This is a genomic window from Roseospira goensis, from assembly GCF_014197795.1.
GTDB classification, from domain to species: Bacteria; Pseudomonadota; Alphaproteobacteria; order Rhodospirillales; family Rhodospirillaceae; genus Rhodospira; species Rhodospira goensis.
In genome coordinates, this window is record NZ_JACIGI010000003.1 from 128365 (window position 1) to 186035 (window position 57671).

Here is a 57671-nt window from a genome sequence, read left to right on the forward strand (position 1 = left end):
GCCGCGCCGGTGTTCCACGACCTGGGCGGCGAGGGCGTCTCGGTCTCCTATACCCCGGGCGGTGATGCGGTGATCCTGGACGCCGACGTCACCGTCACCGACGCCGAGCTGGATGCCCTGGAAGGCGGTGCCGGCCGCTACGACGGCGCGCGTCTGAGCATCTTCCGCAGTGGCGAGTCCGTCGCGGGCGATGAGTTCTCTGTTCAGCTTCCGGACACTTACACGGTCGAGTACGGCAACTCTGACGCGTGGTGGATTCGCAAAGGCGGAGACGCCGTCGCAAATTACACCGTATCGGGGGGCTTGTTTTACCTCCTTTTCAATGCGGCCGCCACAACGGCGGAGGTCAACACGATCCTCCAAGCCATCGAGTATTCCAACAGCGGGGAGACGCCGCCCGACAGCGTTGACCTGACCTGGACCTTCAACGACGGCAGCGACGCGGACAACGCCACCACCACCGGCACCACCACGGTCACCATGCTCGACCCCACGCCGGCGATCACCCTGCCGGCCGTGGCGGCGGTGGACGAGGACCCCGCCGAGGCGGTCGCCCTCAAGGGCGCGGAGGGCGCGGTCATCACCATCGCCGACGGCGACGGCACCGACCAGCAGGTCAGCATTGAGACCGAGGACGGCGCGCTGGGGATCACCGGCGCGACCGGAAGTGATATCGACGGCAGCGACGGCACGCTGGCCTTCACCGGCACCCTGGATCAGGTCAACGCCGCCCTGGCCAGCCTGACCTTCGCGCCGGACGAGAACTTCAACGGCGACGCCGAGATCACGATCACGACCCAGGACGCGGACCACGAGCCGGTCAGCGACACCCTGACCGTGACCGTCGATCCCGTGAACGACGCCCCGGAGTTCGCCAACCTGGGCGGCGAGGGCGTGTCGGTCTCCTACACCCCGGGCGGGGACCCGGTGGTCCTGGACGACGATGTCACCGTCGCCGACGTCGAACTGGATGCCGGGGCCGACGGTGCCGGGAGCTACGACGGCGCCACCCTGACCATTACCCGCAAGGACGGCGCGAACGAGGACGATGAGTTCGCGGTTCAGATTCCGGACCCTTACGAGGTCAAATCCGGCGAATACCCTGACAGTGGGTTGGTTTCCAAAGGCGACTCTCTCATAGCATATCACGTCACATCGGGGGGCGTGTTTAGCCTCCATTTCTATCCGGCCGCCACAACGGCGGACGTGAATGCGATCCTCCAGGCCATCCAGTATTCCAACAGCGGGGAGACGCCGCCCGACAGCGTTGACCTGACCTGGACCTTCGACGACGACAGCGGCGCGGACAACGCCACCACCACCGGCACCACCACGGTGACCCTGGGCGCCGAGCCCGAACCGGATCCGGACCCCCAGCCCGATCCGGACCCGCAGCCCGATCCGGACCCCGAGCCCGAGCCCGAGCCCAAGCCGGACCCCGACCCCGAGCCGGACCCCGAGGACGAGCCGGACCCCGAGGACGAGCCCGAGTCCGAGGACGACGACCTGTTCACCGGCGACGACCGATCGACCGTCGACGAGGGGCTAAACAGCGGCCTGACCCCGACCGGCGACTTCGAGGAAAGCACCCTGGACGGCGCCCCGGTGACCCGGGGCAGCACCACCGACAGCCGCACCGGCGAGAGGGTGCAGGTCCTGCTGAGCGATCCGACCGGCGACGAGCGCCAGGACGAGGACCCGACCACCCCGGACGTGGACATCCCGGTCACCGATACGGTGGCGGTGCACAAGCCGGACGCGCTGGGCCTGCTGGCGACATCGCGCACCACCACGGACCGCGATGCGCTCGACCTGCTGGCCGGCGGCGGCGACGACGACGGCGAGACCGATCCCGAGCAGGCGGCCGGCCGTCAGGCGTTCGTGGATGACATCATGGCCCGCGCCGACACCGGCCCGGGCGGCGTCTCGGTGGTGCAGGTGCGGCCGATCTGGCCCAGCGACGGCGGCGACCCCGACGGTCCGTTGACCCTGACCCTGGACCTGAGCGGCGCCGGCGTGGACGACGAGGGCCGGCCGGTCGTGGTCGTCATCGACACCAGCAACCTGTGCGGCCCGGACGGCCAGCCGCTGGGCGACGTGGACATCGTCGTGAACGGCGCCGGTCCGGTCGTGGTGCGTGGCCCCGGCACCTTCACCGGCGGCGACGGTGATTCCGGCCCCGACATCGACATCATCCAGGGCGATGGCGCCTCACAGGTGCTGTTCTTCGGCCCCGGCGACGACATCATCCGCGCCGGCGGCGGCGACGATGAGGTCTCGTCCTCGGGCGGCGACGACCGCCTGTTCGGCGACGGCGGCGACGACACCCTGGACGGCGGCGACGGCAACGACATCCTGGTCGGCGGCGCCGGCAGCGACGTGCTCCACGGCGGCGCCGGCCTCGACGTCGCCCAGATCGCCGCCACCCCCGCCGGCCTGGCCCTGACCCGCGGACACGACGGCGGCGCCGTCCTGCGCCTGGGTGAGGACACGGACACCATCGGGGCCGATGTCGAGTTGATCGTCGCCGCCGGCGACGGCGCCATGACCCTCACGGCGCCCGGCGGGGCGACGCTGGTCGACGGCCTGGCCTTCGACGCCGCGTTCTACCTGGAGCACAACCCGGACGTGGCGGCGGTGGTGGCGGCCGGCGCCCTGCCCGACGCGGCGGCGCACTTCGTCCAGTGGGGCCTGGCGGAGGGCCGGGCGCCGCACCTGCTGTGGGACGAGGGGGCCTACCTGGACGCCTACACGGACGTCGCGGCGGCGGTCGCCACGGGTGCCCTCGCCTCCGGCCTGCAGCACTACGCGATGTTCGGCGCCGCCGAGGGCCGCGCCCCCAGCCCGTGGTTCGACGCCCGCGCCTACCTCGACGCCAACCCGGACGTCGCCGCCGCCGGCCTGGACGCGCTGGCCCACTTCGTCCTGTGGGGCGCCGCCGAGGGCCGCCTGGGCACGGTCGCCGACGACGGCCTGCTGATCGCCTAGCGCCGATCGCTCGAAATCGGAACCACCGGGGTGGGGCCGATTTCGAGCGTGACTCGGCCCGATCTTTTGGTTTCAGGGTGGATCGCACGGCATTGGACCCGCGCCCGGGCTCCAATGCCGCGCGTGACTCCGCCCTCATGCGGGCCGGCCTCATACGGGCCGTCCTGACGCTCGGCGATGGCCTGCGCCAGCGCCTCGAACCGGAACTGGCGCCCGTCCGGCGTCGGGCGCTCGGGGACGGGCGACCGGACAGCACGTGCCGCCGTGGCGTGTCCAGGGCCCCCAGCCTGTCAGGCCAGCAGGAGGGTGTCGTCGGCGACGGTGCCCAGGCGGCCCTCGGCGGCCCCCCAGAGGACGAAGTGGGTCAGCGCGTCGAGGCCGGTGGCGGCGACATCCGGATAGGCGTCGAGGTAGGCGCTGGCATCGAACCACGGGCCGGGGTCGCGGCGCTCGGCGGCGCCGAACAGGGCGTAGTGCTGGAGGCCGGAGGCGAACGTGCCGGCGGCCACCGCGGCGGCCACGTCGGGATAGGCGTCGCGGTAGGCGGCCTCGTCCCACAGGGCGTTGGGCGCGCGGCCCTCGGCCAGGCCCCAGGCGGCAAAGTGGTCGGCCGCGCTGGCCAGCGCGCCGGCCGCGACGGCGGCGGCCACGTCCGGATTGTGCTCCAGGTAGAACGCGGGATCGAAGGCGAGACCGGCGACCGGCACGGCCCCGCCCGGATTGCTCAGCGTCATGGCGCCGTCGCCGGCGGCCACCAGGATCTCCACGTCGGGCTCGATCGTGTCGACGTCCGTGCCGTGGCGCAGCAGCAGGCTGCCGTCGGCGGCACGGGTCAGGGCCAGCACGTCGGCCGTGGCGGCGATCTGGGCCACGTCGACGCCGGCGCCGCCGCCCAGGGTGTCGCTGCCGGAACCGCCGATCAGGATGTCGTCGCCCTCGCGCGAGCGCACGATGTCGTCACCGCCGCCGCCGTCCAGGGTGTCGTCGCCGACGCCCAGGTTGACGTCCTGGGCACCGTCGTCGCCGACGAAGAACGTGGTCCCGGCGCCGCCGGTCACCGTGACGTCGCCGATGACAATGGCGAGCCCGATGTTGTCCAGGGCCAGCGTCGCGCCGGGCGGCAGATCGCGGGCGTCGATGATGACCGCCGTGGTGGCGTCTCCGCCGTCGCCGCCGTCGATGGTGATCGGCTGGTCCGGGGTCCCGTCGCCCACGAAGGTGGGGGTGAGGGTCGAGACCCAGCGCGGCGAGCCGCCGCCCTCCTGGCCGGCGAAGAAGCTCTGCACGGCCTGGTCGAGGTCCTCCGAGGGCAGGTCGCCCAGCAGCACCCGCAGGCCGTTCTGCAACTCGATGACGCCGGCGGCGGCGTCCAGCCTGACCGACGGGCCGCTGGCGGTCAGCCCCACGCCCAGGGGCAGCGTGGCGCGCAGGCCCGGGTCGTCGTCCGCCCCGGCGACCACATGGTCGGAGAGGCCGTTGCCGAAGTCGTCCGGGTCCTCGCCCTCCTGGAAGCCGTCGAAGGGGTCGATGGTGATGGTCTCGACCACGGTGCCGTCGTCGCGGGTCTCGGTGGTGGTGGTGACCGTGGTGCCCTCGACGGTCTCGGTGGTGCCGTCGCCATCGCCGCCATTCCCGCCGTCGCTATCCCCGCCATCACCAGTCCCACCGTCGCCATCGCCGCCCTCGTCCCCGTCGCCCGGTCCGGCCGGCGGATCCGGCGGGTCGGCGGGCGGTGCCGGCGCGACGACGGTGACGGCGATCGTATCGGTATCGGTCTGGTCGCCGTCGGTGGTGGTCATGGTGATGGTCTGGGTCCCGGGGGCCCCGGGCGTTGCGGCATCGGTCGCGGCCGTGTAGGTGACGGTCGCCAGGGTGGCGTTGACGTCGGCCAGCGCGCCCGTGATGGTCAGCGTGGCGGAGCCGCCCCCGGCCACGGCCGCAGGTCCGGTGGCGCCGAAGACCCCGGCCCCTGCCGCCACGGACAGGGTGGTGGTCACCGTCGCGCTATCAGGGTCGGCCACCGCCAGGCCGCGCAGCGGCAGCCCGTTACCCGTGAGCGCGGTCCAGGTCGCCGGCGCGGTGTTCTCTGGCGGGTCGCCCCCGGCGACGGTGACACGGGCGGCCTCGGAGGGGGTGCCAGCGGCGCCGTCGGTCACGGTGACATCGAAGACGTGGTCGCCGCTCTGACCCGGGGCGTACAGCAGCGCGTTCAGGAGCATCCCGACGCGCGCCGGGGTGGCGTCGGCGCTGCTGAAGGTGATGACCAGGTCATCGGTGCCCTGGCCGGCTGTGGTCACGGTGCCGATGTCGGTGCCGCCCACGGCCACCGTCTCCCCGGCGCCCAGCATGCCGTCGCCGCCGGCGGTGGCCTGGCCGGCATCCAGGCTGAAGCCGCCGGTCAGCGTGGTCGAGACCCGGGTCACGGTCAGGGTGCCGCCGTCGAAGTCCGCCGAGTCCCCGTCGGTGACCGTGGCCGCGGTGCCGCGGTCGATGGCCACGGTGCCCCCGAGCCCGGCCTTGACGGTGTCACCGTCGAGGTCGAGCAGGGTCGGCCGGTCCTGCACCGTGACGGCGATGGTGTCGGTGTCGGTGTTGGTGCCGTCGCTGCTGAGCACCGTGACGGTCTGCGCGCCGGTGCTGTCGACCGCGGGGGTGTAGACCAGGGTGCCCAGGGTGGCGTTGACGTCGGCGAGGGTGCCGGCGATCTGGAGGCTCTCGGTGCCGTCGCCGGTGATGGTGGCCGCGCCGGTGGCGCTGAAGGTGCCGTCGCCGCCGGGCACCGAGACCGTGGTGGTCACCGTGGCGCTGTCGGCATCGGCGACCGAAATGCCGCCCAGCGCCAGGGCGGTGCCGTCGACGGCGGTCTGTGCACCGGGGACCGTGTTGACGGGCGGCGCCTCGACCGTGACCGTGAAGGCGGCCGGCGTCGAGGTTGCCGCGTTGGCGCCGGCGTCGGTGATGGTGGCCGCGAAGGGATGCGCGCCGGCCTGGCTGCCGGCGTACTCAAGGGCGCGCAGGAGCGTCTGCACCGCCGCCGGGGTGGCGTCCGTGCTGGTGAAGGTGATGACCAGATCGTTGGTGCCCTGGCCGTCGGTGGTGACGGTGCCGATGTTTGTGCCGCCCACGGCCACGGTCTCGCCGGCCGCGATGGTGCCGTCGCCGCCGGACGTCACGCCCGTGCCGAGACCGAAGTCGCCGGACAGCCCGCCGGTGCGAGTGACGGTCAGGGTGCCGCCGTCGAAATCGGCGGAATCGGCGTCGGTCACCGTGGCGTCGCCGCCGGCGTCGACCGCCACGGTGGCGCCGCTGGCCGCGGTCACGCTGTCGCCGTCCAGGTTGCCGATCACCGGCGGGTTGGGGGTGACGGTGAGGGTGAAGGCGCCGCCGTCGTCCTGGTCGCCGCCGGTCGCGGTGCCATCGGCGTCGTTCAGGGTCAGCGTGAACTGGCGCGCCCCCAGCCCGGACGGCGCGTCGTAGGTCAGGGCCTGGATCAGGGTCTCGATGCGGGCCGAGGTCGCATTGGCATTGAAGGCGATCTCAAGCGTGTTGCCGCCCTGGCCGTCGTTGGTAGCGTCGACGGTGCCGATCGAGACCCCGCCGACCGCCACGGTCTCGCCCGCCGCGATCGTGCCGTCGCCGCCGGCGGTCGTGGTGGTGCCGTCCAGGCCCCAGGACCCGTTGGTCGTGCCGCTGTCCTGCGCGAGGGTCAGGGACCCGCCGTCGTAGTCGGCGGAATCGGGGTTCGCGACCGTGGCGTCGTTCAGGTCGGTGACGTCCTGCGCTCCGGCCCCGGCCGTGACCTGCGACGCGCTGTCGCCGAAGACGTTGCCGACCACGGGCGGGTCGTTGACGGCCGTCAGGCCGACGGTGGAGGTCAGGGTCAGGGCGGCCGTGTCGGTACCGCCGCCGGTGTCCACCAGTTCGGTCAGGGTGACGACCCGGTTCGCCCCCGTGGTGGGGTCTTCGCTGGTGTTGCGATAGGCCAGCGCGTCCACCAGGGTTTGCACCTGGGCCGCGGTCAGGCTCGCCCCAGTGAAGGACACGGTGGCCGTCGATCCCGTCACCGAGACATCCAAGGTCAGGCCGTTGGTGGCCGTGGGGGTCACGGTGTTGCCGTCGGTCAGGGCCACGTCGGAGCCGTCAACGCGCAGGATTTCGCTGGCGCCGTCGCTGACGTTGGTCACGGTCAGGGTCAGGCTGCTGATCCGGTCCGCCGCTTCCACCGTCGAGGCCGTCACGCCGCTGAACAGGTCCGATCCGGGCGCCCCCGTGCCCTCGACGAAGGTCGGGTCCTGACCGGTCGCGGTCAGGGTGGGCGGATCGTTGACGCTGGTGATCGAGACCGTGGTGGATCCGGTGTCGGTGCCGGGGTTGTCGCCGCTGCCCTGGGCGTCGCCGCTGTTGCCGTCGCTGACGGTCCAGTCGAGTTGCACGCTGGCCGGCGGATCGTCGCTGGCGTTGGCGTATTGGATCGCCTGCAGCACCTCGTTCACGAGGGCCGTGGTCGGCGTCGTGCCGTTGTCGGCGAAGGTGAGTTGGAGCTGGCCGTTGCCGGTGTTCGCGATGGTGGCGATGACGTTACCGCCCGCACTCACCGTGCCGCCACCATCCGGGCCGCCGGCGACCGTGAGGTTGCCGCCCGAGGCGACCGACAGGCGGTCGTCGGCGTTGGCCCCGCCGGTGCGGGCGATGGTCAGGCCGGCGCCGCTATAGTCGCCGTTGCCGCCGTTGCGGGCGTCCAGTTCGACGTCCGCGACGGTGACGTTGGCGTCGAGCGTGACCGCGGCGCCGTCCTCGGCGTACGTCGGCGTCCCGTCCAGCCCGGCGAAGGCGGGCGGGTCGTTCTGGGCGGTGACATCGACGGTCATGGTCGATGCCGACGCGGCGAAGGCCGTCCCGTCGCCGACCGAGAAGGTGAACGTGGACAGCGCAGTCCCGGCCTGGTTCGTCGGCGGGGTGTACTGCAGGTTGCCGGCGGTGATGTCGGCGACGGCGACGGTGTCACCGTTGGCCAGGATCTCGCCGCCCTGGGCCATGTCGTCGTTGTTGGCATCCACGAACAGCGTGCCGGTGGCGGGGATCCCGTCGATGCGAACCGACTGTAGAGTGTCGCCGGTGTCGGCGTCGTTGAAGTTGAACTCGCCGGCGGCGAAGACGTGGTTCGTGTCCTCGTTGGTCGTCACCGTGTTGTCGGTGGCGGTGGGGGCGTCGTTCTGGGCGGTGACGTTGACGGTCATGGTCGACGCCGACGCGGCGAAGGCCGTCCCGTCGCCGACCGAGAAGGTGAACGTGGTCAGCGGGGTCCCGGCCTGGTCCGTCGGTGGGGTGTACTGCAGGTTGCCGGCGGTGATGTCGGCGACGGCAACGGTGTCACCGTTGGCCAGGATCTCGCCGCCCTGGGCCGTGTCGTCGTTGTTGGCATCCACGAACAGCGTGCCGGTGGCGGGGATACCGTCGATGCGCACCGACTGCAGGGTGTCGGCGCTGTCCACGTCATTGAAGTTGAACTCGCCGGCGGCGAAGACGTGGTTGGTGTCCTCGGCGGTCGTTACCGTGTTGTCGGTGGCGGTGGGGGCGTCGTTCTGGGCGGTGACGTTGACGGTCATGGTCGACGCCGACGCGGCGAAGGCCGTCCCGTCGCCGACCGAGAAGGTGAACGTGGTCAGCGGGGTCCCGGCCTGGTCCGTCGGTGGGGTGTACTGCAGGTTGCCGGCGGTGATGTCGGCGACGGCGACGGTGTCACCGTTGGCCAGGATCTCGCCGCCCTGGGCCGTGTCGTCGTTGTTGGCATCCACGAACAGCGTGCCGGTGGCGGGGATACTGTCGATGCGCACCGCCTGAAGGGTGTCGGCGCTGTCCACGTCATTGAAGTTGAACTCGCCGGCGGCGAAGACGTGGTTGGTGTCCTCGTTGGTCGTCACCGCGTTGTCGGTGGCGGTGGGGTCGTCGTTGAGCCCCGTCAGGGTGATCGTCGCGGTGTCACTGCCACTGTCGCCCGGGCCGTCGGTGGCCGTCGCGGTGAGGGTGCGCGTGCCGGCGGTCCCGGTGGGGTCCTCGGAGGTTGTGCGGTACTGGATCGACTGCGCCAGCTCCTGGACGATGGCGTTGGTCGCGCTGGCGTTGAACGTGATGGTGAGCAGGGCGCCCCCGGTGACCACGCCGTCGTTGGCGGTGCCGCTGGACTCGGTGACCGTGCCGACCGCGCCCGTGCCGGCCCGGCTCAGGGTGCCGCCGGCGATGGAGAAATTGCCGGACTGGTCGATGCTGATCTCGTCGCCGGCGTCCGCGTTGGCGGTGATCTGGAGCGTCAGTGCGCCACCATTCCAGTCCGCGTCGCCGTCCGTGTCATTGACCGTGGCGGCGGAGTCGACGTCGGCCGCCGCGTCGCCCTCGCTGGCCGCCATGTCCCCGATGCTGATCGTCGGCGGTGCGTTCCCGCCGGTGACGTTGTCGACCGTGAAGGAGTCGATGTTCATGTAGACGACGGCGTCCCGCGAGGATGTCGTGTCGGCCGTGAAGCTCACCGTGAAGCTGGTGATCTGCTGACCGGCAATGCCACCCAGGGTAACGTCGATGTCGTAGTTCCCGGCAGGATCGGTGACCGTACCGGTGAGGTTCGGGCCACCGCCCGCCGGAACGGCCGAGAGCCCCAGGCTCGACCAGTTGTGATCGGCGCCGCCCAGGAAATATTCGAACAGCGACAGGTCTGTCAGTTCGAAGGAGCTGACCGTCGTACCGTCGGCGGAGACGGTCAGCGTCGCCGACTTGCCCAGGGGATCCGTCAAAGGCGCGGTCGCATACACGCCGGTGTAGCCGCCATCGGTGTACTGTTTAATATTGGTCGCGCTACCTTCGTATGTCGCGGTAACGGTGAATCCGTCGCCGCTGGTCAGCGTCTGGGTTCCGAGCCCGGCGAAGTTCTCCGGCTGATAGGTCTGGGGCGCCAGCACGTGCGTGAAGTCGGCCAGTGCGGCGGCGCTGAAGGGTTCGTCATGCTCGACCGCGCCGTCGCCGGCGGCGATCTCCAGTGTCCAGTCGCCGCCACGGTCGGCGGCGCCCGTGAGGTCGTCGGAGGCCGCCACGTCGGCGCCGGTGGCGACGGCGAGGCGGTCGAGGAAGGCCGACCCCGCGGCGCCCGCGCCGACGCGGCAGCCGTACAGCAGCAGGTCGCCGTCGTCCGCCAGGCGCTCGGCCACCTGGCCCAGGGCGGAAGCGTGATCGTCCAGGCTGTCCGACGACAGCACCGCGTCTCCCAGATGGACCCGCCCGCTGTCCCCGTGCGACAGGATGTGCAGCGCGTCGATATCGTCGAAGCCGGACAGGGCCGCCGCCATCTCCGCCACGCCGTCGCCGCGGCCGGACAGCCGCACCACATGCAGGCCGGCGGCCTCGGCCGCGGCGGCCAGGGCCTCGTGTCCGGCCACCGCCGTGTCGACCACGGCGACCTGGCGGCCAGCCGTGGGCGCAGCGTCGGGGCCGTCGGGGACGCCGCCGCCGCTGCGCAGGAACAGGTCTGGGGTGTCGATCGTCTGATCGGTCATGGCGCGGTGTCCTGTGTCACACGGGCGTCACGCTGTCGGGATGCTCCGCGCGTGCGGTCGGAGGCTCGGTCGGGTGGGCGGTGATGACGTTGGCGCGGCTGGCGGTCAGGTCGCGCCAGAAGTCCATGCCCTGGAACTTGTTGAACAGATCGGGCGGCAGCACGGTGCGCCGCGGGACGTATTCCACCTTGGGCCGCACCCGGTGCAGACCGTCGATGCCCAGGGCGGCATCGAACGTCGGGGCGTCGAAGGCGACGTTGTTCACGTCATGGCCGTCGAACCAGGGTTCGCCGATGAACGCGTAGATCAGGCGCAGCACCTGCTCCGGCGCCCGGCACAGGAACTCGTACTCGACGATCAGCAGGGACTCGGCATCCTCGCCGTAGAACGCCTCCTTGAGCGCGGCCCAGGGGAAGCCGACCAGGCGGTCGGCGCGGGCCAGGGACTCCACGCGGCTGTAGACGGTGGCCGCGTCGCCGGGGCCGCTGAACAGGCGGGTCGGCTGGAACGGCTGCTTGCGGATCAGGCGCTCGATGGAATCCATGATCCAGGAGACGTCGCGCACGCAGGCGATCACCTTCGCGCCGGGGAACAGCGCCCGCAGCAGCGGCATGCGGGCGCACCACTGGCGGTTGGTGTCGAAGACAACGTCCGCCCGGGTCTCGGCGTAGTACGCGTCGAACAGGCCCCGCAGGATGCGCGGTTTCTGACTCTCCTCGACCAGCAGGCCGACCTCGCCGCCCGGCCCCATCAGGGTCAGGTTGGCGGAGACGAGCGCGCCCATGGGGCTGGTCATGGACGCGGTAAAGCGCGGGTTCTGCCGCAACAGGGCACTGAGAAGGGTGGAGCCCGAGCGGGGCAGACCGGAGATGAAATGCATGGCGCGCGGCATACAGACTCCAAGTCATGGCGACGCGGGCGCGTCCCCACCTCGCACGATCCGAATAGGCTGGCGTCAAGACCAACTTTAGTAGAAGTGTATATCAGGGCAGAAGGTGATTCCACCTAAACGGAGAAATAGTGCCCCTATCATTTCAAGGGTCGCATTGTTCTCGTAAAGTATATCTTAGAGCGAAGACATAATTTAAGGTTCCTATTCTAAACCTCTGGGTTGACTAGGCACCATCGCAAATGCGCTTCATGCGCGATTGCGCCGGGACGACCGACCGGGCGGTGGTGTGGCGCAGCAATCACAACCTGCGCCGCCCGCATGCCGGCCGGGCCCGGACCGGCCCGCCACAACGGGCCGCAAGGCCGTGCACAGGCCACCGCCGGGCCCGGCGTGGGGGGCGGCCGTGTCCGAGTCGGGGCGGTGGCCGCCGCCCTGGGTGCGGCCATCGGGCCGCGCCGGCGGGCGTCGCGGACAGGCGTGAGAGCCCACGCGATCGCCGGCCGTCAGTCCCCTACCGTCAGTCCCTGGCCAGCAGACCGAAGCGGGCCATGTCGCGGTGAACCCGCGCCGTGTTCCCGCTCCACACCGGCCCGGCCGCCGGGCGCACGGTGGCGGCGTGGGACACCACCGACAGCAGGTCGCGCGCCTCGGGCGCGCTGGCCGGCCAGCCCGGCAGGGTCGCGAGGTCGACCACCGCACCCGCCGCCAGGTCCCGCACCAGGGTCAGCGTCAGCGTCCGAATCGGGCGATCGAACACATCGAACAGCGCGAACACCAGCCGCACCGCCCGCACCGGCTGGACCGCGGTCAGGGTTCCCTCGGGGTGCAGCACGAAGCGGTCCCTGTCGGCGTCGTGCCGGGTGTCGATGCCGACCCTCTCCAGACGAACCGGCGCCTGCGCCTCGTTGACCACCAGGTAGGTGCGCCGCAGTGTCGAGCCTTCGTTAAGCGTCTCGGCGCCGCTCACCTCGGTCAGGATGTCGCCGTCGTCGACCGGGGTGAACACGATCTCGCCGGCCCGGGCGGGCGCGGCCCCCGGTCCCGGCAGCACGCCCAGCCCGGCCAGCCCGAGCAACCCGGCCAGCCCGGCGACAGCGGCCAGCGTCCCGCGCAGCGACCCCGTTGGCATGGTCCCGGCCTCCCCTGGTCGCGGATCCTCACGGCGCGTCGCGGCCCCATGATCGCGCCGGTATCAGACCCCGGTATCAGACCCCGGTATCAGACCATAGCACACGCCCGCCCTGGCGACGCCTGTCGGCGCACGGATCGCCGCATCGCGCCCCCGACCGCGCTCCAACGCGGCCCTGTCAGAAAGATTGACGGACGCCTGTCGCACAACTTACTCTGACGGCTCGCACAGCGTGCGCGGCGGCTTGGGCAGTCCGGTTTGGGGGAAGCGGCATGACGGCAGCAGCGGCAAGGACGGCCAGGACAGCAAGGCCGGCCGGAACGGCAAGGCCGGCCAGGACAGCAAGGCCGGCCAGGACAGCAAGGACGGCCAGGACAGCAAGGACGGCCAGGACAGCAAGGACGGCCAGGACAGCAAAGACGGCCAGGGGCGTCCGACGGCACCGCCTGATCGGGGGCGCGGTCCGGGCCGTCGTCGGACTGGCCCTGCTGCTGGCGGCGGGGCTGGCCGCGCCGGTCACGGGGCCGGCCCACGCCGGGGACGCCTGGCCGACCCGTCCGGTCACCCTGATCGTTCCGTCCGGCGCCGGCGGCGGCACCGACCAGACCGGGCGCCTGCTGGCGCATCGCCTGGAGGCCCGCTTCGGCCAGCCGTTCACGGTGATCAACCAGGGCCAGGGCGGCGGCGTGGTGGGCCTCGGCACCCTGAAGGACGCCGCGCCGGACGGCTACACCCTCGGCATCCTGTACAACTTCGCCCACTACGCCCCGATGGGGCAGGCCGATTTCCAGGTCGACGACTTCACCCCCATCGCCCAGTACAACGCCGATCCGGCCGCGATCCACGTCCGCGCCGACAGCCCGTGGCCCGACCTGACCACCGCCCTGGAGGCCCTCAAGGGCGCCCCGGACGGCTATACCATCGCCTGCGCCGGCGGCTGCGGCGGCTCCTGGCCGATGGCCATCGCCACCCTGCTGGAGGCCCGGGCCGTCGACCTCGCCCGCGTGCGCATGATCCCCAGCCAGGGCGCGGCGGCGTCGCTCCAGGATCTCGCGGCCGGCGGCGTCGACGTCGTGCCCTGCTCTCTGCCGGAGGCCGCCGCGCTGCGACAGGCCGGCGTGGTGCGCACCCTGGCCGTGTTCGGCCGTGAGCGGCTGGCGGCGTTTCCGGACGTGCCCACACTGGCCGAGCAACTCGGCGTGACGCTGGACCTGGGCGCATGGCGCGGCCTGGTAGGACCGGCCGGGCTGCCCGGGCCGGTGGCCGACCGCCTGGAGGCGGCGATGCGGGATATCGTGCACGATCCCGGCTTCCGCGCCGAGATGACGGCCCGGGGCTTCGGCCTGGCCTGGCGCGATGCCACCGCCTTCGCGCGCTTCATGCGCGCCCAGGAGACCCAGGTCCGCGCCGTGATCCCGAGACTGGGCCTGTGAGCCTGCCAAGCCTGGGGGCCTTGCTGGCCGGGCTGGGCCTGCTGCTGGTGGCGGCCGGCACACCCCCCTCGCCTCACCTGAGCCTCGGGCCGGGGCTGGCACCCGCCCTCGTCGGCGCCGGGTTCCTGGGAGTCGCGCCGGTGCTGGCGCGGGCGCGGGCGCGGGCGCCCCAGCCGACGCGCGCCCGGGCGACGCCGGGCCGGCGCACCGGTCTGGCCCTGACCGCAACGCTGCCGCTGCTGTTCGCCCTGCTGCTGCCGACCCTGGGGATGGCGCTGGCGCTGCCGCTGGTGCTGGTGCCGCTGCTGGCCTGGCAGACCCGCCGACCGCTGCGCGCGGTGGCGCTCGCCTTCGGCGTGACGGCCGGCCTCGTGGGCCTGATCCATGGCCTGTTGCGGGTACCGGTGCCGATGGGACCGCTGAGCGGCCTGACGGCATGGCTGTGATCGCGGCCGCCGCCGCCCTGCTGCTGACCCCCACCGTGCTGATCGTCATGGCGGGGGCGGCGTTGCTCGGGCTGCTGGTCGGCGCCCTGCCCGGCCTGACGGCCACCCTGGGGGTGGCCCTGCTGATCCCCTTCGCGGTGCTGCTCGATCCGGTGCCGGCGCTGGCCGGCGTGGTCACGCTGGCGGCGGTCGCGATCGCCGCCGGCGATCTGCCCGGCGCGCTGCTGCGCATTCCCGGCACGCCGGCCTCGGCCGCCTACGCCGACGCCGCACACCGCTTGGCCCAGCGCGGCAAGGCGGGGCTGGCGCTCACGACCGGTCTGGTGTGCGCGGCCCTGGGCGGCCTGTTCGGCGCCCTGGTGCTGCTGATGGCGGCGCCCGGGCTGGCCCGGCTGGCGCTGCACGTCAGCACCGTGGAGCGCTTCTGGCTGGCCGTGCTGGGCCTGAGCGCGGCCGTGGCGGTGGCCGGCCCCTCGCCGGCCCGCGGCGCGCTGGCGCTGCTGATCGGATTGACCCTGGCGCTGGTCGGACTCGACCCGGTCTCGGGTCAGCCGCGCCTGACCTTCGGCCTCACCGACCTGAGCGGCGGCGTCGGGCTGATCCCGGTGCTGATCGGGCTGTTCGCCGTCTCGCGGGTGTTGCGCCATGCCGCCGGGGTCGACGCCGACCCCGCGGCGCCGCCCCGCCCCGGGCCGCTGCTGCGGGACCTCGGACCGGCGCTGCGGCAGCGCGCCGGCCGCATCGCCATCGGCAGCGGCGTCGGCACCGTGGTGGGCGCGGTGCCGGGGGCCGGCGCCGACATCGCCGCCTACGTCGCCCAGGCCGTCACCCGACGGCGTCTCCCCAGGGGGGCCCCCGAGGCGACGCCGGACGCCGCCGATGCGGCCGACCTGGACGCCATCGCGCCCGCCGGTGCGGCCAACAACGCGGCCATCGGCGGTGCCCTGGTGCCGGCCACCGTGCTCGGCATCCCGGGCGACTCGCTGACGGCGGTGGTGATCGGGGTGTTGATGCTGAAGGGCCTGACCCCGGGACCCACGGTGTTCCTGACCCAGCCAACCACGATGACCGCCGTCCTGCTGGCCTTCCTGGTGGCCAACCTGCTGCTGGTGCCGGCCGGCCTGGTGGCAATCGCCCTGGCGCGGCCGCTGCTGCGGGTGCCGCGCGCCGTGCTGATGCCGGTGATCCTGGGCGTGTGTCTGGTCGGCACCTATGCGGCGGCCGGCACGGTCACGGCGCTGGTCGTCATGATGCTGGCCGGCGGGCTCGGCCTGGCGATGGAGGCCCACCGCATCCCCCTGGCGCCGGCGGTGCTGGGTCTGGTCCTGGGACCGATGGTCGAGGAGATGGCGTTGACCTCGCTGATGAAGAGCGGCGGCGATCCCCTGGTGCTGCTGTCGCGGCCGCCGGCCATCGCGCTGGCCGTGCTCTGCGCGCTGGTGTGGCTGGCCCCGGTGGCGGTGCGCCGGATGAGCCCGCAGCGGGCGCGCACCCAGCCGTGAGACGGGCCGCGGGTCGCCCGTTGCGCACCCGACATTTGAGGCCGGCCGCCGAAGGTCGTATGAGGGACCGGTACGAACGCCCCGCCTCCCTTCACAGGACCGGTCATCGCGGTCGGGACCGGGACCGCGTCCGGCATTGAAGTGACGGCCATTCTGTATCAAATGGTCCGATATGAGCCCTTCGGTCTCCACATCCGACGACGGCCCCCGGATGGGGCCGGACGCCCCGGCGGAGGACCCCGCCGAGACCCCGACGGCGCCCGCCGCGGTGGATCGGCGCCGCCGGGCGTGGCCCCGGCGGCTGGCGCTGCTGGCGGCGTTCGCGCTCGTCCTTGGCCTGGTGGTCGCCTTCGACGGTCACCGGCTGCTGTCGTTCGAGACCCTCGGCCGGCACCACGAGGCCATCGCCGCCTGGGTCGACGCCCACCGCGCCCTGGCCGCGGGCGTGTTCGTGGCGGCCTATTTCATGGCCGTGACGTTCAGTGTTCCCGGCGCGGTCTGGATGAGCATCACGGGCGGTTACCTGTTCGGGCCGGTCGCCGGGACGGCGCTGATCGTGCTGGCCGCGACGCTGGGGGCAACGGCGGTGTTCCTGGCGGCCCGCTACATCCTCGGTGACACCTGGCGGGACCGGGTGCGCGGTCCCATGGCCCGGCTCGAACGCGGCTTCCGGGACAACGCCTTCACCAGCCTGCTGGTGCTGCGGCTGATTCCGCTGTTTCCGTTCTGGCTGATCAATCTGGTGCCGGCCTTTCTCGGCGTGCCCACCCGCACCTATGCGGGTGCCACGGTCCTGGGCATCATCCCCGGGGCCGCCGTCTACGCCAGCGTGGGCAACGGGCTCGATGCGCTGTTGGCGTCCGGCGACCGCCCCGACCTCGGCCTCATCTACGATCCCGAAATCCTGGGGCCGCTGCTCGGTCTGGCCGTGCTGGCGATGCTGCCGTCCCTGTACCGATGGTGGAAGGGGCGGCGGCGATGACCCGGGCGCGGCCGCTGATGCCCGATCTGTGCGTGATCGGAGCCGGCGCCGGGGGCCTGACCGTGGCGGCGGGCGCGGCGCAGATGGGCGCGTCGGTGGTGCTGGTCGAGCAGGGCGAGATGGGGGGCGACTGCCTGAACGTCGGCTGCGTGCCCTCCAAGGCCCTGCTCGCCGCCGGGGCCGCCGCCCAGGCCGTGCGTGATGCCGACCGCTTCGGCATTGGGGTGCCCGACCCGGAGATCGACTTCGCCGCCGTGATGCGCCACGTCCACGGCGTGATCGCGGAGATCGCCCCGGTGGACTCCCAGGAGCGGTTCGAGGGCCTGGGGGTCACGGTGCTGCGGGCGCCGGCGCGCTTCCTGGACGCCCGAACGGTCGAGGCCGGCGGCCAGCGCATCCGCGCCCGCCGGGTCGTGGTCGCCACCGGCTCGCGTCCCCTGGTGCCGCCGATTCCGGGGCTGGAGACGGTCCCCGTCCACACCAACGAAACCATCTTCGGGCTGACCGAGCGGCCGCCGCATCTGCTGATCCTGGGCGGCGGACCGATCGGCTGCGAGTTGGCGCAGGGGTTCCGGCGCCTGGGCAGCCGGGTGACGGTGGTCGAGATGGGCGTCCTGCTGGGCCGCGACGACCCCGAGCTGACCGCGGTGGTCCGTGCCCGTCTCGCGGCGGAGGGGGTCGACCTGCGCGAGGGCCGGCGCGCCGACGCCGTCTCCGGACAAGCCGGCGCGATCCGCCTGCGCCTCGCCGGACCGGACGATCGGACGGAGACGGTCGCGGGCTCCCACCTGCTGGTGGCGGTCGGCCGCCGGCCGGTGCTGGAGGGCCTGGACCTGGACGCCGCCGGCATCGCCCACACCGCGCGCGGCATCACCGTGGACGACGGCCTGCGCACGACCAACCGGCGGGTCTATGCCATCGGCGACGTCACCGGCGGCCCGCAGTTCACCCACGTGGCAGGCTTCCACGGCGCCTCGGTGCTGAAGTCGGCGCTGTTCCGGCTGCCGGTGAAGATCTCCGCGACCCCGATCCCGCACGTCACCTACACCGACCCCGAACTGGCCTGGGTCGGGCGCAGCGAGGCCGAGGTGCGCGCCATGCACGGCGACGGCATGCGGGTGCTGCGCTGGCCGTACCGGGACAACGACCGCGCCCGCACCGACCGCACCACAGAGGGCCTGGTGAAGGTGGTCACGGATCGGCGTGGGCGCGTGCTGGGCGCCGGCGTCGTGGGGCGTCACGGCGGCGAGGTGCTGGCGCCCTGGATCGTGGCCGTGCACCGGCGCCTCAAGGTGGCGGCGCTGGCGACCATGGTCGCCCCCTACCCGACCCTGAGCGAGACCACCAAGCGGGCCGCCGGCAGCGCCTTCACGCCCGGCCTGTTCTCGCCCCGAACGCGCCGGCTGGTGCGGCTGCTGGCCCGGCTCGGCTGATCCGCACCAGCGATGGAACAGCCCGGCCGCCGTTTCCGCGATACGGAATACCGCGACCCCGCGCCACCACGCCGCCAAGCCATCGCGGTCCCCCGGCGTGGGTCTGCCGACATGCGATTTATAGTGACTAGCCAATCGGTTACGGCGAACCAGCGCGGTCGCGGTGGGCCCTGCCCCGCGCACAACAAGTGGTCTCTCCGCCCCACTTGGGCGCAACAATCTTGTTGACGGTCCTTCCCCGTTTTCGCACTTCTTTCTTTAGCCTGCGTGCTCACACGACCGGCCCGCCCCGGCAACGACGCCCACAACCGGTCTCCGGACGGCGCACGGCGGGGCGGCGGAGACGCCCCGCTCGCCCCGGCGGCGGACCACGGCGTCCAACAGCAAATCATCAACGCAGAAGGGAGGAGGTACCGTGCTGAATTCGACCCTGAGACGGGCCGTGGCCGCCGCCTGCGTGCTGGGCGCCGCCGCGGTGGTGCCGCCGGCGCAGGCCGCGGACTGGTCCCCGAACAAGCCGATCGAGATGGTCATCATGGCCGGCCAGGGCGGCGGCGCCGATCGCCTGGCCCGCCTGTTCCAATCCATCATCCAGAAGAACGACCTGGCCGACATGCCGGTGCTGCCGGTCAACAAGGGCGGCGGTTCCGGCGCCGAGGCACTGCGCTACATGAAGGACAACGCCGGCGACGCCCACAAGGTCATGGCGACCCTCAACAGCTACTACACGACGCCCCTGCGCACCGACATCGGCGTCGACATCGCCAACTTCACCCCGCTGGCCCGCATGGCGGTCGACACCTTCGTGCTGTGGGTCAACGCCGACTCCGGCATCACCACGCTCGACGAGTACGTCGCTGCGGTGAAGGAGGCCGGCGGCGCCTGGAAGATGGGCGGCACGGGCACCGGCCAGGAAGACTCCCTCGTCACGGCCATGCTCGAGAAAGAGTTCGGCCTCACGTTCACCTATGTGCCCTTCAAGGGCGGCGGCACGGTGGCCAAGAATCTGGTCGGCGGCCACATCGACTCCACGGTGAACAACCCGTCCGAGCAGCTCGCCTTCTTCAAGGCCGGCGAGGTCACGCCCATCGCCACCTTCACCGAGGAGCGCCTGGAGCCGTTGCCCGACGTGCCGACCATGCGCGAGCTGGGGCATGACCTGACCTACGGCATGCAGCGCAGCTTTGTCGGCGCCCCGGGCATGCCGGCCGACGCCCAGGCCTACTACATCGACCTGTTCCAGCGGCTGAGCGACACCGAGGAATGGCAGAACTACGCCGCCGAGCAGGCCCTGGAGACGGACTTCCTCGCCGGCGACGCCCTTCAGGAGTACTTCCTCAAGGAGCGGGCGGTGCATGCCGAGCTGCTGGAGGCGACCGAGGGCGGGTGAGCCGGCGCCGGCTGACCTATCCAGCACCCGAGGCCCGAGCGGGAGCCGGACCCCGGTCCGGCGTCGCGGGGCGGCTGCCACACCGGCGCCGCCCCGTGCCCCGCCCGCGCCCGCGCCACGCGCCGGCCGCCGTGCTCCACGCCTCCCCCGACACCGCCCGAGCCGGACCGACCACCGATGCATCGCGCTGAACTCCTCATGGCCGTCGCGATGATGGCCTTGTCCGTCGTCTTCATGGTGATGGCCACCGATCTGCCCATCGGCTGGGTGCCGGGATCCGGCCCCGGGGGCGGCGCGTTTCCGTTCTGGCTGTCGCTGATTATGCTGGTCGCCGGCGCCGTGATCCTGGTGCGCGAGCTGCGCGCCCGTCAGACCGGGCGCGCGGTCCGCAAGCCGTTCATCAACCGCGTCGCCCTGCTGGACATCGGCCTGGTGTGCGCGGCCGTGGTGGCGACCATCGGGCTGATGCACGTCGTCGGCACCTATGTGGCGATCCCGCTGTTCCTGGTGTTCTACCTGCGGGTCATCGGCCGGCACGGCTGGTCATTGATCGCGGCCTTTGCCGTGGTCACGCCGATCGTCCTGTTCCTGTTCTTCGAGGTGACGTTGCGGATCCTGCTGCCCAAAGGCATCACCGAGCCCCTGTTCTTTCCGCTGTACGCGTTCTTCTTCTAGGAGCCGGCCATGGAAACGCTTGCGCTGCTGGCCGATGGCTTCGCGCTCTCCCTCAGTCCCCTGAATCTTTTTGTGGTCGTGCTCGGCGTCACCATCGGCCTGTTCGTCGGCGCCATGCCGGGCCTGGGCTCCGTCAACGGGGTCGCGATCCTGCTGCCGATGACCTTCCTGGTGCCGCCGGCCTCGGCGATCATCTTCCTGGGGGCGCTGTACTACGGCGCCATGTACGGCGGCGCCATCAGTTCCATCCTGCTCGGTATTCCCGGCGCCTCGACCGCCGTCGCTACCACCTTCGACGGCCGCCCGATGGCCCAACAGGGCAAGGCCGGCCTGGCCCTGATCGCCGCCGCGGTGGGCTCGTTCGTGGGCGGCACGCTCTCGGTCATCCTATTCACGATCTTCGCGCAGCCGCTGGCGGACGTGGCGCTGGCCTTCGGGCCGGCGGAGGAGTTCGCGCTGGTCCTGCTGGCCTTCACGACCTTTGTCGGCCTGGGCGGGGACGACATCCCCAAGACGATCCTGATGATCGTCTTCGGCCTGGTGCTCAGCACGGTCGGTCTGGACCTGATCTCCGGGCAGCCGCGCCTGATCTTCTTCGACCTGCCGGGCTTCTATAGCGGCATCAGTTTCCTGGTCCTCGCCATCGGCGTCTACGGCATCGGCGAGATCCTGTGGACCCTGGAGACCACCCGCGGCAAGGCCCCGGTGACCACCGCGCGCATCGGCCTGCGCGACCTGTGGGCCGGCGTGCGCCAGCTCTCCCATTCGGTGCGGACCATGACCTTCGGCTCCGTGCTGGGCTTCTTCGTCGGCCTGCTGCCGGCGGCCGGTGCCACGCCCGCCTCGCTGATGGCCTACGGCATGGCCAAGACCCTGTCGCGCAAGCCCGAAACCTTCGGCAAGGGCGCCGTCGACGGCGTCGTCGCCCCGGAGACGGCAAACAACGCCGCCAGCACCGGCTCGCTCATGCCCATGCTGACGCTCGGCATTCCCGGCTCCCCCACCACCGCGCTGCTGCTGGGCGGCATGGTGATGTGGGGGCTGATGCCCGGCCCGATGCTGTTCATCGAGGAGCCCGGCTTCGTCTGGGGCCTGATCTCCAGCCTCTACACGGCCAACGCCTTCGCGGTCATCATCAACCTGGCGCTGATCCCGATGTTCGTGTGGGCGCTGCGCATGCCGCTGACCATCCTGTGCGCCATGGTGATCGTGCTGTGCATCGTGGGCGGCTACGCGCCCGACCAGCGCCTTCATGACGTGTGGCTGATCGCCGTGTTCGGCGTCGGCGGTTATCTGCTGCGCAAGCTGAACTACCCGCTGGCCCCACTGGTGCTGGCGCTGGTGCTGGGACCGCTGATGGAAAAGGCCTTCCGTCAGGCCCTCATCTCGGCCCAGGGTGACCCGATGACCTTCCTGGAGCGGCCGCTGTCGGCGTCCTTCCTGGTGCTGGCGGCGGTGTTCTTCCTGTTGCCGCTGCTCAAGGGGCTGCGTCGGCGCCCGGCGGACGCGCCCGGCCGCACCCCGTGATCCGACCGACTCCGCCCCGACGAGACGCGCCCCGGGACCCGAGTCTTGCCCCCCGACACGACTTGAAAACACGATAGGACTGGAGAGATGGCAGATACCGTTCGCGACCTGTTGCAGGGTCATCCCACTGACGCCCCGGCGATCGGCGCGCCGGGCCGGGACTGGCTGACCTTCGGGGGCCTCGCCGGGCTGGCCGACGCCACCCTGGCGACGCTGAACGGCTGGGGTGTCGGGCGCGGCGACCGCGTCGCCATCGTGCTGCCGAACGGGCCGGAGATGGCCGCGGCGTTCGTCACGCTCGCCTGCTGCTGCGACACGGCACCGCTCAACCCGGCCTACAAGGAAGACGAGTTCGATTTCTACCTGAGCGACCTGAAGGCGAAACTTCTGGTGGTATCGGCCGACGAGACCGGCCCGGCCGTCGCCGCCGCCCGCACGGCCGGCCTGCCGATCGCCCGGCTGGCGACGGGCGCGACCGATCCGGCCGGCCATTTCACCCTGCACCTGGAGGGCGACGCGCCGGCCCCGGAGGCCGCGCGCCCTGGCTTCTCCGGTCCGGACGACGGCGCGCTGGTCCTGCATACCTCGGGGACGACGTCGCGCCCCAAGATCGTGCCGCTGCTGAACCGCAACGTGGCCGCCTCGGCGCGCCACATCGGGGCCAGCCTCGCGCTCACGCCGGCGGACCGCTGCCTGAACATCATGCCGCTGTTCCACATCCACGGGCTGATCGCGGCGGTCACGACATCGCTGGCGCACGGCGCCTCGGTGTGGTGCTCGCCCGGGTTCAACGCCTTGCAGGTGTTCGCCTGGATGGATGCCGCCGCGCCGACCTGGTACACGGCGGTGCCGACCATGCACCAGGCCATCCTGAGCCGCGCCCCGCGCAACCCCGAGAGCGTGGCCCGCGCGCGGCTGCGGCTGATCCGGTCGTCGTCGTCCTCGCTGCCACCGCAGGTGATGGGCGCGCTGGAGGAGACCTTCGGCTGCCCGGTCGTCGAGAGCTACGGCATGACCGAAGCCTGCCACCAGATGACCGCGAACCCGCTGCCGCCGGCGCCGCGCAAGCCCGGCTCGGTGGGCATCGCGGCCGGCCCGCAGGTGCGGGTCGCCGACGAGGCCGAGAACCGCCTTCTCGACGGCACCGCCCCGGGCGAGGTGGTCATCAGCGGCCCCAACATCACCCCGGGCTACGAGGCCAACCCGGAGGCCAACGCGAAATCCTTCTTCGACGCCGACGGGCAGCGCTGGTTCCGCACCGGCGACCAGGGCGTGTTCGACGCCGACGGCTATCTGACCATCACCGGCCGGCTCAAGGAGATCATCAACAGGGGCGGCGAGAAGATCAGCCCGCGCGAGGTCGACGACGTGCTGATGGACCACCCGGCGGTGCAGCAGGTGGTCACCTTCGCCATGCCTCACCCCAAGCTGGGCGAGGAGGTGGCGGCCGCGGTGGTGCTGCGCGACGGCCAGAGCGCCGGCGAGCAGGACCTGCGCAGCTTCGCCGCGGGCCGGCTGGCGGACTTCAAGGTGCCGCGCAAAGTCCTGATCCTGGAGGAGATTCCGAAGGGCGCCACCGGCAAGCTGCAACGCATCGGGCTGGCCGCCAAGCTGGGCCTGGGGGTCGACGCATGAGGATCTGTATCTACGGGGCCGGCGCCATCGGCGGCTACATGGGCGCCAAGCTGGCCATGGCCGGCGCGGACGTGTCGCTGGTGGCGCGCGGCCCGCACCTCGCCGCCATGCAGGCCCACGGCCTCACGCTGATCGAGGGCGACACGCGCCAGACAGTGCCGGTGCGCGCCGCCGAGGACCCGGCCGAGCTGGGTGTGCAGGACTACGTCATCATCACCCTGAAGGCCCATTCCGTGCCCGGCGTGGTCGACCGCATGCAGGCCCTGCTCGGCCCCGAGACCACCGTGGTGATGGGCGTCAACGGGGTGCCCTGGTGGTACTTCTACAAGCTGCCCGGGCCGTACGAGAACCACCGCCTGCCCAGCGTCGATCCCGGCGACGTGCAGTGGCGCGGCATCGGTCCGGAGCGGGTCCTGGGCTGCGTCGTCTACCCGGCCGCAGAGGTGCCCGAGCCCGGCGTGATCCAGCACATCGAGGGCAACCGGTTCAGCCTCGGCGAGCCTTCGGGCGAGAAGACGACGCGCGCCGAGCGGCTGTCCAAGGCGCTGGGCGCGGTCGGCCTCAAGGCGCCGGTGCGCCCGGCCATCCGCAACGAGATCTGGGTCAAGCTGTGGGGCAACCTGTCGTTCAACCCCATCAGCGCCCTGACCGGGGCCACCCTCGACGTGCTGTGCACCGACCCCGGCACCCGGGCCGTGGCCCGCGGGATGATGGTCGAGGCCCAGCAGATCGCCGAAGCCGTGGGGGTCAAGTTCCCGATCGACGTGGACCGCCGCATCCAGGGTGGCGCCGAGGTGGGCGCGCACAAGACCTCCATGCTCCAGGATCTGGAGCGCGGCCGGCCGATGGAAATCGACGCCCTGGTCACCGCGGTGCAGGAAATGGGACGGCTGGTCGGGGTGCCGACGCCGACCATCGACACGGTGCTGGCCCTGATCCAGTTGCGCGGGCGCACCGCCGGTTGTTACGGGGCGTGATCGCCGCACCCGAGCGCCGCGCTGGGGTCGATCGCCCGCAGGAGCAGGGCGCCGGCGGGGGGCCGCCATCATCCCGCGAGACGGCCCTTTTCTCCGGGGCCGAAAGCCCGTTAGACTGGCGCCCACGGATCGCATGGGGAGAGGTGATCCGGCCCTGGACGACCGGGCGGACCCGCGTCCGACGGGTCGCATCCGGTCCGGACGGTCGGCGCGATCCTGGCTGCCGTCCCGCGCCGCTCCCCGGCACGCATGTACGACACCCCTGTCACCGTTCGCCTTGCACGGTCGGAGTTCGGGCGCGGAATACTTCTTCACATCGAGGGCACCACGCCGCCTGGATGCAGCGGTTGCGATCCGGGGCGTGTCGGCCGACCCAACCACCACCATCCTGAACGGGGAAATGATCCATGGCTGAAGGACGCGTTGCACTCGTCACCGGCGGCACCCGCGGTATCGGCGCCCAGATCAGCATCGAACTGAAGGAGGCCGGCTACCGCGTGGCGGCGAATTACGGCGGTAACGACGCCGCCGCCCAGAAGTTCAACGAGGAAACCGGCATCCCGGTCTACAAGTTCGACGTCGCGGACTTCGAGTCGGTCAAGGCCGCCCTCGACCAGATCGCGGCCGACCTCGGCCCCATCGAGGTTCTGGTCAACAACGCCGGGATCACCCGCGACAGCACCCTGCACCGCATGACCTTCGAGCAGTGGAACGCGGTCATCCAGACCAACCTGTCCTCTGTGTTCAACACCACCCGATGTGTGATCGAGGGCATGCGCGAACGCCAGTTCGGCCGCATCATCAACGTCACCTCGATGAACGGCCAGGCCGGCCAGATCGGCCAGGCCAACTACGCGGCCGCCAAGTCCGGCATGAAGGGCTTCACCAAGTCCGTGGCCCTGGAAGGCGCCGCCAAGAACATCACGGTCAACAACGTGGCGCCCGGCTACACCGACACCGAGATGGTGCGCGCGGTGCCGTCCAACGTGCTGGAGAAGATCATCGCCGGCATCCCGGTGAAGCGCCTGGGCTCGGTCCACGACATCGCCCGCGCCGTGCTGTTCCTGGCGGCGGACGAGGCCGGGTTCATCACCGGCTCGACGCTGTCGATCAACGGCGGCCAGCACATGTATTGATCGGACCGCGGCGCCGCGCGGGAGCGCGTCGCGGCGCCGGCCGGACCGGGCCGGCGGTCGGACATGCTTCCGCCCGATCACAGACAGCGGCCGCGGCCACAACCGCGGCCGCTGTCGCCGTTCCACGGGCCGGGGTGCGGCCGCCGCCGTCCGGCATCCGATCAGCCCGGACATAGCGCGGATCGCGGTCAATCGGAACCGCAACGTGGTTCGGATTGACGGCGTGAATCTGGAGGCTTCTCTGAGGTCCGTTGCGTGAGCGGCTTGACGGGGCCGGCGGACGCCAGCAAAGCAATCCCGGGCTTGCTCATGATGTCTTCGCCCTGGATTGCTTCGTCACGTCGGTCTGCGCAATGACGGATTGCGTGGTCGTGACCCGGAACAGACCTCGCATACCGGCCGACGCATGAACGGACCTCTCCGTCGGCCGGCCGACATATGAAGTCCGTTCATGCGTCGGCTGGTATCATGCGGATTTTCGCTCCCACAGGACTCGTTCACCCGACGGCCCTGAGGCCGGTTGTTCTATTGCAGCAAAGACCATGTTATACTGTTCTGATTGATCCGCTTGCGACAAAAGGATCATCCCCATCGAAACCTTGCCGGTGGCCCCGCGTCCATTATCCGATGACTTGCAGGATCCGGCCGGGTGCATGCATAGGGCCGCATGAACCGTGCCAATCGTTTCTATTCTGCTGTTACAGCATCCCCGTCGGGTTGCGCGCGGTCCGGACCGGGTGTCATGGCGCAGCGCCGCCGCAGTCCCCGCCATCCGCGGTCCCGATCAGCGATGCGGTGAGTCGGATCTGGACCGGGGCCGGCTCTTGCCCCACAGTTGAAGCAATGGTCGCGAGTATTGCCTCGCGTATGCATACGAAAAGGCGCCGAGTCGATGGACACCCGGGGGACGGAAGCGGGGCATACGGGCGGGCGCGCGGCAGCCACCTGGCGCCGCCCCCTCGCGGCCGGGCTCTGGGCCGCGGGAGGCGCCACGGCGGCTCTCGCTCAGACTGCCGCCGCAAGTCCGGCCGCCGCCGCCGAGGCACCCACGGCCGGCGTGTGGCCCGGCCTTGTCTGGTCTGTCCTGACACAGCCCTGGGCCGCCGCCCTCGCGGAACTCCTGGTGTTGCTCCCGGTGTTCGGCCTGCTGCTGTGGTGGCAGGCGCGACGACGCCAGGGCGCCGAGCAGGAGGCGGAGACCCTGGCCGAACAGGCCCGGGTGCTGCGGGCGACGCTGGAGTCGAGCCGCGACGGGTACGTCCTGTGGCTCGACCCGGCCGGCGAGACGACCTGCTCACGGCGGCTCTCCGTCATGCTCGACCTGACGAACGGCACCGCGTCGACCCTGGCGGACGTGCTTGACAGCATCACCCCCGAAACGCGCCCGCCACTCGCCCACGCCATCGACCGGCTGCGCGGCGAAGGCCAGCCGTTCACGCTCGAAGCCCTGCACGCCGGCGGTCGGCGCCGCTTGGCGGTCCGCGGCCTGCGCGTGCCAGGGGTCGACGAGGAGCGGTGTTCGGCCGACGTGCTTTGGGTTCAGGACCTCACCGACGGAGGCGCCCTGTCGGACGCGGATCGCGATGCGGCGGCGCAGCGCCAGGCCGCCTTCGCCCGCCTGGAGGCGACGCTGGACGCCCTGCCCACCCCGGTCTGGGTGCGCGACGACGACCTGAACGTGACCCTGTGCAACGAGGCCTATGCCCGCGCCGTCGAGGCCCCCGACCGGGCCGCGGCCGTGCGGCAAGGGCGCGATCTGGCCGGCGGCGATCTGGGGCGCGAACTGCGCGCCCTGGCGGCGCGGTGCCGGGCGGCGGGCACACCGCTGACCGACCGCTTCCACCTGGCGATCGACGGCACCCGCCGCCTCATGGAGATCACCGAGGCGCCGTTCACCGTCGACCTGGCAAGCGAGGCGGTGCGCCTGACGGCCGGGACGGCGCGCGACATCTCCGCCCTGGAGGAGATCGAGAACCGGCTGGCGCGGGAACAGGCCAATCAGGCCGTCGTCCTCGAACACCTGTCGACGGCCATTGCCATCTTCGGCCCGGCCACCCGCCTGTCTTACCACAACCCGGCCTTCGCCCGACTGTGGCGACTCGACTCCACGTGGCTGCGCGAGACCCAGCCGCCCTACGGCGACCTGCTCGACATGCTGCGCGACCGACGCACCCTGCCCGAGGTCGCCGACTACCCCGCTTTCAAGGCCGCCGAGGTGGGCCGATTCACGTCGCTGATCGAGCCCATGGAGGACCTGGTTCACCTTCCCGATGGCAAGACTCTGCGGCGGGTCATCGCCCCCCAGCCCATCGGCGGGCTGCTGGTGACCTACGAGGACGTCACCGACAAGCTCAGCCTGGAGCGCTCGTACAACACCCTGACCGCGGTGCAACGCGAGACGCTGGACCACCTGCACGAGGCGGTCGGCGTGTTCGGGGCCGACGGCCGCCTGAAGCTCGCCAACCCGGCGTTCGCCGCGCTGTGGGGCGAGACCGCGGCCAGCGTGGAGGCGCCGCCGCAGCTCGCCGAGTTCCTGGACCTGCTGCGCGACCATTTCACGGACGAGAGCAGCTGGCGCCACCACCGCTTCGCCGTGCTGACGCCGCCGTCGCTGCGCACCCCGCATCGCGGGCGCGTGTCCCTGGTCGACGGCCCGGTTCTGGACTACGCCTGTGTGCCGTTGCCGGACGGCGGCATCCTGCTCAGCTACAACGACGTCTCCGACACGGCGCGGGTCGAGCAGGCCCTGCGCGAGCGCGCCCAGACACTGAGCGCGGCCAGCATGCTGCGGGCCGACTTCATCGCCAGCCTGTCCTACGAACTGCGCACCCCACTGACCACCATCGCCGGCTTCTCGGAGATGCTGTGCGCCGAATACCACGGCAACCTCAATGCCCAGCAGATCGACTACTCGCAGTCGATCGCCGAGACCGCCCGCGATCTGGTCTCCATCCTCGACGACATCGCCGACCTGGTGACCATCGAGGCCGGACGGGCCGCCCTCGACGTCGACGTGTTCGACGTCCACGCCGCCGTCTCGGCGGTCCTCGCCCTCTGCCGCGAGGCCACCCGGCGCCGCGCCGTCGCCCTGGAACTGAACTGCCCGCCCGAGATCGGCTGGATGGTCGGCGACGAGGCCCGCATCAAGCAGATCCTGTTCCACATGACCGGTAACGCCATCAAGATCAGCCCCGCCGGCAGCCGGGTGCGCATCGGCGTCACCCGTGACCGGGCCCCGTCCGGGGCCGAGACCGTCACGCTGTCGGTCGCCGATGAGGCCGGTGACGCCGCCGGCCGCAGCCTGTCCACCGGGCGGGGGTTGATGAAGGGCGGGAGCCTCGCCATGCTGCTGGTGCGGCGGTTCGCGGAGATGCATGGCGGTTCGATCGTCGTCAGCGCGGAACCCGGGGTCGGCACGACGGTTCTGTGCCGGCTGCCGTCGGGCCGGATCGAGTCGTTGCATCCGGATGGCCCCGAGAGCCCCGAGAACCCCGATGGCCCGGCGGACTCGGAGACCGACTCACCGGAGGCCGGGCGCCGCGGCGGGTCCGTCGATGAAACCGTGTGAGGCCGGCCCCGCGTGCCATGGCCTTGCCTCCCTCCGGCCCCAGGTCCGATGATCCGTCCATGATCCGCCCATGATTCGCCATGCTCCCCTCGTGCTCGCCGCGCTGCCGCTGCTCGCGGCGGCGGTTGCCGGCGCCTTTGCCTCCGGCGTCATCGCTGTCGTGCTGCTGGCCGGCCTCTGGATCGCCGGGCAGGACCGCAACACCCCGGTCCTGGCCGCCATGCTGGGGCTCCTCCTGGCGGCCGGGCTCGCCAGCGTCACGGTCAAGAGCACGGTCGCGGAGGCGCTGTTGTTCGCCGCCGCCGTGATCGGCGCGGTGCAGTGCCACCGCTTGCCGGACCTGGTGCCCGCCCGCGCGCTGGACCGCGCGGCGACGGTCTTCCTGGCCGCGGCGATCCTGCTGCCGGTGCTGGTGCTGGCCCATGGCCTGCTGCTGCACCGCGCCCTGATCCCGCCGTGGTCGCTGGCGCCGGACCTGCTGGCCAAGCCGACCTTCGTCGCCATGACGCTGGTGGCACCGGCCACGGTGCTGCTGTGGCGCCGTGGCGCCCGCCTGGGTGCGGCCCTGTTCGTGGCCTTCATGGCCGTGATGGCGCTCGGCAGCGCCTCCTCCACCGCCACGCTGGCGTTCGGGGTCGCGGCCCTCACCCTGCTGCTGGCGCGCTGGCGCCCCGGCCTCGGGCTGGCCCTCATCGCGGCGGTGCTGCTCGGCCCCCTGGTCCTGTCTGTCGGCATCCAGGCGGCCGGCGTGTCGGACTGGACCGAGATCGGCCTGCGCCTGAGCTGGACCTACCGGCTGGAACTGTGGCAGCGCGCCTTGATCCTGTTCCAGGAGGCCCCGCTCACCGGCCACGGCTTCGACAGCTTCGCGGACGCGGCACTGGCGGTCGACCTCGGCCCATTGGGCCTGGACATGGGCCGCAACCATCCGCATGCGGCCGTGATGCAGCTCCTCGCCGAGGGCGGCGTGCCGGCCGCCCTGGCGTTCGCGCTGCTGGTGTGGCTCGCGGCATCCCGTCCCCGCCTTGCCGACGCCACCGATACGGCGGCGCGCTTGGCCGCCGTGGCCGCCGGCCTGACCCCCCTGGCCATCGGCCTCAACCTGTGGGCCGACATCTCGGTGGCCCTGGTGCTTTATCCCTGGCTTGCCTGCGGGCTGTTCCTGGCGCCGGCGCCGGATAGACCGGCGGGGTCGGGATGGAACCGCACGGGATCGCGGCGCAGTCCCAGCACCAGCGCGGTGTAGTCGGGATCGGCCTCCGGCGTCAGCACGCCGTGCCGGATGGCAAAATCCAGGATCACCAGGGGCACGTTGAACTTGAAGGCGTCGGTGTCGCGCACCGTCTCCAGCACCCGGTCGACCGGCCAGAGCGTGAAGCGGGCGATCTCGCCGTCGGTGTTGACCGGCCGGAAGTCGGCCGGCACCTCCAGGTCGTAGACGAACAGGGTGTCCGGCTTCAGGCCGGCCTCGGTCTCCAGGCAGTAGGACACCAGGCCGGCCGGCCGCGCCCGCCGCGCCAGTTCGTCCGGCATGCCGGCCTCCTCGGCGCACTCCTTGACCAGATTCTCCATCAGGCCGAGCCCGGCCGGCTGCCCGCCGGCCACCATGTTGTCGAGCTTGCCCGGCGCCACTGCGCGGTCGGTCGCCCGCTCCGCGACCCAGAGCCGGAGCCCGGTCTCGTCCACAACGTAGCCATTGAGGTGCACGCCGAACGCCGGCACGCCCAGCACCGGCACGTGGGCGCGGTCCAGTTCGAACAACGGTGCCTCGCCCCAGCCGGCCGTGACGGCGTAGCGTTCGCCGCGCCGCGGCGGGGCGAGGTTGGCCGCCTCCAACTCCTCGAACGCCGCCGCCACCGCCGCGGTGCGGGCCGCCGGCGTCGTCAGCGACGAGCGCAGGGCCACACCGAAGGGACCGACCTCGAAGGCCCCCGGAGCGCCCGGGGTGCCCGGGCTGCGCGCCAGCCGCTCGGCCACGGCGTGGCGGACCCAGCCCACCTCCCGGCCCGCCACGAAGAGGGGGCGGAATCCGCTCATGTCGTGCCGGTTCACGGCCCGGATCCGGTCCAGATACCCCATGCGTCCCTCCTGTGGTCGTGTATCATCGTGGCGGGTCGCAGGCCGCCCCGGGGTGCGTCAACGCACCGCCGCGCCGCATCCCTCCGCAGATCTCGCCCGCACCACTATGACCGCTGTCTATGACCCATGGTATAGTGTGGCACCGGCCCGGGCGATGACCGTCCGCCTGACCGCTACGGGATTCCTGACCATGCGCGCGCGCACCTGGAAGAATCTGGTTGCCTATGGCGTCGGCGCCGCTCTCGTGGCGCCCATGGTCGTGCCCGTGCTGGAGAACATCGAGGCCGGCCGCCGGTTGCTCGAACTCGGGCTGCTGACGCCGCAGGACCGCCTTCGGCCCCAGGGGCTCGGGCCGGTGTCGGGCCTGATGCTGTACGTCTTCTCCACGCCAATCCTGGTCGCGATCGCCGACACGCTGCGGGGCAAGATGGCCGCCATCGCCGGCATGCTGGGCCTGTCGCTGCTGCTGTCGTACATCACCACCGTATTCGAACGCGGCGAAACGATGCTCGGCCTCAGCCTGACGTGGCTGTCCCTGGCCGGGCTCGGCATCCTGGCGCTGTTGGCCTGGTGGCGCCACCGCAGCCGCAAGGCGGCGGTCACCCGTCTGGCGCAGTCCATCGCCGGGATCGCGCGCGACGTGGCCGAGGCGGCACGCCGCCGCCCGGTCGCCGCCCTCACCGATGAGCCCGAGAAGGCCGCCGGTGTCGTCGACGTGGTGGAGACGATGGTCCTCAGTGCCATCTGGCAGGCCAGCGTCAGCGGCGCCCCCGCCACCTTCGATCGCCGGCTGTTGCGAGACCTGTCCGACATCCGGCGCGACCTGGTGCTCAACGGGACGCTCGACCCCGCCGGGCAGGGTCTGGCCATGATGGACCATCTGCTCACCCGGGTCCGGCACCGGCTTCGCCTGGCCCAGCGCACGCGCGGCGCCCGGCCCCCGCAGGCGGCGGACGATGACGGGGACGACCCGGGTGGCCCGGGGCGACGCCGCCCCTTGACCGCCTGACACCTGCCCCCCGACATCGCGCCCTTGCCCCCTGGACAGGACGACACCCCCGCAGGACCATGTTAGAGTCGCCGGGTCGGGTTGAGGATGACCGCGCCCGGGTCGCGGCGTCGGCCGGCTTCACCCTCACCGGCATCACCATCAAGACGACGAGGCATCGTGAGACGCAGGGATCTCCCGGACACCCGCCCGCGCCGACTGGCGGGCACCGCGACTCTCGCCGTGGCCACGGGGCTATCGCTCATGTGGCTGCTGCTCGTGCGCGCCTATGTGGCGGCCGGACCGGGCTGGGCCAATCTACTGGACTCCCACCCGACCGACTTCGCCCTGTTCCTGGCCTCCGCGACCGCGCCCCTGGCCGCGGTATGGCTGGTCGCCGCCTTCATCCTGAACGGGGTGGCGTTGGCCCGGACCCAGGACGCCGTGCGTGCCATGCAGCGGCAGGCGCTGCGGACGTCCGGCGAGATTGAGGCCCTGGTGCGGACCAGCATCGAGATGCAGGAGCAGGCCCGCCGACAGTCCTTCCTCAACGGCGCCGAACTGGCCCTGAAGGACCTGAACAGTCAGGCCGGCATGATCACCGGCCGGCTCGGTGTCCTCAGCGCCGACGAGACCGAATACCTGTGGGCGCTCAACGCGGCCGGCGATCCCTGGGCGTTCTGCCACGCCTTGCTGGAGCGCTCCGAACTGGAGGATGACTTCATCGAGCTGGTGGCGCACCGGGTTGCCGGCGACGAGGTGGCCTCGGCCGGACTGCAACGCTTCCTGCGCCGCTACGAGCGCCTGCTGGCCCTCGCCAAGGAATACGACGCCGACAAGCTGGTGCGCGAGGTGCTGGAGGACGGCCCGCTGGACCGCCTGCACGCCCTGTTCCAGGCGGTCTCCGCCCGGGTCCAGGCGCTGGTGGGTCCGCCTCCGCCGACGTCCGGCCCGTACCCCGAGCCGTCCGGGTTCCCGGATGATTTCGATGACCGGGCGGGCGACCAGAACGCCTACCTGGACGCCGACGATCCGTCGGCGGCGCCGTGGCCCGACCGCCCGGCCCCGCCGGCCTATGGCCTGGAGGGCGCCCGCATGACGGCCGTCCCACCGCACCAGGACACCCGGCGGGGCGGCGTCGGCTTGGCCGATGTCCTGGGACCGGCGGCCGGGATGCTGCGCCTGTTCGCGGATATCCGCGCCCGCCTGCTGCCGGCGGATCACGGTCCGATGGCCCGCCACGACCCCCGCCTGACCGAACCGGCCGTGGCGTTTGCCGGCTACGGCCACGGCACGACGGACGCCCCGGACGACGCCCCCCTGCCCGGCCCTGGCGCGGAGTCTCCGCGCCGTGCCCCCGATACCTGAGGGCCCGATGCCTGAAAGCCCGATCTCATGCCGGCGCCCCTGAGATGGCTCGGCGACACCCTGCGGGCGCTGTTCGGCGCTCACCGGGCCGCCGCACCACCCCGCGGTGGTCGCGGCCGGGGCCGGGGCGCGACGCGCACGCGCGCCGGCGGAGCCGCGCCGCCCCGGCGCGCCGACGCCAACCGCACCCAAGGCACCACCCCGAGCCCGGAGCGGACCGCCCTGCTCGAAGAGGCCCTGCGCATCCATCGCCGCAAGCGCGTCCTGTTGGACCACCTTGAGGAGGAGGACCAGTTCCTTCTCAGAGTCATGGCGCATCAGCTGCTGGTGGAAGGATCCCCGGCTCAGGCGGACCGCTCCGGCGCACCGAAGACTTCGGGCCCCCGGCCCCCCCGACCGACGCCGCCTCCGCCGGCCCGGCGCCACGGGGCGCCGGACTGAGCCGCTCCGCCGTGACCTGATCTGCGGCATCGTCTATTGACGCCCCGAGCCGGCCGCCACAAGGTGACGGGAGCACGGGGCACGGTGTGCACACCTATCGGGACCATCTTCCGTCATGAACGATCTTGACGACGTCCGTATCCTCAAAGACGAACTGCTGGGTCTTTTCGACCGGATTCAAAGAATCCGCCGGGAAATCGCGTCGATCCGCAAGCCGGGGGAGACGCATGACCGGTTCGCGACCATGTCGGACGAACTCGATGCCATCGTGGAGTCCACAGAGGGCGCCACGAACAGCATCATGGAGAACGCCGAGGCCATCGACGAGATTGTCACCGCCCTGCGCCCCACGCTCGCCGACGATGCCGCCGCCGCGCGGCTGGATACCATTCCGGATCACATCGGCGCGATCTTCGAGGCCTGCAGCTTCCAGGACATCACCGGCCAGCGCATCACAAAGGTCGTCAAGACGCTCCAGTACATTGAAAAACGGGTCAACGCCCTGATCTCGGTATGGGGCGAGGCGGCCCTGTCGTCGGTGGAGCCGCGCGACGAGGACGAGGCCCTGTCCGTGGACGACGAGCGCCGGCTGCTGCACGGACCGCAGCTCCGGGGTCAAGGTGTCTCCCAGACCGACGTGGACGCGATCCTGGGCGAGACGCTGCCCCAGCACGCGGAGGCGCCCGGGGCCTCGCCGGCGGATGGCCAGGGCGAGGCGTCACCGCGCAGCGAAGGCGGGTCCGATCCGGACACCGCCAGGGACGGCGCCGAGCCGGCCCGTTCGGACGCGGCCGACGGCACGCCTGACGAAGGCGGGGCGGGCAAGGAGGCCGCCAAGCCGGCGGGTGCGCCGCGCCGGGAGCCCGCCAAGCCGCAGACCCGGCCGGACGACGCCGGCGAGGTCGGTCCCGGCCTCGACCAGACGGATATCGACAAGCTGTTCGGATGACGCCGCGGCCGTGCAGTCGGGCACCCTCCCCCGTCTGCGGGAAATCCGGGAGTCCGCCGCGACACACCCTTGACGCCCCGGGGTGGAGTGGCTAGACACCTGCCTTCCATTCACCCACCACGCTGCCACCGAGGAAGGAACAGACCATGGCCCGACGTTGCGCCGTGACGGGCAAGGGCGTGCAGACTGGCAACAACGTCAGCCACTCCAACATCAAGAGCAAGCGCCGCTTCCTGCCCAATCTCCAGGTCACCTCGCTGATGAGCGAGGCCCTGAACCGCACCGTGCGCGTGCGCCTGTCGACGCACGGGCTGCGCACCGTGGAGCACATGGGCGGCATCGACGCGTTCCTGATGCAGACCCCGAACACCAAGCTTCCGCCCGAGCTGCGCAAGATCAAGCGGCTCGTGGTCAAGGCCGGCGACTCCGTCGCGGCCTGACGGGGCGGCGGCGCGCGTCCCCCGGATCGACGGGACGCCACGGCACGCATGCGCGGGGGCGGTCACGCTGGTGGCCGCCCCCGTCGTCTGTGCGGACGGTCTCCATGGCCGGTGCCACCCTGGTCGTGCTTGAGCCGAATTCGCTTGCAATGCCTTGGGTTTCGTTTTTTCCTGAGGGTCCTTGAGAGGTCTCTGGACGGGCCGGCCCGGGCTGTCGGGGACCGGTATGACGTTGGGTCCGGGATGCCGGATCCGGGATACCCGATCGCGAGGCGGGCACGGGACCCGGACACCGCAGCCCCCTCATACTGGCCACCCTTGATCCTGACGGGTCAGGATCAAGGCCATACGCGGCGTCGCCGCGCCGGCGCGGTCGCGCCGGCCGACCGACGGGGAGGTCCGTCCTTCCGTCGGCCGGTATCACACCGCAACAGGGATTGTCGCCGCCATGATCTATGCGCTGCTCGCGATCTTCGTCGTCTGCTGGCTGTTCGTCCTGTTTCGGTTCTATCAGGCCGCCGAGTACTTCTCGGAACGCAGCCTGGACCGTGCCCTGAAGGCCCGTCAGCAGCAGGACCAGTAGGGTCCGACAGGCAGACGGGCATACCGGCAGTGGCGTGTCCGTCGCGATCCCGAACGATACGGCGGCCGCCAGGCGCCGCCCCCGTGGACATGGCGGCGGGATGCCGGTGCACAGGTGTCCGGGTACCGGGTCCGGAAGACGGATACCGGGGAGGCCCCGGGGAGGCCATCGACACCCACCCGCCCCGATCCCGAGCGGGTCATACCGGCCGACGAGTGAACGGACGTCACGAGTGACCAGACGTCCGTCGTCGACCGACCGGTGCGCCCCTGGCATCGCTTCGCGATGCCAGCTTGACAAGACTGGGACCGGCGCCGCGACGCGGCGTCGGGCTCTTGTGCCGACGAGTCAGGACAAGAGCCGGCCCATATCAGGGGCCTCGTTATCAGGGACCTCGTGCCGGGGCACCGTTGGCCGAGGTCGGCGGTCGGGGCAGGGGTCGCAGCGGTCGGGGCAAGGGTCATGAGCTTTCTGCGACGTCTGATGGAATCCTTGGCCGGCGGCGGCGCCAACCGGCACGGCATCCAGGTCGGGGACCGGTACGTCAAGACCGACGGTCAGTACCAGTCGATGTGGACCGTCCATCAGATCGTCCACTTCGAGGGCATTCCGCCGCATGCCCGGCTCGTGCCCGATCAGGAATACCATCTCGGGTACCGCACCATTTCCGTGACCGCGCTCGACGACCCGGACTTCTACCGCCGGGTCGCACCCGGCCCACGTCCCAACGCGCCGCGCTGACCCGCGCCCATCGCGTCACGCAACCGCGACTCACGGGTACTCGAACCGGTCGCGGCTGTCGGCGAAGCGTTGCGCCGCCGGGCCGTGCAGCGCCGGCCGGAACATCAGCCGGCCCAGACCGCCGTCGGCCACCAGCACCCGCTCGGCCCAGGCCCGCTCCGACGCCGCCATCAGCGACCACGCCGCCCGGTCGGCGGGGATGGCGTCGGCGGCGGAGGCCCAGGCGGCCTGCATCGGCGGCGCCGCCATCACGGCGATCAACCGTCGCGCGGCCACCGGATGCGGCGCCCCCTGCGGCATCGCCAGCCCATCCATCCAGGCCGGCGCGCCCTCGCGTGGCACGCGGGCGACCGCCGCCGGCGCGCTAGCGCCGATCGCTCGAAATCGGAACCACCGGGGTGGGGCCGATTTCGAGCGTGACTCGGCGCGATCTGTTGGGTTCAGAGCGGAACGCCCGAATTCGAAATCACCATGCGAGTCCATATTCGGGCGTTCCGCTCTAGGGTGGCGGGCCAGCCGGCGGATCAGCACGTCCCAGGCCGCCCCGGCGACCACCCCGTCGCGGGCGACCGCCGTCAGGAAGGTGGCCGTGTCAGTCCACAGCGCGGCCACCTCGCGACGCCAGGCCGCCAGGGTTTCGTCCACGGCGCGGAACAGGCTGCGGGCCGCGTCCGCGTCGCCCTCCGCCCGGGCCAGGCGGCTGCCGTCCGGATCGACGAGACGCAGCGCGATCCACACCGCCGCGTCCGGCTCCAGGGTCAATCCGCCCTGCACCGCCGGGTCCCCCAGGACGGACCACGACGGGACCGCCGCCTCCGGCGCCGGGCGCCCTAGCAGCGCCGCCCCCGGCGCCCCCAGCCCGAAGGCCACGTCGAAGCCCAGGGTCATCGGCGCCAGCCACAGCGGTCCGCCGCGCTCGGCACCCCCATGCGCCACCACGGCCTCGGCCACCGCAGCCGGCGGCGAGAGCGGCAGCGGCGCGAGCAGACCCTCCGCCCGCCAGGCCGCGACCTCCTCCAGGCCGACCGTCACCACATCCACGGCCGATGCCCGCCCGCCGTCGCCCGCCGGGCCGCGCAGGCTCGCGCGCCGAACCCGCTCGCGGGCCTCGTCCGGGGTCGCCACCACGGTGACCTCCAGCGCAAGCCCATAGGCGCGCCGGAGGTAGGCACACAGCACGCGCGGCCACTGTCCCTCGTAGGCGAGCACGGCCACGCGTGCCGCGGCCGGCGCGTCGGCCGCGGCGCCCCCGGCCGGTCCCGGCAGGGCGCCGACCGCGGCGGCGCCCAGGCCGGCCCCCATCATCCGTCGACGCGAGACCCCGGCGCGGGCCGGCCCCACCGCTACACCGGCTCCCACTTGAAGGCGCGCAACAGGCCGCGGGCGGCGCGGAACGCCAACAGGACGATACCCGCCACGATCGGGATGAACCCGATGCCGAACACGAACACCAGCGGCCCGCCGATCAGCATGAGCAGCACGTAGATCCAGAAGGTGCGGATGGCCTCGTCGAAGTGGGTCTGCCAGCGCGGCGGCGCGTCGGCCCGCGAGGCGTAGGCCATCACCACCCCGATCACCAGGGTCAGCACCGGCAGCGGAATCGACACCAGATAAAGCCCATGCATGATCATCACCAGGGTCCGGGCGACACGGTCCCGGTCCGACGGCGTGTCCTGTCTGGCAAGCGGTTGCATGGGACTCCTCAGCGATTGTGGGACGAGGTCCTGGGGGGCCTCGGATCGTAGACCATGGCCGCCGGCGGCGCCCACCGTTTTCCGTCCGCCCGCCGCCTCGGTCACGGCCGGGTCTCGACGAACACATAGGCCCACTCGCCCCGGAACCCGGGCCGGGTGCGGGTCAGGGTGCGCAGGCGCTGGTCCAGCCAGCGCAGATACACCGCCGCGTCCTCGACCGGGGGACGCGGGACGTCCTGGATCGGATGGGTGGTCCCGAACACGACCGCGATCTCCTGGCCGAACGGCGGCACCACGCGCATCACCGGGCCACCGCCCCCAGGCGTGCGGCCGCCGAAGGTGAAGCGGTCGCCCGCGGGCACGAAGCGCACCGGGGCATGGCGGCTCGGGGTCAGATGGATGACGCGACCCTCGCCGTCGAAGTAGTCCAGGTGGATCCAGGCATCGAACGCCGGCGCCTCGACCTGAAGCTGAAGTAGGTCGCCGGCCCGGAAGCGCGCGATCCCCGCCTGGGCCGCCCGCCCCACCGCCAGCGGATCGTCCGCCTGGTCGCGCGACTGCGGCAGGGCGAGCCCGTCCAGCGCCCGCAGCACCCCGCATTGCGGCGGCGGCAGCACCAGCAGGTTGGTCCGGATCGGCAGGGCGCCGCCGACGGCGGCCTCCAGGCGGCGCCGGACCTGTTCCCGCAGCGCCGCGGCCGGCACGTGACCGCGCACCTCGATCCCCCCGCTCTCGGGCACCAGCGCGGCCTGGAGCCGACTGCAAGGCACGCCGGCGAGGGTCTCACCCAGGCGGTCGCGCACCGACCCGCCCCCCGCCCGGGCGGCGGCGGCCGGGCTGGGCGCCGTGAAGGTCTGGATCGCGGCGATGGACTGCGGGTCCAGGGCACCGGCGTCCCCACCGCTCCAGGCCAGCGCCGCCGTCGCGGTGTGCGCCAGGCTGGCCGGGTTCGCGGCCGAGGCCCGCGCCGCCAGCGCGCCCGCCGGCCGCGACGGAACCGCGAGTCCGCTCGGGCGCGGCCGGGGCGCCGGCACCCCGGCGGGCGGGCGCACCGGCGCCGCCGTCGCCTGCGCGGCGAGGTCGGCCGGCAGCGGGGCGGCATCGGCCACCGCATCCGCGCCGCTGACGACGGGACCGCCCGGTGCGGTGGCGGAGACGACCACCGCCGCGCCGTCCGCCGGGGGGGCGGCGGTCGATGTCGCCAGCACCGGCGCGGCCTCCGCGGCCCGGTCTGTCGCCGAAGCAGCGACCACGGCCACGCCCCCCGGACGGCGGACGGGCACCGGGTCCGCCAGCGGCGATCCGGCGGCCAGGGCTGCGCCGTCGGGCGGGCGGCGCGCGACAACCGACGGCGCGGCCGGCGGATCGGCCGCCGGGAGCGGGTCCGCCCGTGGGGCCGCGGCAGAGATCCGACCAGGGGGCGGCGCCGGGGCCAGGGCCGGTGCCGGAGACGGCGTCACCGCCGCCGCCCGGTCCGCCGGCGCGGTGGCGACCACAGGCGGCGTCGCGACCGGCTGCGGCGCCACGGCAGAGGCGGCGGGCGTGGCCGCCGTCACGGTCTCGGCCCGCTGCACGGGAACGGCGCCCTGCCCGACCGTCCGCCCCGCCGCCGCCTCGGCCGCCGCCGCGCCCGCCGGCTCGGCCTGCGCCGCGGTGTCGCGGCGAACGCTTTCGGTCGACAGCCGCAACCGCGCCTCGACCGGCCGGGTCTCGACCGTCGGGTCCGGCGCCAGCGCAGCCGCGACGATCCCCAGTACGGCGGCGTGCACGGCCAGCGACAGCGCGCCGGCCCCGAGCCACGCCATGGGGCGGGGCACGCGGGTCATGCGGCGTTCGGCGTCACGACCAGCACCACGGTCGTCATGCCGATCCCCTCCAGGGCCGTGACCAACGGCAGCAGCACGCGCAGCGCCACCGCCGCATGGGCGTTGATGCGCACCAGCGGTGGCCCGTCGGCCGCGTCGGCGCGCGGACGCAGCGCCGCCAGCAGGGCGGCCCGCGACACCGGCCGGCCGTCGAGCGCCAACGCCCCGGTCTCGGACACGCTCACGGTCACCCCGCCGGCCGGCAGGTCGGTGCCGACGGTCGCCAGCGGCGGCGTCACCTCGAACGGCGCCGTCGCGTCAAGCCGGCCCACCAGCATGAAGAACACGAGCAGGAAGAAAACCACGTCGATCAGGGCGACGATGGTCTCCGGCGCGCGGCGGCGGGGGGATCGGCGCAGGCGCATCACCGGTCCTCCAGGCGCACCACGCGGACGTCGGCGATTCCCGCGCGGGTCGCCCGTTCCAGCAGCGAAACCAGCGCCTGGGCATCGGCATCGCCCGCCGGCAGCACCAGCACGCGGGTCTCCGGGTGCGCCGCCACCCGTGCCGTCAGCGCCGCGGTCAGCGCCGCCGGTCCCAGCGCCTCGCCGCGCCACACCACGCCCCCGTCGGCCGCCAGCCGCAGCAGCAGGGGGCGGGCCTCGGGCGCGGCCGCCGGTCCCGGTGCCCCCGGCGCCGTTCCACGCTCGACCATCGGGATCATATCCAGGTTCAGGTAGCGCGACGTCACCATGAAGAACACGAGCAGGATCAGCAGCACGTCCACCAGCGGCGTCAGGGTGATGACGGCCCCGGTGGGCCGCGATCGCCGCAGCCGCATGCCCCCTACCCCGCCGGATGCACCGGCACCGCCGCCAGGATGCGGCCGGCGTCGTGCTCGATGGCATGGCCGACACGATCCACACGCGCCGCCATCAGGTTGGCGGCGATGGCCGCCGGGATGGCCACCGACAGTCCCGCGGCGGTGGTCAGCAGCGCCTGCCAGATGCCGCCGGCCAGCACGGCGGCATTGGCCGATCCGCCGGCCAGTTCGAGTTCCTGGAACGACTGGATCATGCCGAGAACGGTGCCCAGCAGGCCGAGCAGCGGGCTGACCATGGCGATGACCTCCAGCATGCGCAGGTTGCGGCCCAGCCGGTCCAGTTCGGCGTTGCCCAGGCGCTCCACCTCGGCGGTCAGGGCGACGCGATCCAGACCGGCCGCACGGCCGCGCATGGCCGCCAGCACCACGCGGTCCATGGGCGTGCGCCCCTCGGACAGGGCGCGCTCCGCCGTCTCGCGCTCGCCGCGGCCCCAGGAGACGATGGCGGCCTCGCGCGCCCGGCGCCCGCCCAACACCCCGGCCAACTGAACCGCCTTGAGGATGACCAGCGCGAGCGCGTACACCGACAGCCCGCCCAGGATCACGACGATCGGGCCGCCGGCCTCCACCCCCTCGCGCAACAGGTCGACCACAGCGGTCATGGCGCCCGTCCCTCCCCGCCGCTACAGCACGAAGGGCACGTCGGCGCGCGACGACAGGTCCAGGATGGCGAAGCAGTCCGCGACGCCGCCGCCCTCGGCCTCGCAGGTGGCGATGTCGTGCAGGATCACCTCGCCGATATCGGCGCAGGGCATGTCCGGGATATCGAACAGCTTCAGGGTGGTACGGCGCGACGGCAAGGGCGCGGCGTCGATGGTCAGCAGCCGGTCGATGACGCCGTCGCGGTCGAGGACGGCCAGCGACATCTCGAACCCGGCCAGGGTGACGTCGGTGTCGTTGCGGAACAGGAAGAAGCTGCGGCAGCCGGCCTCGACGCCCTCCAGCTTGTTCAGCTCGGCCAGCAGGCGCCCGGTGTCCGCGCCGTCGCCGCCCGCGTCGCCCGCCTCCTGCGCCGCCCCCGGCGTGCCCCCGATCATCGCTGCCAGCGCCAGCAGCAGCGCCGCCGTTCCCGTCCGGACCGCCGTTCGCATGACCGTCGTCCTCCCCCGCCGCTCCTGGATACGCACCGCGCCGGTCTGCGCCAGCGCCCGGCCCAATGGTCCGGCCCAGTCATCCGGCCCAATCGTCCGTCACAGTGTAGCGAAGGCACCAAGCCGGCCGCAGGCGAAAATGATCCGACCGCGGAAAAACCGGGCCGATCCCACCCGTGACCGGGGCGAGACGGGACCCAGGCTCAGACGTTCAGGTCGGCGAAGGGGCCGCGGTTCAGGGGAGCGAGGATGCTCTTGTAGCGCGCGATATCGCCCGACGATTGCTTCAGGCTGTTCTCGACGGCCGTGAACTGGCGCCGGGTCTCGTTCTCGATCGCCGCGATCTCCTGCTCCTCGGTGCCGCGGAGGGTGGCGATCTCGCCGGTGACCTGCTCCTTCTCACGCGTCAGCCGGTCGACGATCGGGGTGATGCGACTGCCAATGTTGGCGAGATTGAGCGAGACCTCCTCCAGCGCCGACTCGGCCTCCGCCACCGCCGCACTGGCGGCGTCGAGGTCGGTGAAGCCGTCGTAGAACCATGCCGGCATCAGGCCGATGCCGCCCTGTTCCAGCGTACCGGTGAAGCTGTCGGTGCCGTCCAGCGTGAACGAGATCGACTCGCCATTCACCGCCACGGCGCTGATGCGGTCGCTGTCGTGTCCGATCGTACCCTCCAGTTCCTCGCCGCCGGGGTCGGTGACCGCCTGCATGAGATTGACCGTGGGTTCGTTCTGGTAGGTCGTGCCGTCCGAGTCGCCGGTGCCGACGAGGTTGAACGAGGACCCCGCGTAGAGCCCCTGGAACTCCAGATCGACCCCGAAGTCCTCCACCTGGAGCGTTTTGACGGCCGGCGCCAGGGTCTCGGGATCCGGCCGGCCGAGCAGGTTGTAGGCGTCGGCATAGCGGTCCGCGACCTTGTTGATCTCGGTCAGCGTCCCATTGAACTGCGCGGCGTAGAAGTCCTTGTGGTCCGGGTTGCGCTCGGCGCTCGACAGGATCACGCGCAGGTCCAACAGGAGCTGGCGGATCTCCTTGACCTGGGTCTCGCCGTTCTCCACCGCCACCTGGATATCCTCGGCGTCGCTGAGGCGCCCGGCCACCGATCCCAGGCGGGCGTTGAGCGGATCGAGGTCCGATTGGTAGGCGAGCTGAACCGCATCCGTCTTCTTGCGCATGTCGGTATACATGCGCTCGGCGATGCGAGTCGTCGACAGGCTGGAGGTGGAGGTGGGGAGCAGCGAGCCGCCTCCGAGCAGCGAGCCGCCTGCAAGCGCGGTGACCATGGGTCTTCTTCCCAATCCCTCGGCGTCAGGATCCGGCCCCGCCCCGGTCCTGGGACGGTAGATCGGACTGGCCAGATTGTACCATGGCCGCGGCGCGCTGGGGACTCGATTCGGGACGCCGCGCCGGCCGGCTCAGGCGGCCTCGGCGGCCGGCGCGATGGCGCCCGCGATGAAGTCCGGCCACAGCCCGCTTTCCGCCAGCCGGCGCGCCGTGTCCTGGCCGTGCAGCAGGCCGCTTTCGACCAGCAGGCACCGCAGCCCCGCCCCGCGGGCGCCCAGGATATCGGTGTGCGGGCTGTCGCCGACCATCAGGACCCGGTCCGGGGCCACCCCGGGCAGGCGGGCCTTGAGCAGGGCGTAAAGATCCGGGAAGGGCTTGCCGAGGAAGTGGACGGACACGCCGTGATCGCGCGCGGCCGCCAGACCGAGGGCGCCCGGCTCCAGGGTCAGGGCGCCGTCGTAGGGACAGGTCACGTCCGGGTTGGGGATGATGAGGGGACGCGGCCGGCGCGCCATCAGCGCCCGGAACAACGCCAGGTCCGCTGGGTTCCAGTGGAAACAGTCCACCAACACGAAGCCGTCGAGGCCGTCCCAGTCCTCGGGGCGGCTGTCGGCCAGGGCCTCCACCACCGTCAGGGCGGGAAAGCGGGCGACCAGCTCGCGCGGGTGGATGGCGATCACGCCCCAGCCGGCGCCCCCGCCCACGGCCACCAGGGCCTGCGGCAGCAGGTCGCGGCCGGAGACCACCTCGTCGGGCCGGATGTCGAGGCCGCGGCGGTGCAGGCCGGTCGCCACCCCCGCCGGTTCGTGGGTGACGTCGTTGGTCAGGACGAACAGGGGCAGCCCGCGCCGTCGCACGTCGGCGATCGCCGCCGCGGCCCCCGGCAGCGTGTGCCCGCCGGTGTGCAGCACCCCGTAGGCATCCAGCACCACCGCCGCGATGTCGGTGCCGTCGAGCACGGCGGCGAGGCCGGAGACCCGGCGGGGCCGCACCGGCGGCGGCGGCGCCGGCAACCAGGCCCCGGCGCGAAGGTAGGTCTCCCAGGCGGCGTCGAAGCCTTGGGTGAGCATGGCGCGGTCCGTTCGGTCGAGGATGGGTTCAGGGTGACGGGTCCAGGGCGTTGCCGCGGGGCACGCGGCGCCCTGGATAGCCGGCCGCCGGCGGACTGTCCAGCCGGCGCGGCGGCGGGGCCGTGGACGGTCGGCCCGACCGCCTGCTAGACAGAGCGAACCTCCGACTCACCAACCCGGACGCCCGCCGTGCCCACCGCCCCCGTCGCGCCCGCCCCCGCCGGGCTGGCGCGCAGCCTGCCCGTCATCGTCGGCGCCACCACCCTGGTGCAGGCCCTGGTCACCCTTGCCACCCTGTGCGTCGCGACGCTGGGGCCGGCCATCACCGGGGCGCTCGGCGTGCCGCCGGAGATGGTCGGCTACCAGATGAGCCTGGTCTACATCGCGGGCGCGGTCTCGGCGGTGCTGGCCGGGGGAACCGTGACCCGCCACGGCGCCGGGCGCAGCAGCCAGCTCGCGCTGGCGCTCGGCGGGGCGGGCTGCGCCCTGGGGGCCGCGGTCGGCACCCTGTGGGCGCTGGTCCCGGCCTCGCTGCTGATCGGCTGGGGCTACGGTATGACCAACCCGGCGTCGTCGCACGTGCTGTTCCGCTTCGCCCCGGCCACCCGCCGCAACCTGATCTTCTCGCTCAAGCAGACCGGCGTCCCGCTGGGCGGCGTCCTCGCCGGCCTGATGCTGCCGGCGCTCAGCGTGGCCTTCGGCTGGCGCGCCGGCCTCGCGGTGATCGCGGCGCTGGCCCTCGGCGCGGCGGCGGCGCTCCAGGCGCTGCGGCCGGCCTGGGACGACGACCGCCGGCCGGATGCACGGCGCCGGGGCCGTGCCTTCGGCGGGCTGGGCCTGGTGTGGGCGCATCCGCCGCTGCGGGCGCTGGCCCTGATGACATTCTGCTTCGCCGCCGTGCAGCTCTCCCTCACCACCTTCCTGGTCACGCTGCTGGTCGAGGGGCTGGGCCGCTCCCTGGTGCTGGCCGGCATTGTGGCGTCGCTGGTGCAGGTCGCCGGCGCGCTCGGCCGCGTGTTCTGGGGCTGGCTGGCCGACCGGCTCGGCGGCGGTCTGCTGACGCTGGCCCTGATCGGTGGGCTGTCGCTGGGCTGCGCCGCGATCACCGGCCTGATGACGCCGACCTGGCCGACCTGGACGGTCACGGTGGTGCTGGCGCTGTTCGGCCTGTCGGCCATCGGCTGGAACGGCGTGTTCCTGGCCGAGGTGGCGCGGCTGTGTCCGCCCGGCCAGGTCGGCGCGGCCACCGGCGGGGCGCTGTTCTTCACCTTCGGCGGCGTCGGCGTCGGGCCGGCGCTGTTCTCCGCCCTGGTCCCGCTGCTGGGCGGCTACGCCGTCACCTTCCCGGCCATCGGTCTGTTCGCGCTGACCGGCACGGTCCTGATCTGGCGGGCGCGCCGGCTCGCGGGCGGCCCGTGACCGGCTGGGACCTGGCCCTGGACCTGGCCCTGCCGGACTACACCGCGCCGCAATGGGCGGTGATGACGGTCGCCTTCCTGCTCGCGGGTCTCATCAAGGGCGCCATTGGGTTCGGCGTGCCGATCGTCGTGATCTCCATACTGACCCTGGTGCTGCCGGTCAAGGACGCCATCGCCCTGTCGGTCCTGCCGGCGTTCGCCGGCAACCTGGCGATGATGCGCGAGGGCGGCCGGGTGCTGGAGATCCTGGGCCGGTTCTGGCCCCTGCTGCTGACCAAGGTGGCGGGCATCGCCCTCGGCGCCGCCATCCTGGCCAGCGTGCCCACGGACGCGCTCCTGCTGCTGCTGGGCGGGGTGATCGTGACCGCCTCGCTGCTGGGCGAACGCCTGCCCCGCCTGCGGTTGCGGCCACGCCAGGAAAAGGTTGCTGGCGCCGTGCTGGGCGCGCTCACCGGACTGCTGGCCGGGACCACCACCATCTTCGGTCCGCCCATCATCCTCTACATGACCGCATTGCGTCTGGACCGGGCCACCTACGTGGCGGCCATCGGGACTCTGTGGTCCCTGACCAACGTGCTGACGCTGGTGGCCTTCGGTGCCGCCGCGGTGCTCACCCTACCGCTGGCGCTGGCCTCCCTGGCCATGGCGCCGGTGCTGCTGGCCGGCTACCCGCTCGGCCGGCGCATCCGCGAGGCCGTGGACGACCGCCTGTTCCGACGCCTTGTCATGGCCGGGCTGCTGGTCTCGGGCGGCCGCCTGATCCTGATGGCGCTGCTCTGATCGGCGCCCGGCCCGGTCAGAGCGTGGCCGTCAGGTCCATCGGCTCGACGCCCCAGATGTCGCGTGCATAGGTGTGGATGGAGCGGTCCGACGAGAACGTCCCCATGCGGGCCACGTTCAGGATGGCCTTGCGGGCCCAGGCATCCGGATCCTGGAACAGCTCGTCCACCCGGTTCTGGGCCTCCACGTAGGCCGCGAAGTCGGCCAGCACCATGTACTGGTCGCCGCGTTCAAACAGGGTTTCCCCGATCGCGTGGTAACGGTTGACCTGCTGCGGGTTGAAGAACCCGGAGGTGATCATGTCGACCACCCGCTTCAGATCCGGATTGCCCTCGATCACCCTCCAGGGATTATAGCCGCGGCGCTTGGTCTCCATCACCTGCTCGGTGGTCAGGCCGAAGATGAAGATGTTGTCGTCGCCGACCTCTTCCTTGATCTCGATGTTGGCGCCGTCGAGGGTCCCGATGGTCAGCGCCCCATTGAGCGCGAACTTCATGTTGCCGGTGCCCGACGCCTCGGTGCCGGCGGTGGAGATCTGCTCGGACAGGTTGGCGCCCGGGATCGTGATCTCGGCACTTGAGACATTGTAGTTGGGCAGGAACACGACCTTGAGCAGGTCGCTCACGCTGCGGTCGTTGTTGATGGTCAGGGCGACGTCATTGATCAGGCGGATGATCTGCTTGGCCAGATAGTATCCGGGCGCCGCCTTGCCGCCGATGATGACCGTGCGCGGCACCGGGGCCGTCACCCGGCCCTCGCGCAGCAGCACGTAGCGGTGGACCACGTGCAGAACGTTGAGGAGCTGGCGCTTGTACTCGTGGATCCGCTTGACCTGCACGTCGAACATGCTCGCCGGATCGACAACGAGTCCGGTCTGGCCGGCGATGTGCGCGCCCAGGCGTTCCTTGTTCGCCAGCTTGATGGCGTTGAAACGCTCCCGGAAGGCGGCGTCCTCGGCCATCGGCTCCAGGTCGCGCAGCGCCATCAGGTCGGTCTTCCAGGCCTCCCCGATCGCCTGGGAGATCAGGGCCCCCAGCTCCGGGTTGCACTGGAGCAGCCAACGCCGCTGGGTCACCCCGTTGGTGACGTTGACGAACTTGCCCGGATACATCTCGTCGAACTCGGGAAACACCTTCTCGCGCAGCAACCGCGTGTGCAGCGCGGCCACGCCGTTGACCCTCTTGCTGCCGACGATCGCCAGGTGGGCCATGCGGATGCGCTGGGTTTCCTCGTCCACCAGCGACATGCGCCGCAGCACGTCCATCTCGCCGGGGAAGCGGAACCGCACCTGCTGCAAGTGGTCGTGGTTGATCAGGTAGATGATCTCCAGGTGACGCGGCAGCACGTGCTCCAGCATGCCGATGGGCCAGGTCTCCAGCGCCTCCGGCAGCAGGGTGTGGTTGGTGTAGCAGAAGGTCTCGCGGGTCACGTGCCAGGCCTTGTCCCAGTCCAGCCCGTGCACGTCCACCAGCAGGCGCATCATCTCCGGCACCGCCAGGGCCGGGTGGGTGTCGTTGAGCTGGATGGCGATCTTCTTGTGCAGGGTCGACATGTCGCTGTGGACGCGCAGATACCGCGCGATGATGTCCTGCAGCGACGCCGAGACGAAAAAGTACTCCTGCTTGAGGCGCAGTTCCTGGCCCAGGACGGTGCTGTCCATGGGGTAGAGCACCTTGGACAGCGTCTCCGAGGTGGTCTTGTCCTTCACCGCTTCGATGTAGTTGCCCTCGTTGAAAAAGCGCAGGTCGAAATCGTTGGTCGCCCGCGCCGTCCACAGGCGCAGGTTGGAGATGATCGGGCTGTCGTAGCCGGTGATCTTCAGGTCGGAGGCCACCGCGTTGATATCCTGGGTGTCCACCCATTCGCAGCGCTCGCGGCCCTGCTCGTCCCGGAAGCAGACGATGCGGCCGTGGAAGCGCACCGGATAGGCCACGCTATGGCGCACGAACTCCCACGGATTGCCCCGGCGCAGCCAGTTGTCCGGGTGCTCCACCTGCTGGCCGTCCTCGATGGTCTGCGAGAACATGCCGAACTCGTAGCGGATCCCGTAGCCGTGACCCGGATATTGATGGGTCGCCATGGAGTCCAGGAAGCACGCCGCCAGCCGGCCCAGGCCGCCGTTGCCGAGCGCCGGGTCCGGCTCCTCCTCGGCCACCGTGTCGAGATCCTGGCCGAGCGACTCGAGCGCCTCGCGCACCGTGTCGGTCAGGCCGAAGTCGACCAGGTGCTTCATCAGGCGGCGGCCGGTCAGGAACTCCATCGACAGGTAGTAGATGCGCCGCGTGTCCTGGCCGTACTGGGCGCGACTGGTGCCCATGCCGCGCTCCGACAGGATGCCCTTGATCATGTGCGCCAGCGCCATGAACCACTGCCGCGTGCCGGCCGAGCGCGGGTCGTGTCCCACCACGCGCACCATGTACGAAATGAGGCCGCGCCGGATGCTGTCCGCATCGTGCATATTGACGCGGAACTCGCCCTCAAGGGCTTCCTTCACCAACTGATCCATGGTCGCCCGCCTTCGTGTTCGTGGCTTGTGGTTCGTGGTCCGCGTCGTGGGCGCGGGCCGGACCCGTGCCCGCAGCACCGGTCACCCGTCTTGGTCGCCCGTCTCGGTCACCCGTCTTGGTCACCCGTCTCGCCCCTCGTCGGCGCGCCGCCGCCTGGCCGTCAGTCGGCGTGCAGCACTTCGCCGTACAAACCCAGGTACTCGCGCGCCACCCGGTCCCAGCTATGGTCCAGCGCCATGCCGGCGCGCATCGCCGTTTGCCAGGCTTCGCCCTGGCGGTACAGCGCGATCGTTCTGCGCACCGCGCCGATCAGACTGCTCGGGTCCGGGTGATCGAACACGATGCCGGTCCCGGCGGAGGCCTCGTCGACGTCGATCACCGTATCCGCCAGACCGCCGGTGCGCCGCACCACCGGAACCGTCCCATACCGCATGGCATATAGCTGCGTGAGGCCGCAGGGCTCGAACCGTGACGGCACCAGCAGCGCGTCCGCGCCGGCCTGGATGCGATGCGACAGCCCCTCGTCGTAGCCGATTCGCGCCGCCACGCTGTCCGGCATCGCCCCCGCCGCCCCGCGCACATGCCATTCCAGCCCCGGATCGCCCGATCCCAGAATGACGATCTGGCCCCCACTGTCCACGATCGTGGAGATCACCGCCAGAGCAAGATCAATGCCCTTCTGTTCCACGAACCGACTGACCACCCCGAACAGCGGCGCATCCGGCCGTTGGGCCAGACCCATTTCGCGCTGGAGCGCCGCCTTGCAGGCCGCCTTACCGCTCAGGTCGTCGTGATGGAACGGCGCCGCGATATGGGGGTCCGCCGCCGGATCCCAGTCCGCCTGATCGACTCCGTTGAGGATGCCCTGAAGGCGCGACGCCCGACTGGACAGGAGACCGTGCAACCCTTCGCCCCCCATCAGGGTTTGGATTTCGCGCGCATAGGTGGGACTGACGGTGGTCAGGAACTGGCTGTAGTACAGACCCGCTTTGAGATAGGAAACGTGGCCGTAGAATTCGAGACCCTCGACCGAGAACATCCAGTCGGGCAGGCCGATCATGGGCAGAATCTCGCGGCCGAAGATGCCCTGATAGTGCAGGTTGTGGACGGTGAACACCGTGGCCGGGCGCTTCACACCCCAGAGCCACAGATAGGCCGCCGTGAGGCCCGCCTGCCAGTCGCTGGCGTGCACGACGTCCGGCGCCCAGTCGGGCAACGCCCCCTGCGCGGCCACCATGGCCCCGATGCGACCCAGGAGGGCAAAGCGCAGGAAGTTGTCCGGCCAGTCGTGGCCGTACTCGTCGAGGTATGGCCCGCCCGGCCGCTCGAACAGGGCCGGGCAGTCGACGAGCAGAAGCTCGCGCTCACCGTCCGGCTCGCGCGCCGGCACCAGACGGGCGCGGATGTTGGGCAGGACCTCGCCCAGGCTGCGGGCCGGGCCGGTGACTTCGACGCGGTCGAGCAGGCCGCCATAGGCCGGCATCAGGATGCGCGCATCGACGCCAAGGCGGCCGAGAGCCACGGGCAACGCCCCGGTGACGTCGGCAAGGCCGCCGGTCTTGATGAGCGGATAGGCTTCCGAGGCCACGAACAGAACGCGCATCGAGGGGTTCCCGCAAAGTGTGAGTCGGTGCGCGGGACCTTACCCGTCCGACGACGGGAAGCAAAGCCTTGGCTGCGGGCGCGACCCTCGCCGCCGACACAGCACCGCGGCTGTGTCGCGCCGCCCCCGCACGGCATCCGGCCCGTCATATTCCGTTGATTGATCGACCATCATGCTCATGTAATTGTCCGACCCGAATCGGCGCCGGCTCCCGCCGCCCCGCCGCGCCGCCCAGCCCCACCGCCCAGCCCTACCGCCCAGCCCTACCGCCCAGCCCTACCGCCAAGCCCCGCCGTCATCGCCAAGGAGCGCACGCAATGGACGACAAGACCCCCGGGCCGACCTCCCGCTACGGCCATGCCGTGGCCGACGAACTGGCCTTTGCCGCCGACGTCAATCGCGCGATGCGCGGCACCCTGGCACTGGTTCTGGCGGGCGGACGGGGCAGCCGGCTGCGCGATCTGACGGACAAGGAGAGCAAGCCGGCGGTGCCGTTCGGCGGCAAGTACCGCATCGTCGACTTTCCCCTGTCCAACTGCATCAACTCCGGGCTTCGGCGGATCTGTGTCCTGACCCAGTACAAGGCGCATACCCTCATCCACCACATCCAGCGCGGTTGGGGGTTCCTGCGCTCGGAGGTGGGGGAGTTCGTCGAGCTGTGGCCGGCCCAGCAGCAGACCGCCGCCGGCTCCTGGTACCAGGGCACCGCCGATGCCGTATTCCAGAACATCGAGCGCATCCAGGCCCACGGGGCGGAGCACATCCTGGTGCTGGCCGGCGACCACGTCTACCGCCAGGACTACTCCAAGCTGATGGCCTCCCACCTAAGGTCGCAAGCCGACGTCTCGGTGGCCTGTATCGAGGTCCCGCGCCTGGACGCCACCGCCTTCGGCGTGGTCGACGTGGATGATCACGACACCATCACCGGCTTCCTGGAAAAGCCCGCCGATCCGCCCTGCATCCCGGGCCAGCCCGACCGGGCCTTCGCCAGCATGGGCATCTACCTGTTCCGGGCCGACTTCCTGCTGAAGGTGCTGGAGGAGGACGCGCGCGACCCCGCCTCCGCGCGCGACTTCGGCAAGAACATCCTGCCCAGCCTGCTGGGCAAGGCCCGCATGGTGGCGCACCGGTTCGAGGAGAGCTGCGTCTACCCGCCGCACTCGCGCGACGTGCCATACTGGCGCGACGTCGGCACCCTCGATGCCTATTGGGCCTCGAACCTGGACCTGGTGGCGGTCACCCCCGACCTCGATCTGTACGATCCGGCGTGGCCGATCTGGACCTGTCAGGTGCAGCGCCCCGGCGCCAAGTTCGTGTTCGACGAACCGGACCGCCGCGGCATGGCCGTGGACTCGGTGCTGGCGGCGGGCTGCATTGTCTCCGGCGGCGCCGTCAGCCATTCCCTGCTGTTCCACGACGTGCGCGTGAACTCGTACTCCCGGGTCAAGGACAGCGTGCTGCTGCCCGAGGTCGACATCGGCCGCCACGCCCGCCTGACCAAATGCATCGTGGCGGCCCGCACCCAGATTCCGAGCGGCCTGGTGGTGGGCGAGGATCCCGAGGAGGATGCCAAGCGCTTCCTGGTCACGGAGGGCGGCGTGACTCTCATCACCCAGGACATGCTGGACAGGCTGGACCTGTAGGCCCGCGCCGGCCGCGCAGGCGCCCACGCCGGAGCGTGGGCGCGAGACGGGGGTTTTCTCGGTCCCACGCTCCCGCGTGGGCGCCGGATGAAGGCAGATCGGGACGGCCTCACGCCCCGGCCGGTGCCACCGCCAGGTCGCGCGCCCGGGCCACCACGGCGTCGACGTCCTCGGGCCGGCTCTGGAAGCTGGTCACGAACCGCACCATGTCGGCGTGTTCGGACGGCCAGTCGCCGAACAGCACCCCGGCCGCGCGCAGCCCCTCGGCCAGCCCCGGCGGCAGCACCGGGAACACCATATTGGCCTCGACCGGATCGGGCACCGTCACCCCCGGCACGGCCGCCAGCCCCGCCCCCAGGCGGCGGGCCATGGCGTTGGCATGGGCGCCATGGCGCAGCCACAGGTCATCGTCCAGCCAGGCCAGGAGCTGGGCCGAGACGAAGCGCATCTTGGACAGCAGGTGGCCGGCGCGCTTGCGCCGTTCCGCGATGTCGGTCGCCAACTCGGGCCGGAAGACCACCACCGCCTCGGCCGCCCAGGCCCCGCTCTTGGTCGCGCCCAGGCACAGCACGTCGACGCCGGCGCGCCAGGTCAGATCCGCCGGCGCGCAGCCCAGCGCGGCGACCGCGTTGGCGAAGCGCGCCCCGTCCATGTGCAGCGCCAGGCCATGGCGGCGGCAGACGTCGGCCACGGCCGCGACCTGTTCGACCGTGTAGACGGTGCCGCACTCGGTCGCCTGCGTGACGCTGACCGCCGCCGGGCGGACGCGATGCACCTTGCGGTAGCCGGTGCGGCGGATCGCCGCATCCACCGCAGCCGGGTCCAACCGTCCGGCGCCCCCGGGCACGGCGACCAGCTTGGCCCCGCCGGTGAACATCTCCGGCGCCCCGCACTCGTCGGTGTTGATGTGGCTGTCCTCGTGGCAGATCACGGCGCCGAACGGCGGCACGAGTTGCGCCAGGGCCAGCGCGTTGGCCGCGGTGCCGGTGACGACCGGAAACACGGCCACCTCGGTCTCGAACACCGCCGCGAGGCGGGCGGTCAGCCGGTCGGTCCAGGGGTCGGCGCCATAGGGCGCGGCCGTGCCGGCCGCGGCCGCCGCCAGGGCCGCGGTGATTGCGGGGGCGGCGCCGGTCACGTTGTCGCTGCGGAAATCCATGACCCGCCCGCCCGTCACTGGCCCGCGACGGTCATGCCGTCGACGCGCACCGTCGGGCTGTCGGTGCCGTAGCGCAGCACCAGGTCATCGGCCGGCGTCAGGGCGGCGAACATCTGCGGCAGGGTGCCGGCGATGGTGCATTCGCTGACCGGGTGGGTGATCTCGCCGTTCTCGATCCAGAAGCCGGCGGCGCCGCGCGAATAGTCGCCGGTGATCATGTTGACGCCCTGCCCCACCAGCTCGGTGACGTAGACCCCCTCCTTGATGTCCGCGATCAGGTCAGCCGGACTGGCATGACCGGGCTCCAGGTACACGTTCGAGGCCCCCGGGTGCGGCGCCGACCCGGGACTGCGGCTGGCGTGTCCGGTGCTGTCCAGGCCCAGTTGGCGGGCGGCGCGCAGGTCGAGCAGCCAGGTCGTCAGGCGACCGTCGTCGACGAGGGCGCGGCGCAGCGTCGGCAGCCCCTCGGCGTCGCAGGGCCGCGACTTCAGGCCGCGGTGGCGGTGCGGATCCTCAATGATCGACAGGCCCGCCGGAAACAGGCGCTCTCCCATGCGATCCTTCAGGAAGCTGGTGCCGCGGGCGATGGCCGAGCCATTGATGGCGCCGAGCAGATGCCCGACCAGGGAGCGGGCCACGCGCGGGTCGAACACCACCGGCACCTTCACCGTGCGCGGCCGGCGCGCCCCCAGCCGGCGCACCGCACGCTCGCCCGCGCTGCGTCCGACCTCGGCCGGATCGCGCAGGTCCTCGCGGAACACGGCGGCGGTGTAGTCGTAGTCCCGCTCCATGCCGTCTCCGCCCGCGCCGGCGATGACGCTGGCCGCCAGCGAGCAGCCGGTGCGGGCATAGGAGCGGGCGAAGCCGTTGCTGGCCGCCAGCGCCACGGTGGTCAGGCTCCAGCCGGCCTCGGCGCCCTCGGAGTTGGTCACTCCGGGCACCGCGCGGGCGGCGTCCTCGGCGGCGCGCACCATCTCGGTGAGTGTTTCCGCCGACGGCTCGACCGGATCGCGGCTCTCGATGTCCGGCAGATCGCGGGCGAGCTGGTCCGGGTCCGCCAGACCGCAGTACGGGTCCTCCGGCACGGTGCGGGCCAGGGCCACGGCCCGGTCGACCAGATCCTGCAAGGCCTGCGGCGAGCGGTCGGCACTGGAGACGATGCCCTGGCGCCGGCCCACGAACACGCGCAGGCCGATGTCCCCCCCCTCGGCCCGCTCCAGGCGTTCCAAAGCGCCCAGGCGCCAGGCCACGGACACCGAGACCCCGTCCACCAACACGGCATCGGCGGCGTCGGCCCCGGCGGTGCGGGCGCGGGCGATCAGGTCTTCGAGCAGGGCAAGGGTGTCGGCCTCGGACATGCGGCAGGTCTCCGGTTGGGCTGGGCGGGGCGGGAACGAACGGGCGGATGACGGGCGGGGTGGAACGACGGGACAGGACAGGACAGGACGGGACGGGACAGCGCTAGCGCCAGATCGGCGCGCCGGAGCCGGGCAGGCCCAGGCTGTCCCATTTCGCGGTCACGCGGTCGATGATGGCATCGGTCATGCGGATCTTCTGGCCCCAGTCGCGATGGGTCTCGGGCGGCCACTTGTTGGTCGCATCCAGACCGATCTTGCCGCCCAGGCCGCTCTCGGGGCTGGCGAAATCCAGATAGTCGATGGGCGTGCCCTCCACCACGGTGATGTCGCGGGCCGGGTCCATGCGGGTCGAGATGGCCCACATGACGTCTTTCCAGTCGCGGGCGTCAACGTCGTCGTCCACCACGATCACGAACTTGGTGTACATGAACTGGCGCAGGAAGGACCACACCCCCATCATGACCCGCTTGGCATGGCCGGGGTACGCCTTGCGCATGCTGACCACGGCGATGCGGTAGGAGCACCCTTCCGGCGGCAGCCAGAAATCCACGATCTCCGGGAACTGCTGGACCAGGAGGGGAATGAACACCTCGTTCAGGGCCTCGCCCAGGACGCTGGGCTCGTCCGGCGGCCGGCCGGTGAAGGTGGACAGGTAGATGGGCTTGCGGCGCATGGTGATGGCCGAGATCCGGAACACCGGGAACGGCTCGACCGCGTTGTAGTAGCCGGTATGGTCGCCGTAGGGCCCCTCGTCGCCGAACTCGTCCAGCATGACGTGGCCCTCCAGCACGATCTCCGCCGTGGCCGGCACCTTCAAGGGGACCGTCTTGCAGTCCACCAGATCCACCTTGCGGCCGCGCAGCAGGCCGGCGAACTGGTACTCCGACAGCGTGTCCGGCACCGGCGTGACGGCGGCCAGGATGGTGCCCGGATCCGCCCCGAGCACCGCCGCGGCCGGCAGTGGCGCGCGCTTCTCGGCGGCCCAGCGGCGGTAGTGCTGGGCACCGCCGCGGTGCTTCAGCCAACGCATCAGGGTGGTATCGCGCCCGGTCACCTGCATGCGGTAGATGCCCAGGTTGAAGGCATCCTCACGCCGGCCGCCCTTCTGCGTCGCCTGCGGTCCCTGGGTCACCACCAGCGGCCAGGTGATGAGCGGCGCCGGCTCGCCCGGCCAGCAGCTCTGCACCGGCAGCCGGCCCAGGTCGATGTCGGCGCCCGTGAGCACCACCTCCTGGCACGGCGCCTTGGAGACGGCGCGCGGCTTCATCGCCATCACCGTCTTCAACAGCGGCATCATCTCCAGCGCCTCGCGCCAGCCGCCGGGCGGCTCCGGCTGCTTGAGGAACGCCAGGGTCTCGCCCACCTCGCGCAACTGCGCCGGCGTGCGGTCCATGCCCCAGGCCACGCGCTCGACGGTGCCGAACAGGTTGACCAGCACCGGCATGTCGAAGCGCCGGCCGTCGTCGCCCACCACGGTTTCGAACAGCACCGCCGGTCCGCCCTCCGCCAGCAACCGGGTCTGGATCTCCGTCATCTCCAGAACCGGGGACACGGGCGCCTCAACACGGAATAGGCGACCGTCCCGGGACAGACGATCCATGAAATCGCGCAGGGACTCAAAGGGCATGCACACTACTCCAGTCTGACGGAGATCGAACACGGCGGGACAAGCCACCCTGAACCGGGCGTTTTCCTTACCACTGGATCGGTCGCGCTGCTATCCTGTCTCCTGACACATGCGCCGGGGGCCGGGTGGTGTGTTCGGCAGCGGGGACGGTATGAGGAGCACCGAACGGGTATCCACGCAGGCGATGGCGCCCGAGGCGACCGCCCCGGACGCGACGTCCGACGGCGGCCGCGCAGACAGCCGGGCGGACATCAGCGAAGACCACCTGCGGCGGCTGATTCGGACCGGCATCGCGCTGTCGGCGGAGCGGGACCACGCCACGCTGGTGGAACGCATCCTGCTGGAGGCCAAGGCGATCGCCCGCGCCGACGGCGGCACGCTCTATCTGCGCGACCCCGACCGCAACACGCTTAGTTTCGACATCATCCGCAACGACAGCCTGCGGGTGGCGATGGGCGGCACCACCGGACGGCCGATCGCCTTCCCGGTGCTGCATATGCGCGACCCCGACAGCGGCGCCCCCAACTACGGCAACGTCTGCACCGCCGCCGCGCTGACCGGGCGCACGATCAACACCGCCGACGCCTACGAGCCCGGCGAGTTCGATTTCTCGGGTCCGCGGAAGTTCGACGCCAGCACCGGCTACCGCTCCAAGTCCTTCCTGACCATCCCGCTCAAGAACCACGACGACGAGGTGATGGGCGTCCTGCAACTCATCAACGCGCAGGACGAGCAGGGCCGTGTCATCCCCTTCTCGCCCCAGATCCAGAGCCTGGTGGAAGCGCTGGCCGCGCAGGCCGCCGTGGCGCTGGACAACCAGCACCTGATCGGTTCGCAGCGCGCCCTGCTGGATGCCCTGGTCCAGGTTCTGGCCGGCGCCATCGACGCCAAGTCCCCGTACACCGG

At 71.7% G+C, this 57671-nt stretch carries 41 protein-coding genes and 1 pseudogene (1 of these 42 running past the window's edge); 24 read left to right on the plus strand and 18 right to left on the minus strand.

Annotated elements, in window-relative coordinates:
• Positions 1-2988: pseudogene (locus GGD88_RS02635) on the plus strand (hypothetical protein); the annotation flags it as partial.
• 290 nt (positions 2989-3278) lie between these two features.
• On the opposite strand, the gene GGD88_RS19075 reads toward GGD88_RS02635, so the two are convergent.
• The 3 genes from GGD88_RS19075 to GGD88_RS02650 all read right to left on the minus strand — a co-directional run bounded on the left by GGD88_RS19075 (position 3279) and on the right by GGD88_RS02650 (position 12550).
• Entirely contained in the window at positions 3279-10529 is a 7251-nt protein-coding gene (locus GGD88_RS19075; RefSeq protein ID WP_184431425.1) for a DUF4347 domain-containing protein, read from the minus strand.
• A 16-nt stretch (positions 10530-10545) separates the two neighbouring features.
• Positions 10546-11421 (minus strand): sulfotransferase family protein, encoded by an 876-nt coding sequence (locus GGD88_RS02645; protein WP_184431427.1) that lies wholly within the window; start codon positions 11419-11421, stop codon positions 10546-10548.
• A 517-nt stretch (positions 11422-11938) separates the two neighbouring features.
• Positions 11939-12550, minus strand: coding sequence for a hypothetical protein (locus tag GGD88_RS02650; RefSeq protein ID WP_184431429.1), 612 nt, complete (start codon positions 12548-12550; stop codon positions 11939-11941).
• Between the two features lie 272 nt (positions 12551-12822).
• Between GGD88_RS02650 and GGD88_RS02655 the strand changes: the two genes are divergently transcribed.
• The 13 genes from GGD88_RS02655 to GGD88_RS02715 all read left to right on the plus strand — a co-directional run bounded on the left by GGD88_RS02655 (position 12823) and on the right by GGD88_RS02715 (position 30500).
• Positions 12823-13983: a Bug family tripartite tricarboxylate transporter substrate binding protein gene (locus GGD88_RS02655; protein ID WP_184431430.1), complete on the plus strand. Its 1161-nt coding sequence runs from the start codon at positions 12823-12825 to the stop codon at positions 13981-13983.
• Positions 13980-14429 (plus strand): tripartite tricarboxylate transporter TctB family protein, encoded by a 450-nt coding sequence (locus tag GGD88_RS02660; RefSeq protein ID WP_184431432.1) that lies wholly within the window; start codon positions 13980-13982, stop codon positions 14427-14429. The genes GGD88_RS02655 and GGD88_RS02660 overlap by 4 nt, the downstream gene beginning before the upstream one ends.
• Positions 14420-15931: a tripartite tricarboxylate transporter permease gene (locus tag GGD88_RS02665; protein WP_184431434.1), complete on the plus strand. Its 1512-nt coding sequence runs from the start codon at positions 14420-14422 to the stop codon at positions 15929-15931. Before GGD88_RS02660 ends, GGD88_RS02665 begins: the two co-directional genes overlap by 10 nt.
• A gap of 172 nt (positions 15932-16103) precedes the next feature.
• Positions 16104-16913, plus strand: a complete 810-nt coding sequence (locus tag GGD88_RS02670; protein ID WP_246423515.1) for a TVP38/TMEM64 family protein — start codon at positions 16104-16106, stop codon at positions 16911-16913.
• Positions 16910-18346, plus strand: a complete 1437-nt coding sequence (locus GGD88_RS02675) for a dihydrolipoyl dehydrogenase family protein (RefSeq protein WP_184431435.1) — start codon at positions 16910-16912, stop codon at positions 18344-18346. The genes GGD88_RS02670 and GGD88_RS02675 overlap by 4 nt, the downstream gene beginning before the upstream one ends.
• Before the next feature lie 415 nt (positions 18347-18761).
• Positions 18762-19736: a tripartite tricarboxylate transporter substrate-binding protein gene (locus GGD88_RS02680; RefSeq protein WP_221236968.1), complete on the plus strand. Its 975-nt coding sequence runs from the start codon at positions 18762-18764 to the stop codon at positions 19734-19736.
• A 177-nt stretch (positions 19737-19913) separates the two neighbouring features.
• Complete coding sequence (locus tag GGD88_RS02685; RefSeq protein WP_184431437.1) at positions 19914-20411, plus strand: tripartite tricarboxylate transporter TctB family protein; 498 nt, start codon at positions 19914-19916, stop codon at positions 20409-20411.
• Between the two features lie 9 nt (positions 20412-20420).
• On the plus strand, positions 20421-21938 hold the full coding sequence (locus tag GGD88_RS02690; RefSeq protein WP_184431439.1) for a tripartite tricarboxylate transporter permease: 1518 nt from the start codon (positions 20421-20423) through the stop codon (positions 21936-21938).
• An 87-nt stretch (positions 21939-22025) separates the two neighbouring features.
• The gene (locus tag GGD88_RS02695; RefSeq protein ID WP_184431441.1) at positions 22026-23573 is read left to right on the plus strand and encodes an acyl--CoA ligase; all 1548 of its coding nucleotides are present in this window, start codon (positions 22026-22028) and stop codon (positions 23571-23573) included.
• Positions 23570-24550, plus strand: a complete 981-nt coding sequence (locus GGD88_RS02700; protein WP_184431442.1) for a 2-dehydropantoate 2-reductase — start codon at positions 23570-23572, stop codon at positions 24548-24550. Before GGD88_RS02695 ends, GGD88_RS02700 begins: the two co-directional genes overlap by 4 nt.
• Before the next feature lie 407 nt (positions 24551-24957).
• On the plus strand, positions 24958-25686 hold the full coding sequence (phbB, locus tag GGD88_RS02705; RefSeq protein ID WP_184431444.1) for an acetoacetyl-CoA reductase: 729 nt from the start codon (positions 24958-24960) through the stop codon (positions 25684-25686).
• Positions 25687-26809: 1123 nt separating this feature from the next.
• Positions 26810-29254, plus strand: coding sequence for a PAS-domain containing protein (locus GGD88_RS02710; protein ID WP_184431446.1), 2445 nt, complete (start codon positions 26810-26812; stop codon positions 29252-29254).
• A gap of 70 nt (positions 29255-29324) precedes the next feature.
• A complete protein-coding gene (locus GGD88_RS02715) occupies positions 29325-30500 on the plus strand; it encodes an O-antigen ligase family protein (protein ID WP_184431448.1) in 1176 nt (391 codons plus the stop codon).
• Here the strand turns inward: GGD88_RS02715 and GGD88_RS02720 are convergent.
• Positions 30389-31333 (minus strand): NUDIX hydrolase, encoded by a 945-nt coding sequence (locus GGD88_RS02720; protein WP_184431450.1) that lies wholly within the window; start codon positions 31331-31333, stop codon positions 30389-30391. The two genes, GGD88_RS02715 and GGD88_RS02720, sit on opposite strands and share 112 nt — an antisense overlap.
• Before the next feature lie 190 nt (positions 31334-31523).
• Between GGD88_RS02720 and GGD88_RS02725 the strand changes: the two genes are divergently transcribed.
• The 6 genes from GGD88_RS02725 to GGD88_RS02745 all read left to right on the plus strand — a co-directional run bounded on the left by GGD88_RS02725 (position 31524) and on the right by GGD88_RS02745 (position 36843).
• The gene (locus GGD88_RS02725; RefSeq protein ID WP_184431452.1) at positions 31524-32342 is read left to right on the plus strand and encodes a hypothetical protein; all 819 of its coding nucleotides are present in this window, start codon (positions 31524-31526) and stop codon (positions 32340-32342) included.
• 243 nt (positions 32343-32585) lie between these two features.
• Positions 32586-33689: a hypothetical protein gene (locus GGD88_RS02730; RefSeq protein ID WP_184431454.1), complete on the plus strand. Its 1104-nt coding sequence runs from the start codon at positions 32586-32588 to the stop codon at positions 33687-33689.
• A gap of 556 nt (positions 33690-34245) precedes the next feature.
• A complete protein-coding gene (locus GGD88_RS02735) occupies positions 34246-35079 on the plus strand; it encodes a protein phosphatase CheZ (protein WP_184431456.1) in 834 nt (277 codons plus the stop codon).
• 146 nt (positions 35080-35225) lie between these two features.
• Entirely contained in the window at positions 35226-35519 is a 294-nt protein-coding gene (gene rpmB, locus GGD88_RS02740) for a 50S ribosomal protein L28 (RefSeq protein ID WP_184431458.1), read from the plus strand.
• A gap of 448 nt (positions 35520-35967) precedes the next feature.
• A complete protein-coding gene (locus tag GGD88_RS19080) occupies positions 35968-36102 on the plus strand; it encodes a hypothetical protein (RefSeq protein ID WP_281392777.1) in 135 nt (44 codons plus the stop codon).
• A 462-nt stretch (positions 36103-36564) separates the two neighbouring features.
• Positions 36565-36843, plus strand: a complete 279-nt coding sequence (locus tag GGD88_RS02745) for a peptidase M50B family protein (protein WP_246423516.1) — start codon at positions 36565-36567, stop codon at positions 36841-36843.
• Between the two features lie 30 nt (positions 36844-36873).
• On the opposite strand, the gene GGD88_RS02750 is transcribed toward GGD88_RS02745, so the two are convergent.
• The 9 genes from GGD88_RS02750 to GGD88_RS02790 all read right to left on the minus strand — a co-directional run bounded on the left by GGD88_RS02750 (position 36874) and on the right by GGD88_RS02790 (position 44670).
• Positions 36874-38148: a hypothetical protein gene (locus GGD88_RS02750; RefSeq protein WP_184431460.1), complete on the minus strand. Its 1275-nt coding sequence runs from the start codon at positions 38146-38148 to the stop codon at positions 36874-36876.
• Between the two features lie 38 nt (positions 38149-38186).
• Positions 38187-38537, minus strand: coding sequence for a DUF4870 family protein (locus tag GGD88_RS02755; RefSeq protein WP_184431462.1), 351 nt, complete (start codon positions 38535-38537; stop codon positions 38187-38189).
• 101 nt (positions 38538-38638) lie between these two features.
• Complete coding sequence (locus GGD88_RS02760; protein WP_184431464.1) at positions 38639-40363, minus strand: DUF4384 domain-containing protein; 1725 nt, start codon at positions 40361-40363, stop codon at positions 38639-38641.
• Positions 40360-40767, minus strand: a complete 408-nt coding sequence (locus GGD88_RS02765) for an ExbD/TolR family protein (protein ID WP_184431466.1) — start codon at positions 40765-40767, stop codon at positions 40360-40362. The genes GGD88_RS02760 and GGD88_RS02765 overlap by 4 nt, the downstream gene beginning before the upstream one ends.
• On the minus strand, positions 40767-41183 hold the full coding sequence (locus GGD88_RS02770) for an ExbD/TolR family protein (RefSeq protein ID WP_184431468.1): 417 nt from the start codon (positions 41181-41183) through the stop codon (positions 40767-40769). The genes GGD88_RS02765 and GGD88_RS02770 overlap by 1 nt, the downstream gene beginning before the upstream one ends.
• Positions 41184-41188: 5 nt before the next feature.
• Positions 41189-41827, minus strand: coding sequence for a MotA/TolQ/ExbB proton channel family protein (locus GGD88_RS02775; RefSeq protein WP_184431470.1), 639 nt, complete (start codon positions 41825-41827; stop codon positions 41189-41191).
• 21 nt (positions 41828-41848) lie between these two features.
• On the minus strand, positions 41849-42316 hold the full coding sequence (locus tag GGD88_RS02780; RefSeq protein WP_221236969.1) for a Tat pathway signal protein: 468 nt from the start codon (positions 42314-42316) through the stop codon (positions 41849-41851).
• A 203-nt stretch (positions 42317-42519) separates the two neighbouring features.
• Positions 42520-43599 (minus strand): hypothetical protein, encoded by a 1080-nt coding sequence (locus GGD88_RS02785; RefSeq protein ID WP_184431472.1) that lies wholly within the window; start codon positions 43597-43599, stop codon positions 42520-42522.
• Between the two features lie 132 nt (positions 43600-43731).
• Positions 43732-44670: an HAD-IIA family hydrolase gene (locus GGD88_RS02790; protein WP_184431474.1), complete on the minus strand. Its 939-nt coding sequence runs from the start codon at positions 44668-44670 to the stop codon at positions 43732-43734.
• 189 nt (positions 44671-44859) lie between these two features.
• On the opposite strand from GGD88_RS02790, the gene GGD88_RS02795 reads away from it, so the two are divergent.
• Together GGD88_RS02795 and GGD88_RS02800 are read left to right on the plus strand one after the other, a co-directional pair.
• Complete coding sequence (locus GGD88_RS02795) at positions 44860-46089, plus strand: MFS transporter (RefSeq protein WP_184431476.1); 1230 nt, start codon at positions 44860-44862, stop codon at positions 46087-46089.
• Entirely contained in the window at positions 46086-46868 is a 783-nt protein-coding gene (locus GGD88_RS02800; RefSeq protein ID WP_184431478.1) for a TSUP family transporter, read from the plus strand. The genes GGD88_RS02795 and GGD88_RS02800 overlap by 4 nt, the downstream gene beginning before the upstream one ends.
• Before the next feature lie 16 nt (positions 46869-46884).
• On the opposite strand, the gene GGD88_RS02805 is transcribed toward GGD88_RS02800, so the two are convergent.
• Both GGD88_RS02805 and glgA read right to left on the minus strand, forming a co-directional pair.
• Complete coding sequence (locus tag GGD88_RS02805) at positions 46885-49374, minus strand: glycogen/starch/alpha-glucan phosphorylase (protein ID WP_184431480.1); 2490 nt, start codon at positions 49372-49374, stop codon at positions 46885-46887.
• 161 nt (positions 49375-49535) lie between these two features.
• On the minus strand, positions 49536-50978 hold the full coding sequence (glgA, locus tag GGD88_RS02810) for a glycogen synthase GlgA (RefSeq protein ID WP_184431482.1): 1443 nt from the start codon (positions 50976-50978) through the stop codon (positions 49536-49538).
• A 404-nt stretch (positions 50979-51382) separates the two neighbouring features.
• Between glgA and glgC the strand changes: the two genes are divergently transcribed.
• On the plus strand, positions 51383-52621 hold the full coding sequence (glgC, locus tag GGD88_RS02815; RefSeq protein ID WP_246423531.1) for a glucose-1-phosphate adenylyltransferase: 1239 nt from the start codon (positions 51383-51385) through the stop codon (positions 52619-52621).
• Between the two features lie 109 nt (positions 52622-52730).
• Here glgC and GGD88_RS02820 read toward each other — a convergent pair whose 3' ends face one another.
• The 3 genes from GGD88_RS02820 to GGD88_RS02830 all read right to left on the minus strand — a co-directional run bounded on the left by GGD88_RS02820 (position 52731) and on the right by GGD88_RS02830 (position 56765).
• Positions 52731-53780, minus strand: coding sequence for a threonine aldolase family protein (locus GGD88_RS02820; protein WP_184431485.1), 1050 nt, complete (start codon positions 53778-53780; stop codon positions 52731-52733).
• 14 nt (positions 53781-53794) lie between these two features.
• Positions 53795-55138, minus strand: a complete 1344-nt coding sequence (locus tag GGD88_RS02825; RefSeq protein WP_184431487.1) for a TldD/PmbA family protein — start codon at positions 55136-55138, stop codon at positions 53795-53797.
• 103 nt (positions 55139-55241) lie between these two features.
• Positions 55242-56765 carry a UbiD family decarboxylase gene (locus GGD88_RS02830; protein WP_184431489.1) on the minus strand — a complete coding sequence of 508 codons (1524 nt, stop codon included), beginning with the start codon at positions 56763-56765 and terminating at the stop codon, positions 55242-55244.
• Positions 56766-56916: 151 nt separating this feature from the next.
• Between GGD88_RS02830 and GGD88_RS02835 the strand changes: the two genes are divergently transcribed.
• On the plus strand, positions 56917-57671 hold the beginning of the coding sequence (locus GGD88_RS02835) for an HD domain-containing phosphohydrolase (protein ID WP_184431491.1). Its footprint extends 1069 nt past the window's final position; the window shows 755 of its 1824 coding nt (coding positions 1-755); the start codon lies at positions 56917-56919; its stop codon lies beyond the right edge, outside the window.

Excerpts from the sequence above, each read along its gene's own strand:
- GGD88_RS19075 (WP_184431425.1), bottom strand. The coding sequence starts at position 10,529 with ATGACCGATCAGACGATCGACACCCCAGACCTGTTCCTGCGCAGCGGC.
- GGD88_RS02645 (WP_184431427.1), bottom strand. The coding sequence starts at position 11,421 with ATGCCGCGCGCCATGCATTTCATCTCCGGTCTGCCCCGCTCGGGCTCC.
- GGD88_RS02650 (WP_184431429.1), bottom strand. The coding sequence starts at position 12,550 with ATGCCAACGGGGTCGCTGCGCGGGACGCTGGCCGCTGTCGCCGGGCTG.
- GGD88_RS02655 (WP_184431430.1), top strand. The coding sequence starts at position 12,823 with ATGACGGCAGCAGCGGCAAGGACGGCCAGGACAGCAAGGCCGGCCGGA.
- GGD88_RS02665 (WP_184431434.1), top strand. The coding sequence starts at position 14,420 with ATGGCTGTGATCGCGGCCGCCGCCGCCCTGCTGCTGACCCCCACCGTG.
- GGD88_RS02670 (WP_246423515.1), top strand. The coding sequence starts at position 16,104 with ATGAGCCCTTCGGTCTCCACATCCGACGACGGCCCCCGGATGGGGCCG.
- GGD88_RS02675 (WP_184431435.1), top strand. The coding sequence starts at position 16,910 with ATGACCCGGGCGCGGCCGCTGATGCCCGATCTGTGCGTGATCGGAGCC.
- GGD88_RS02685 (WP_184431437.1), top strand. The coding sequence starts at position 19,914 with ATGCATCGCGCTGAACTCCTCATGGCCGTCGCGATGATGGCCTTGTCC.
- GGD88_RS02690 (WP_184431439.1), top strand. The coding sequence starts at position 20,421 with ATGGAAACGCTTGCGCTGCTGGCCGATGGCTTCGCGCTCTCCCTCAGT.
- GGD88_RS02695 (WP_184431441.1), top strand. The coding sequence starts at position 22,026 with ATGGCAGATACCGTTCGCGACCTGTTGCAGGGTCATCCCACTGACGCC.
- GGD88_RS02700 (WP_184431442.1), top strand. The coding sequence starts at position 23,570 with ATGAGGATCTGTATCTACGGGGCCGGCGCCATCGGCGGCTACATGGGC.
- phbB (WP_184431444.1), top strand. The coding sequence starts at position 24,958 with ATGGCTGAAGGACGCGTTGCACTCGTCACCGGCGGCACCCGCGGTATC.
- GGD88_RS02715 (WP_184431448.1), top strand. The coding sequence starts at position 29,325 with ATGATTCGCCATGCTCCCCTCGTGCTCGCCGCGCTGCCGCTGCTCGCG.
- GGD88_RS02720 (WP_184431450.1), bottom strand. The coding sequence starts at position 31,333 with ATGGGGTATCTGGACCGGATCCGGGCCGTGAACCGGCACGACATGAGC.
- GGD88_RS02725 (WP_184431452.1), top strand. The coding sequence starts at position 31,524 with ATGCGCGCGCGCACCTGGAAGAATCTGGTTGCCTATGGCGTCGGCGCC.
- GGD88_RS02730 (WP_184431454.1), top strand. The coding sequence starts at position 32,586 with ATGTGGCTGCTGCTCGTGCGCGCCTATGTGGCGGCCGGACCGGGCTGG.
- GGD88_RS02735 (WP_184431456.1), top strand. The coding sequence starts at position 34,246 with ATGAACGATCTTGACGACGTCCGTATCCTCAAAGACGAACTGCTGGGT.
- rpmB (WP_184431458.1), top strand. The coding sequence starts at position 35,226 with ATGGCCCGACGTTGCGCCGTGACGGGCAAGGGCGTGCAGACTGGCAAC.
- GGD88_RS19080 (WP_281392777.1), top strand. The coding sequence starts at position 35,968 with ATGATCTATGCGCTGCTCGCGATCTTCGTCGTCTGCTGGCTGTTCGTC.
- GGD88_RS02745 (WP_246423516.1), top strand. The coding sequence starts at position 36,565 with ATGAGCTTTCTGCGACGTCTGATGGAATCCTTGGCCGGCGGCGGCGCC.
- GGD88_RS02750 (WP_184431460.1), bottom strand. The coding sequence starts at position 38,148 with ATGATGGGGGCCGGCCTGGGCGCCGCCGCGGTCGGCGCCCTGCCGGGA.
- GGD88_RS02755 (WP_184431462.1), bottom strand. The coding sequence starts at position 38,537 with ATGCAACCGCTTGCCAGACAGGACACGCCGTCGGACCGGGACCGTGTC.
- GGD88_RS02760 (WP_184431464.1), bottom strand. The coding sequence starts at position 40,363 with ATGACCCGCGTGCCCCGCCCCATGGCGTGGCTCGGGGCCGGCGCGCTG.
- GGD88_RS02765 (WP_184431466.1), bottom strand. The coding sequence starts at position 40,767 with ATGCGCCTGCGCCGATCCCCCCGCCGCCGCGCGCCGGAGACCATCGTC.
- GGD88_RS02770 (WP_184431468.1), bottom strand. The coding sequence starts at position 41,183 with ATGCGGCTGCGGCGATCGCGGCCCACCGGGGCCGTCATCACCCTGACG.
- GGD88_RS02775 (WP_184431470.1), bottom strand. The coding sequence starts at position 41,827 with ATGACCGCTGTGGTCGACCTGTTGCGCGAGGGGGTGGAGGCCGGCGGC.
- GGD88_RS02780 (WP_221236969.1), bottom strand. The coding sequence starts at position 42,316 with ATGCGAACGGCGGTCCGGACGGGAACGGCGGCGCTGCTGCTGGCGCTG.
- GGD88_RS02785 (WP_184431472.1), bottom strand. The coding sequence starts at position 43,599 with ATGGTCACCGCGCTTGCAGGCGGCTCGCTGCTCGGAGGCGGCTCGCTG.
- GGD88_RS02790 (WP_184431474.1), bottom strand. The coding sequence starts at position 44,670 with ATGCTCACCCAAGGCTTCGACGCCGCCTGGGAGACCTACCTTCGCGCC.
- GGD88_RS02805 (WP_184431480.1), bottom strand. The coding sequence starts at position 49,374 with ATGGATCAGTTGGTGAAGGAAGCCCTTGAGGGCGAGTTCCGCGTCAAT.
- glgA (WP_184431482.1), bottom strand. The coding sequence starts at position 50,978 with ATGCGCGTTCTGTTCGTGGCCTCGGAAGCCTATCCGCTCATCAAGACC.
- glgC (WP_246423531.1), top strand. The coding sequence starts at position 51,383 with ATGCGCGGCACCCTGGCACTGGTTCTGGCGGGCGGACGGGGCAGCCGG.
- GGD88_RS02820 (WP_184431485.1), bottom strand. The coding sequence starts at position 53,780 with ATGGATTTCCGCAGCGACAACGTGACCGGCGCCGCCCCCGCAATCACC.
- GGD88_RS02825 (WP_184431487.1), bottom strand. The coding sequence starts at position 55,138 with ATGTCCGAGGCCGACACCCTTGCCCTGCTCGAAGACCTGATCGCCCGC.
- GGD88_RS02830 (WP_184431489.1), bottom strand. The coding sequence starts at position 56,765 with ATGCCCTTTGAGTCCCTGCGCGATTTCATGGATCGTCTGTCCCGGGAC.